Source organism: Caballeronia terrestris, assembly GCF_001544515.1.
GTDB classification, from domain to species: domain Bacteria; phylum Pseudomonadota; class Gammaproteobacteria; order Burkholderiales; family Burkholderiaceae; genus Caballeronia; species Caballeronia terrestris.
The window spans coordinates 1-57,142 of sequence record NZ_FCOL02000034.1 but is presented as its reverse complement, the minus strand read 5'-3'; the positions used below and the strand labels follow the sequence as shown (position 1 = coordinate 57,142).

The window sequence follows — 57,142 nt, the reverse complement described above, 5'->3', positions numbered from 1 at the left end:
CTCCGCGCCTGGACAGGATCACCATGCCAAGGTGGTGATCGATCTGGCTGATGCCTATCGAGGGGCGCAGCGCTCGATCTCGCTGCAAATGCCGGCCATCGATGCGCAAGGCCATGTCACACTGCAATCTCGTAACCTGAACGTCACCATTCCGAAGGGTATGCGGGCTGGGCAGCACCTGCGACTCGCCGGCCAGGGAGGCGCAGGGTTGGGAGGCGGATCGGCCGGTGATCTGTATCTGGAGATTACCTTTCGGGAACATCCGCGTTTTCGCGTTGACGGGCGCGATGTTTCCCTTGACGTGCCAGTGGCACCCTGGGAGGCAGCACTCGGCGCAGCGGTCACCGTCCCGACGCCTGATGGCTCTGTCGAAATGACCGTGCCTCCGGAATCAACCGGCGGCCGCCGGCTGCGACTTAAAGGTAAGGGAATTCCGGCGAACCCGCCGGGCGACCTGCACGTGGTATTGAATATTGTGCTGCCACCGGCTGACACCGACGATGCAAAGGCAGCATACGAGACGATGCGTCAAGCATTCAACTTCGACCCACGCGCGAATTTTCACGGGTAACGAGTCATGACCAGCTATTTGGAAGGCGAGATTGTCGAGGAAGAGGTCGAGTTCACGCTCGTCGAACTGTGTCGAGTGAGCGGCGCATCCGAAGAACAGCTGACCATGTGGATCTCAGAAGGCGCGTTTGAGCCGAGGGGCGTCCGGCCCGAGGAATGGCGGTTTGGCGGAGCGGCGCTACGCCGTGTGCGGACCGCCAGCCGGCTAGCGCGCGATTTGGAAATCAATGCTGCTGGAATTGCACTTGCGCTGGATCTGCTTGACGAAATCGATGCATTGCGTGCGCAGTCCAAACCGTCGAACCTCAGACAAAGGTAGGTCGACGACTGCATGCCTGGCTCAGACCGACACTAGAGAAGCGACGTGGGACAGCGAGCCTGCCAGCTGCTCGCACTGCCCGCTGGCCGCGTCGGGATCCGTTCGCGAGGGCGCGCTCATATAAAAGGCGAGGAACATTGAGGCAATAGACCTGGACAGCTCAGCGGCGGGCCGAGAGCATGCATTCGAGGAGTTCGGAAGCTGACCGTCGAATCCATGCAGGTGCCAACGCTTTTTGGCTACCGGATACCTGCCGCTCGTTTGGCGTAGACAGCTTCCAGGGTACGTCGGTCATGCGTGCCTCGTCACGCGCCACTAGCGCCGTGCGCCGCGCGCTTTCCCTTTTGGGGGCGGTCGCTCACGGCACGCCCGTCGCCCATCAGCGTGTTCGCGGATCATGTCGATCAGGGCGCGCAGTCCGGCTGGCACATGGCGGCGGCCCGGGTAGTACAGACAGAGGCCGTCGAGCGGCGGCGTCCAGTCTTCCAGCACGCGGACCAGCGTGCCCGCCTCCAGATCCGCGGCGACGGTCCACTCGGTCAGATACGTGAGACCGAGACCGGCGCGCGCCGCTGCCAACATTAGGCCTGGCTCGTCGAGCGTCAGCGCACCCTTTCCGTCGATACGCACCGCTTCGCCGTGCCGTTCGAACTCCCACTGATAGATCGCGCCGCTTGGCATTCGCGTGCGGATGCAGTCGTGCGCGATCAGATCTTCGGGCGTGCTCGGTGGCTTGTGCTGCGCGAAGTACGTCGGACTGCCGACGACGGCAAAGCGCTGCTTGACATCGAATGGCACTGCGATCATGTCCTGCGGCACGGTTTCGGCGAGACGGATGCCCGCATCGAATCCGTCGACGACGATATCGATCAGCCGTCCTTCGGTGACGATGTCGAGCTTCATTTCCGGATAGCGTCGCAGGAACGCGATCAACAGTGGCATCGCCTGCTTAGCCGCTCCCGCCGACGTATTGATGCGCAATGTGCCCGACACCGTGTCGCGAAAGTTGCCAACCCGTTCGATCGCGACGCGGATCGTCGACAGCGCGGGCGCTATCGTGTCGACGAACTGCACGCCGGCTTCCGACAACGATACGCTGCGCGTCGTGCGATTGAATAGCCGCACGCCGATGCGTGCTTCGAGTGCCGCCACTGCGTGACTGAGAGCGGACGTCGAGACACCCAGGTCGGTGGCTGCCGCGCGAAAGCTGCGATGACGAGCGACGGCCAGCACCGCTTCCAGTTCACCCAAACCTGAAGTCTTCATTGTCCCAAATTCCTCAACAGGGCATGCCAGATTGTACGACTAGTCAACGCAATTACGTCGGTCTATTGTGTGTCATTCGCACCGCAATCCGGGAGTAGCAATGCAGGTCATCGACAAGGTTTATATCGACGGTACGTTCGTCACGCCACACGGCGACGAACTGCTCGATCTCTTCAATCCCGCGACCGAACAGTTGATCGGCCGCGTACGCCTCGGCGATGCGCAGGACGCGCGCGACGCGATTGCTGCAGCGAAGCGCGCGTTTCCCGCGTTTTCGCGCACGGACAAGCGCGAGCGCATCGACATGCTGAAGCGGATGCATGAAGCCGTCGTTGCGAAAGAAGACGAGCTTTACGAAGCGATCACGGAAGAATATGGCGCACCAGTGTCGCGTAGTCGGTGGATGGCTCAGCATGCGAGCAGAGTTCTGCTCGAAGCGGCGAAGGTGCTACAGGACTACGCGTTCACGCGCCGGGCGGGGACCGCTGAAGTCGTGATGCAGCCGCTCGGTGTCGCAGGCCTGATAACCCCGTGGAATAGCGACGCGGGTTTCATCTGCGGGAAGCTGGCCGCCGCCTTGGCCGCGGGCTGCACGGCCGTCATCAAGCCGAGCGAAATGAGTGCGATCCAGACCCGCATCGTCACCGAAGCGTTGCACGAAGCGGGCTTGCCGGCGGGCGTATTCAACATCGTTACGGGACGCGGTGAAACGGTCGGCGCCCAGATCAGCTCACACCCCGATGTCGCGAAACTGTCGTTCACGGGCTCGACGGCAGTCGGCAAGACGATACTGCGTGCCGGCGCCGATACGTTGAAACGCGTAACGCTCGAACTCGGTGGCAAGTCGCCGGTGGTGGTGCTCGACGATGCAAACTTCGATTACGTGGTGCCGCTTGCGATTCAGGCCGGCTTCATGAACAGCGGCCAGGCATGCATCGCGGGCACGCGCATTCTCGTGCCCAGGCAACGGCTCACGGAGTTCGAGGCGCGCGTGCGGGAAGAAGTCGCGGGAACACAGGCGGGCGATCCACGCGATCCTCAAACGACCGTCGGCCCGATGGTCAGCAAGAAGCAGTGGGAGCGCGTGCAGCGCTATATCCGCATCGGCATCGACGAAGGGGCGCGTTTGATCGCGGGGGGCGAAGGCCGGCCGGAAGGCTCCGACGCAGGATGGTTTGTGCGCCCCACTGTCTTCAGCGACGTTACGAACGACATGACGATTGCGCGCGAAGAGATTTTCGGCCCGGTGCTGTCGATCATCACATACCGCGATACTGACGATGCCATCGCCATCGCCAACGATACGAACTACGGCTTGCAGGCGTACGTGTTCTCGGCGGATGAGAAGCGTGCGCGCGAGGTCGCGTCGCGAATCGAAGCGGGACGCGTACTCGTCAATACGCTCGCACACGAACCGGCCGCGCCGTTCGGCGGCTTCAAGCAATCGGGTCTTGGCCGAGAGTATGGCTCGTTCGGGCTGGAGGCGTTTCTCGAGCCGAAGGCCGTGATTGCGGCGTTGTGATTGCGTAGCTCAAGCGTTCGTTGACGCGCCCCGTAGGGTTGGTCAAGCAGGAACGCCAGCCTTAGGACTGCGTGCTCCGGATAATCGGCAGCGCTTCGTGCAGTTCTACGGCCGGCGCCGCGACATCCCCGGGTCAGAGTGCGAAGGTCCGTTGTCTGGGGCGCAATTGACGCTGGAATGGCTCTGCGCAAGCTCACGCCAAGGTCCGTAGATGGCCGCTTTCGGTCTGTCGCGACCGGCCAGAATTGCTCGAAGCATCGCCGCGCTCCGTCCGTCACGGCCCGGCAGCACCCTGCCCCGTTGAGCTAGCCTCAAACGGACTCGTTAGTGTATTTTGGAAAGTGGAAACCCGCCAAACCCCGGACTCCTTCACGAATACTCTGAGGCTTAGCTCCTGATGCGGGGGCAGCGTCTGTCCCTCGGAATTTACGAGCCCCCTTCAACTCGTTGGTAACGTGCACAAGAGCAACGTCTGGTCGAATAAACCGGATGGCTACGGCCCGAGAATCGAGTGATGCGTTCCTTGCCCTTGTGCTCAGAATGGCAGCCACCCCTTTTTGATCGCTCCCCGTCCCTTTGCCGCCTCGCCGCGGACACTGACGAAGTCAGCATCGTCGGTGTACATCCGGGTGGCTGCCTCCGCATCATGGCTGTTAAAGCCCTGAGTCATCTCAGAAACCACCATTTTTGTCGCCGACTCGCCCTGAAGGTTACCTGTGCTGGGCATGCCCGGTTTAAGAGAGCAGCCGATACCAAAATTGATCGCAGCAATCGCAATCAAGGATGCTAACAACTTCTGCACGTTTCTCACGTTTCCCCCTTGATTGAATGGTGCGCCATTGAAGCGCTAGTCAGCGGTCGAACGGCCTCGATGGCCACAGCGAGAATGATCGAGACCGTGCGCCAGCTATTCTTGCAACGGTGAGACTGACGCGGGGGACGGGGGTCAGCCGCACTCGAGATCATCCGCCTCTCCGCGTCAAGTGGTGACGGGAGCACGGCGATATGCTTTACGCCGGCGGGAGTTGGCCAAACTCATGAGGAATATGCAAACCCTCATCGTGTTCCGCTGCCAATTCTTCTCGGAAAAGCGCACCACGCGGCATTCGCCTCCGCATTACCAGCCGTAAAAACGCGGCCAGATTTCCACGCTGCCGTCAGCGGCAATCGCATGATAGACGGGATGCTGCGCGCCCGTTGCACAGGCGTGATTCGGCAGAATGCGCAGACGCGTACCGATGGGAAAGCGCGCCTCGATGTCGTGATCCGGCGTGCCCGTCCGGGAGATGATGCCGTGCTCCTGGTTCGCGCCGCTCATCACATAGTCGCCCACGACCTCGCCGTCTTCGAGGCAGACCAGCCCATAGCCGAAGTCCTGCTTCTGGCGCTGCGTGCCCCGGTCACGGCTCATCGCCATCCAGCCTGCATCGACGATCGCCCAGCCTTTCTCGCGCTGGTGGCCGATCACCGTCGTCAACACGCTCAGCGCGATTTGCGATGCCTGGTTGACGCCCACGTTGTGCATCACGAGGTCGAACATCACATAGACGCCCGCGCGAACTTCAGTCACGCCGTCCAGATGCGTGGCGGCCAGCGCGGTCGGCGTCGAGCCGATACTGACGACGTCGCAGGGCATTCCCGCGTCACGGATACGCTGGGCCGCGCGCACGGTGCGCGAGCGCTCCTGTTCCGCGATGCGAATCAGGTCTTCATGCGTGTCGTAGTCGTAACTGGAACCCGCATGGGCGATGACACCGCCCAGTTGCATACCGCCTTCGACGAGCGTGGTGGCGACCGTGAGGAGCAGGTCGTCTTCCGGTTCGATACCCGAGCGATGGCCGTCCACGTCAACTTCGATCCACGCTTCGAATTTTTCCTGATGCTCCCGGCCAAACGCGACGATGGCCTGTGCGCAGACGATGCTATCCGCGACGATCTTCAGCGCGCAGCCTTGCCGACGCAGCGCTAGTGCTTGCGGCAGTTTGACGGGCGCCATGCCGACCGCGTAGACGATGTCACGCACGCCGCTCGCAAAGAACTGCTCGGCTTCCTTTAGCGTGGACACGGTGATGCCGCGTGCGCCCGCGTCTACCTGGGCCTGCACCACCTGATTGCATTTGGTGGTTTTCACGTGCGGCCGGAAACTCACGCCGAGCGCATTCAGGCGGTGCTGCATCCGCTCGATATTGCGGGTCATGCGTTCGACATCGATCAATGCGGCGGGGGTATTCAGCGACTGCAATTCCATCTACGGCTCCTTGCGATTGCATGCGCGAGTGGGGTCTGGGCATCCGCATGACGCCGCGCGGATCGAGTCGCCAATATAGGATTCGCGTCGAAGCTTGTGTTTAACGAACGATAAAGCGAGCGTTAACCCAGATTGAATACTGGCCGGGCACCATGCCGGATGACGCGGCGAATCTGCCCTGAAGCGCGTCGGATCGATATGAAGTGAAGCGCGCCTCAACTGCGCCACGGAACGGGATCGAACGCGCGCTTGGCGGCTTCGAGAAACACCCGCTGACGGATCGTCAGGCCATGACGGGTGGGCATCAACGCCATCACCGGCGCGGATTCGAGACGCCATGCGGGCAACACACGTTTGAGTTTTCCCGTTGCAATCAGACGCGCGGCATCCCATTCGGAGCGTTCGACGATGCCGAGGCCCTCAATGGCCCAGTCGCTGACGACGGTGCCGTCGTTGGACGACAGCGCACCGTCCAGCCTGACGGTGACGCTTTTCGCATTGCGTTTTCCGGCGGCGTCGGCTTGCGTGAAACGCAGGCGCGTCACGTCCTCGTCGTTTTCTCGCAATGTCAGCCAGGGGTATTGCGGCAGCTCGGACGGATGCTGGAGCTTCGACAGACGGCGCGCGAGGGCGGGGCTTGCACACAGGATGCGGTCGTTGGGGGCGAGATAGTGGCCGATCCACGACGACCCCTTGACGTTGCCGATGGATACCACGGCGTCGGCGCCCTGGGCGGCAGTGAGCGGGCTGTCTGCTAGGATCAGTGAAATCGCGAGATTCGGGTGCGAGCGATGCAGATCGCGCACCAGCGGCGCGAGATGCGCGCGGCCAAAACCGAACGGCGCGACGACCCGCAAATGCCCGCTGACGCCACCCGACTCGCCGGACACGCGCGACGGAATCGACTCGATCCGCTCCATGATCTCGACGGCTTCCTGAACCAGCCGCTGACCCTCCGTGGTCAGCGAAATGCCGCGCGCCGCGCGCGTGGCGAGACGTACGCCCATGCGTTCCTCTATACGCTGAAGACGAACTGTCACGGCGGGCGGCGTGAGATTCAGCAGCCGCGCGGCGGCGGCCAGCGATTGCGACACGCCGAGCGCGCGAAACAGGCGCATGTCTTCCAGTTCGATCATTAAGCGACCTTTAACGATGGGTTCAATGGATATTAAACATGACAAAAAGTTTTTTTTCTATAGTGCGTCGTACGAGCCCGGCAACGGCTGTATCTGTCCAATGACGCCGGGGAACCTCATTCAATGTGGAGCGGCCCTCATGGACCAACCCGAACGCGCGGCGCACCCTCTCCAGACGCTGAACCAGGCCGGACTCGCGACGCCGGGCGGTCACTACAGTCACGTTTCGATCGCCAATGGGCTAGTCTTCGTGTCCGGTCAACTGCCCATCGACGCGCACGGCACGAAGCTCACGGACAGCGATTTCGACGCCCGGGTCGCGCAAGTGCTGGCCAATGTGGGCGCGGCGTTGAGCGGCGCGGGTAGCGATGTCTCGAAGCTGGTACAGGTCTGCGTCTATATCGACGACGTCGCGCATTGAGCGAGTTTCAACGAGATTTATGCGCGCTGGGCCGGCGACGCCAAACCCGCTCGTGCGGTGGTCCCGGTTCCGGCCTTGCACTTTGGGCTGAAGATCGAAATCGAAGCAGTGGCGACGCTGTAGCGTCGTCCCGGACCTCGCCCGACTCGGGCATCCACACCGCACAGCAAATCAGACAGGACGCAATGATGAACGCACCATCCACGACGAATCTTCACTATCGAGCCTTTACCGCCGCCGATATTCCGACGGCGCACGCGCTGTCCCAGGCGGTCAGCTGGCCGCATCGCGCGGAAGACTGGCAGTTTGCCGCCGCACAGGGCACCGGCTTCACGGCCGAAGAAAACGGTGTCGTGATCGGCACGGGACTGTGCTGGAAATTCGGCACGGACCGCGCCTCGCTCGGTCTCGTGATCGTGTCGTCCGAACATCAGGGGCGGGGGATTGGCCGCAAGCTGATGGAAATGCTGCTCGAAGAACTCGGCCCGCGCGTCACGTTCCTGCACGCCACGCCGGCCGGCAAGCCACTCTACGAAAAACTCGGCTTCACCGTCTGCGATACGCTCGACCAGCATCAAGGCAACGTCGGTGAGGCGTCGCCGGTGGCATTGCCCGTTGGCGAACGGCTGCGCGCGGCAACCGCCGACGATGTCCCCGCGCTCATCGAACTGGCCACGCGCGCCTATGGCCTCGAACGCAAGGCGATGTATTCGGCGCTGTTGGAAATGGGCGAGAACGCGGTACTCGAACGTGACGGCGAGATCGTCGGGTTTTCGGTGCGGCGCCGCTTCGGTCGAGGTCTCGTGCTCGGGCCCGTCGTCGCGATGCGTTCGCCGGACGATCTGCACGCCAAGGCGCTGATCGGCCATTGGCTGACAGGCCGCGAAGGCGAGTTCATCCGTACCGACGTCCCCTCGGGCGCGATGCTGACCGACTGGTTGATCGCGCAAGGCCTGAAGCGCGTCGATACCACGGTGAAGATGGTTCGCAACGCACCCGCCGATGCGCATAGCGGGCCTCCCGATGCGGTCTACCGTCCGTACGGGCTCGTCAGTCAGGCCATGTTCTAAAGCGGCACTGCGCGCTTCCGGCAAGGGCACCCGGCACGCATGCCCGGCAAGCGCGCGACCCGATGCGTTGTGTGCGGGCAGGGGCCTGAAAAGAACGGGGTTGCTTCGTGTAGACCAGTCCATTCGATATTTTCTGCCGCGGGCCATCTGTAATATCAATTGCAGCGGTCCGGCAGAAAGCACGCACGGCACCCAATACCTCAATCAGTAAGGAGTTTTCGCAAATGCGCGTACCGTTGACCCGCATTGTTACCACCCCGACGCAGCCGAACAGCGCCGATGTCGTCGTGATTGGCGCAGGCATCGTCGGCGCGTTCACAGCATGGTTTCTGGCGAAGCGCGGCGTGAACGTGGCGCTGATCGAAAAAGGCATGGTCGGCGGCGAGCAATCCAGCCGGAACTGGGGCTGGTGCCGGCAACAGAACCGCGACGCGCGCGAGTTGCCAATCGCAACCGAAAGCCTGAGGTTGTGGGAACAGTTCGAAGCCGAGTCGGGTGAGACAACTGGCTTTCGTCGCAGTGGACTGCTATATCTGAGCAACGACGACAGCGAACTGGCTGGCTGGGCAAAATGGTGCAACTTCGCGCGCTCGGCAGGCGTGAAGACGGAAGTGCTCGGCGGCAAGGCCGCGACCGAGCGCGGCGGTTCGACGGGGAAAAACTGGAAAGGCGGCGTGTTCGCGCCGACGGATGGCACCGCGGACCCCGGCGCTGCCGCTCCCGCCGTGGCGCGCAGCATCATGAAACTCGGTGGGACGGTGCATCAGAACTGCGCGGCACGCGGGATCGAAACGGAAGGCGGACGCGTCAGCGCCGTGGTGACGGAGCACGGCACGATCCGCACGAAAATCGCGGTGCTGTCCGGCGGTGCATGGGCGTCGACATTCTGCCGGCAACTTGGTATCCGTTTGCCGCAAGCCACGATCCGCTCGTCGCTGATGTCGGTTTCGCTGCCGCGCGGCACGCTGCCCGACGCGATGCACACGAAGGCCATCACGATCACGCGACGCGGTGACGAAACGTATTCGCTTGCCATCAGCGGCCTCGGCAAACTGGATCTCACGTTGCAAAAGGTTCGTTACGCCAAAGACTTCCTGCCGATGTTCACGCGTCGCTGGCGCAGCCTGAGCCCGGGATATCTCGAAGGCGTGCGCTCCGGTCACGAGAACATGGGGCGCTGGGCACTCGATCGCCCCACGCCGATGGAAAAGATGCGCGTACTCGATCCGTCCGTCGATCAGGCCACGGTCAAGGAGATTCACCGACGGGCCATCGAACTGTGTCCGGCGATTGGCGCGGCGCCGGTGGCGGCGTCCTGGGCCGGTTATATTGACATGACGCCGGACGGCGTGCCTGCCATCGGCGAAGTGAACGAAGTGCCCGGCTTTGTGCTGGCTGCAGGCCTGAGCGGTCACGGTTTTGGCATCGGTCCGGGATGCGGTCATCTGGTCGCGGACTTGGTGATGGGCCTGAAACCGATCGTCGATCCCGAACCTTACCGCCCGGAGCGATTCGACGAATCGGTGTGGGGAAAGGTCGCCGAGTTTTAACCGTCGCCGCACCCGGCACACCAATCGCAAACCACCGTGCTCGCCCTCGCAGGGCGCATGGCCAAGACTCCAGGACACGCTGCAATGATTTCACCCGTTCTTCATCTGAAGCAGGCGGGCCGGCTGGACCGGTTCTTTATCGACGGCGAATGGACGTTGCCTGCTGCCATCTCAGGCACGGCACGCGCGGCGGTGATCTGCCCGTCCACGGAAGAAATGCTGTGCGAGATTCCGCTCGGTGATGCGAACGACGTCGACCGTGCCGTGCAGGCGGCGCGTAAAGCATTGCCGCGCTGGTCCGCGACCTCGCCACAGGAACGCGCAGCGCTGCTCGATGGCGTCCATCGTCTGATGAGCGAGCGTGCCGAACTGTTCGCCCAGGCGCTGACGCTGGAAATGGGTGCGCCGATCAACTACGCGCGCGGCGCGCATGTGCCGCTCGCGATTGCTCATCTCGGCGTCGCGCGCGACAACCTGTTGAAGTACCCGTTTATCGTCCAGCGCGGCACGACGGCGATTGCGCGCGAACCGATCGGCGTGTGCGCACTCATCACGCCGTGGAACTGGCCGATCTACCAGATCACTGCGAAAGTCGGCCCGGCGCTGGCGGCGGGTTGCACGGTTGTCCTGAAACCCAGCGAACTGTCGGCGCTAAGCGCGTTGCTGTTTGCCGAAGTGATGGACGATGCGGGCATTCCAGCGGGCGTCTGCAATCTGGTCAGCGGGACAGGACCGGAAGTGGGCACGGCGCTCGCCTCTCATCCTCAGGTGGACATGGTGTCGATCACCGGATCGACGCGTGCGGGCGTGCTGGTCGCGCAGGCGGCCGCGCCGACCGTCAAGCGCGTCGCGCAGGAGCTTGGCGGCAAGTCGCCCAATATCGTGCTGCCGGACGCCGATCTGCCGCGCGCCGTGTCGCTTGGTGTGGCATCGGCGTTCCGCAACATGGGCCAGTCGTGCAGCGCGCCGACCCGGATGATCGTCCCGCGTGGCGTGTTGGCCGAAGTCGAGGCGCTCGCCGTGGCGGCGACGGAACAGATGTGCATCGGCGATCCGTTCGCGGAAGCGACGACGCACGGTCCGCTCGCCAATCGCGCACAGTTCGGGCGTGTGCAGAAGATGATCGAAAGTTTCATCAACGAAGGAACGAAACTGGTCCTCGGCGGCGCGGGCAGACCCGAGGGATTCGACACAGGCTTCTATGCGCGCCCGACGATCTTCTCCAATGTCCGCACCGATATGAGCGTGGCGCAGCAGGAAATCTTCGGGCCGGTGCTGGCGATCCTGCCGTATGACACGGTGGACGAAGCCGTCGCTATCGCCAACGACACCGTCTACGGACTCGGCGCGCATGTGCAAGGCACGGATAAGGCGCTGATGCGTTCGGTTGCATCGCGTATCCAGTCGGGTCAGGTGCATCTGAATTATCCCGCGTGGGACCCGCAGGCGCCGTTTGGCGGCTACAAGCAATCCGGCAATGGCCGGGAGTATGGTGTCGAAGGCATGGAAGAGTATATGGAGATAAAGTCGATCCTCGGGTACTACGATTGAAACCATGCCGGGCACCTGGCGTCACATTACGTGACGTCAGAATGCGTCACCTCACGCGTCCGAAACTGTTCGCTCTCGAAAGGTGTTGAATTGGAGACCGCCGATATTGTCGAGTCATCGCTGACCACGCATCACGCGCATTGGGAGAAGTTGCGACGCGATCTGCATGCCCATCCCGAACTGCGTTTCGAGGAGCACCGCACGGCAGACGTCGTGGCGCGCGAACTGGAGGCGCTGGGGTACGAGGTGTCGCGCGGACTGGGCGGGACGGGCGTGGTGGCGAGTCTGCCGGGCGCGAATCCGGCGTAGGGCATCGTGCTGCGCGCCGATCTCGACGCGCTGCCCGTTCATGAAGCCAACGATTTCACCCATGCGTCGTGCGCGCATGGCGTCATGCACGCCTGTGGACACGACGGGCATACGGTGATGCTGCTTGGCGCCGCACGTCTTCTGAAAGCATTGCCGCAGTTGCCCGGCAGCGTGCACTTCGTCTTTCAGCCAGGCGAAGAAGGCGGCGCGGGCGCGCGAAAGATGATCGACGACGGGCTGTTCGAGCGCTTTCCGACCGAGGCCGTGTTCGGCATGCACAACTGGCCGGGTTTGCCGGCCGGACATTTCGGCCTGCGTCGTGGGCCGATCATGGCGGCGGGTTCGCGCTTCAGGATTACGGTGACGGGCAAGGGCGCGCACGCCGCACAGCCGCATCTGGGCCTCGATCCGATTCCGCTGGCGTGTTCGATGGTGCTGCAATGTCAGACCATCGCTGCGCGTCACATAGACCCGGTGGACCTCGCCGTGATCTCCCTCTGCATGATGCACGCGGGCGATACCGAAACGTGATCCCGGACAGTGCCGAGTTGCGCGGCACGATCCGTACGTTGTCTGCAGCGCTCCTCTCAACGCTATCGAGTGTTCTTGGACCCCTGTTCGCTGGTTGCACTCACCTTCTTGGTGTTCTTCTTAGCTGACTTCGGCACGGCATCTTTCGTGTCTGGAAGTTCGGCAACGGCTTTTGTTGAAAATTTTCGTTTGGTTTTGGATGTCCGCTCAGCACCGGACGCGACAGACGCATTCTTGGTTTTAGACTTCGAGGCCTTTTCAGCATTGCTCGTAGTGGCTGTCTTTTTCGTCGTGACCTTCCGAGCCGTTGACTTTGCATCTTCGTCCGACAAAAGATCGCTCGGCGCAGCGACGTCAGTTTGAAGCTGAGCGCACGCTTGATGCCAGTAATATTCGTCGCGGCCGTGCGGACCGCCGTCGGCTTCCCACAGCCGGTACGCGTGCATTCTAATGTGCTCTTCGGGTGTTTCAAGGGGCATTGTGGCTCCACGGATTTAATCGAAAAATAGAAGGTACAGGTTGCGCTAAGAAGCTCAACTACTTGAAACCTCGCCCAGCGAGGAGCATAGCACTCCAAATCCGGCGAGACGGTCGCCTTTCGCTTAGGCAGCGGGCGTGACGTCTCTCTGGACAAAGCGTGCGATTAAGAAAAAAACGTGTGATGTGCGTGACTCCACTCGAGCAGACGCTCGACGCATTTAAAGCACGCCCTGGCACTCATGTCGGTGCGCAATTTCATGACTTACGTAAGTCTCAATAGACGAGTCCGTACCACGACTACGTGCCTGCGCGCCAAGACACCCCGGCAACTGTGCGCGTGCTGCATCCGCCCCTAACTGTGGGTTGAGCGGGGAGCAACGTCCTGAAGTACGGTACAGGTCGTCGCTTTCGTCTCGTCCTGGCCGCAAGCCCTTTGTATTATGGGCTCAGACCGTTGCGGATTCACGCTTGCATTGATACGCTATCGTCAGCCCGAGGAATTCACCTTTGCGTATGTCGATGACTATTCAAAGGCAAGAGTCTCAGGCCAACCTTTGGTCACAGACGAGGAATACATGGCAAAAGAAAGTGCAACAAACGCTGCAAAGGCCCCTAAAAAGGCAGCTACCCCTGTTGCGAAGAAAGCGCCTCTGGTGAAGAAGGCCACCGGACCGGCCACGAAGAAAGCGGCCGCTGCTGCTGCGCCGCTGAAACCCATCAAGGATTCGTTCACGAAGGCCTCGCTGAGCGTACATCTCGCCGAGCGCGCTGGCGTTGAACCGAAAGCCGCGAAGGCGTTGATGGCCGCACTTGAAGAAACCGTGCTCGCATCAATCCACAAGAAAGGCGCGAAGGAGTTCACGCTGCCGGGCCTGTTGAAGGTTGTGGCACAGGATGTGCCCGCCAAGAAGAAGCGCTTCGGCAAGGACCCGTTCACCGGCGAAGACAAGTGGTTCGCCGCGAAGCCCGCTTCGGTGCGACTGAAAGTACGTCCGCTGAAGAAACTGAAGGACGCCGCGCTGTAACTCAAGCGCCGCGGCAAAAAACGCCCCTCAGTTCACACCGAGAAGCGTTTCTTTTGTCAAGCCGACGCGCAACGTGCGCAGGCGCCATCGCGCTACGCCGTTGCCGGTACGCTCCCGGTCTCGGGTGCGGCCGCCGACGCGAGAGCGACCGGCGCGTCAGATGGCGTAACCGTTTTTCTCGCGGCGACCGCCTTGCGGCTTGCCACGTTGCTTTTGGTGACCTTCTTAGCGGCAGGCTTCGCGGCTTTTTTGGCGACAACCCGTTTCAGCGACGCAACTGGCGCTTTTTTCGCCGCCTGTTTGACGGGAGACTTCTTCCCGGTCGTTGCGGTCTTCGCGGCCCCCACCCTCTTGGCTTTAGGCTTTTTCGCAGCAACGCCGCTTGCTGGAGCGGCAGCGACTTCGCCGATCAGGAACTTCGTGCGATCGCGGACCTTTGCGATCCAGACCGGCGCACGAGCGCGACCGCTCCAAGTCGCGCCGCTCTTCGGATCACGATACTTCGGTGGTAGGGATCCTTTGCCTCGTGCCTTGCTCGCGACAGTCCTGGCCGCCTTCGAAGCCTTCTCAAGCGCCGCTTTCGCCTTACTCACACCATTCGCGCCGGCCACCACGCCCGCACCATCGATCAGAAATTTCGTACGGTCCCGGACCTTCGCAATCCAGGCGGGCGGTCGCGCATGGCCGCTCCACGTCGCGCCCGTTTTCGGGTCGCGGTACTTCGGCGGCAGTTTACCCTTCGTTGAACTCGATCCGGTCGGTGCGGACGCGGCGCCTGCCGGACGGCCGGCGCGCTTTTTCGTCGCGGAGTGCGCTTGGATGTCCGCGGTCGTCAGTCCGTGCTCGTCCATGAGCTTCCGGATGTCAGCAAGGACAGTCTTTGACCGCATTGCAATCAAGGCCTCAGACTGTGCTTGAAGTCGTTTCATTTTTCTTTGGATTTGTTCCAAGGTTGGCATAACGGTCTCCTTGAGAATGTCATGCCCGCACTATGCCACCGTTCTAATCATTAGCGCAGCACGAAACACTCGCGAGCGGCGCTAACGTGTTACTGAGCGTTGCGAGCAGGCACAGCCTTCGATGGCCTAAACCACGCGTGGTTCCCGTTTGGCAGTGGAATCGTTGGTTAGTTCGCGATATCCTTAATACCAGTTCCCAAGTCTGCGTGGATACAGACGGCAAGCACATGCTTCATGTCTGCTCTACCGCTCAACCAACCGATACTCGGTGCTCGACTCGGCGCGTAACGAGCCGAGCACGCGCACACGCGCGCGCACACGCAGCGGAAGTTCGTCAACTCGCAGTGTTACGGGCGCTAGAATGACGGAGCACCGTAAAGAGGAGGAAGCCTTGGACGACCGTTTTGACAGACGAGAACTGCTGCTGCATCTCGGGGACATGTTGGAAGCCATAAGTTGCGTAGCGAACACGCAACGTCCAGACGCCCTGGTCGCGCAACTGGCCAAAGACGAGAAGTCTTTACAGCGATTTGCTTTTCTTCGAGGAGTCGCATCCACGATGACTGCGGCCGAGTTTGGCCAACGAGCGACGCGCGCCTATTCGCTTTGGCCCAAGGAACTGCTCGAGCCGGAATTGAATCACGAAGCGCTGGCCGCGTCCGTGCAGCACGCCTTGTTTGAGGGGAATCCAGGCGGCTGGAAGGCTTTTGCGGCGCACATTCAGAAGAAGGTGACGTGGTTCGGAACAGGGCTTCCTGAAATCAAGGCCGACCTCACGACAGAAGACAACCAAGCTACGCTCGAGAAAGCGACGCCTGTCGAGAAGTCGGCCGAAACGGCGACGTCTAGTGAATGGGGCATGTCGGACGAAAAACGCGGTTGGCCGTGGCCTCAGCCGGGTTCAACTTCTTGACGCGAAGCCGTGTCACGACGCACTTTTGTGCTCCACAGTCGCGTGACCGGCTGAGCGATGCAGACGAGTCAACACGGTTACCACTCGTCTACCAGCGCACGCGTTGTTGCCATCTGTTGTCGATAAAAACGTCGATGGCTCGCGGCGTTTGCGCCGGTTGCCAGATCACCTTGTCGAACACATTCACGGTGTACGGGTTGTCGAAGCTGCCGGCGCTGTACAAGCCGATCGACTTTCCGACGCAGGCCCTTGGGCCCGAGGCATTGCCGTAGTCGCCTTGTTCGGATACTTGCGGCGGCCCGGTCAGTACATACGACCCATCTCCGCCCCACCCTTCAACCGTCGCACCGCTTGTTTTAGGCCGCCCTTCGGTCACATAGGAACCGCGCAGAACCGCTTGCAGCGGAGCCGGGCAGGGGTCGTATTGATCGTAGACCTGGCGGGCGTAGCTGGAACCATCGTTGCCGTCTGACATGTCACAGGTCGGGAACGGTCTTCCTTTGCTCAGATCGTGGTAAAGCTGATCGATCGGCTGTTCGCACTGCGCCATCCCCTTAGCGCCGCCGTTAGACCCAGGATTGGCGAGGCACAGCAGCACCTTGCATCCATAGTCCGAAGCGTGGGCGCATGCGCACGCGGCTGTGATGGATAGTGCGGCGACGAGCTTCTTCATGGCCTCTTCTCCTGAAATCGCTGTCTCATTCTCGCTTGCCAAGAAATAACTAGTCCACGAACTGCACGAAAGGCGCATCTTGCTCGATGCCGTTCGGCGTCGAGCGCTGCATGCGCGCCACGTCCGCTCCGCGCAGTGCCGGGCTTTGCCCCTCACGAGCAGCGGCCCCCGCAGGCGTCTTGAGCCGAACTCTCACGGCCGACGCCTCGACCAGCGCGTTGGCCGATTCGGCCCGCATCTGCGCGGCTGGCTGATCCTGCTGCGCAACCTCAGCAAATATCACCCACGCCGGCGTGGTCAGCCTGATCGGGTTTGCCGGTATCGAAGGCCGGCCGGCCTGGCTAAGAGGCGTCGCGCCGTCGGCGCTTTCACGCTTCACGGCCGGCACAACGGGAATCGGCTGCGCCGAGTCCGTCGCATTCGCGACGACCTTCTGCACATAGCTCGGCTGGCCAGCTCTGTCCGCTCGAAAACCGCGCGTGAAGTTACCCGAGTAGTAGCAACTGAACGCGGCACGCAAGGCCTGCTGTTCGTCACCGATCTGCGCCGTGGCGCGCTGAAAGCAGTCTTTGAGGATCGCGCTCCCCGCCTTGAGATTGCGGCATGGCTCAAACACGGTTTCGTAGTTCTCACCGTACCTGGCGAGGTTGTACCGATTTACCTGCCCCAGGCCCATCGAGAAATTGAAACCCTGCCGTTCGAGCTCGCGGGCCGTCGCAATCGCCTCGGCCAGATTGCGGGGCTGGCGCTCTAGGCGCCCGCCCACGACCCCAATCGCATAGGGATTCCACGACGATTCGGTACTCACCACGCCCTTCAGCGTGGTCGGATGAATGTCCGGCGCACACTCGGCGGCCAGCTTTTCAAAGGGCAGTGGTTGTGGAAGCGAGTGTGGCAGCGATTGTTGCCCCATCTGCGCCGGCGTTTGCGCGGCCGCGAAGATCGGAGCGGCAGCGAGCACGCCGGACGTCACCGTGACCATGGCAACCACATTAAGCGCCCTCATATTGAATCTCCGAGACATAGCGGCGGCCGTCGGCACTGCGCTTAAACTGAACGACCACCTGAATAAGCGACCGCGCGTAGTCGATGATCTGGTCTTTCGGCATTGGTGAACCGAAACGCATCACCATCTGTGCGAGCCGGTCGAACATCAGGTTGGGGCTGTCAGCGTGAATCGTCGTAATCGAGCCGGTATGTCCTGAATTGAGCAACTCAAGATACGAGTAGGCTTCCGCGCCGCGCAGCTCGCCCATGATCGGACGGTCAGGCGTGAGTCGCAGCATGGCCTCCAGCAGATCCACCGCCGTGACCTTGGCCACCCCTTGCCCGCCGCGTGAGTACAGCATGTGCAGGCAGTTGCGTTGCGGCGGGCGGACTTCACGCGAATCCTCAATCGTGACGACGCGCTCGTGCTCCGGAATCTCTTTGAGCAACGCGTTCAGCAGGGTCGTCTTGCCGGCGTTGGTGCCGGCAGAAATGACAATGTTCTTGTGGGCCCGCACCGCGCCCCGCAAAAACGCTTCCCACCGGCTCGCCTTGTAAAGCTCGCGCAAGCGGTCATCCGAAAATTCTCCCTCCTCTACCTGTCGGTTCACATCGGCGAACGCGCCGTGCTTGCTGTATTCGCTGAGCCCGATATCGAGCAGCGTCGGCTTGCGGATACACAGCGCGATGGTCTGTTCTTCGACCGCGGGCGGCCGCACGACTTGAACGCGGTAGCCGCCGCGCTCCGCATCGGCGATGCCATCGGACAGGTCGATGGGAATCGTTGCAGCCAAGAGCGGCCGCTCCCGGTCGGTTTCCTGACTGGTGTAAGACGCCGTGACCTCCGCCAACGATTCGAGCAGCCCGAAGGTCAGATCCGGTACTTCGACGTGCTCCATATAGCGCTGTCCCTGCCGTCCCAGCCAAAGCTCGCGCGGTCGATTGATGGCCAGCTCGGTGACCTCGGCGTCATCCAGATAGTCCACGAGCGGCGCAAGCTTGGCCCGGAACGATGCAATCTCCGACATGACCGGGCCTCTATTGAATGAACGTCACGCCGTCACCATGTCGAGAGGTTTCGATCTCGTCCTTGTAGAGTGGCGTAAAGTCCAGATCCTGGTTCACATAGATGCGAACCCGCGAGCCGGCGGGTACCGTGATGGTGGGCGGGATATTGATGTACGGCGCCAGCACCTGCTGCGAGGTCTGCGCTGCCGCCTGCTGCACAGACTGTCGATAGTAAGCGGCCGAATTGTACTGATCGTTCGAACCCACGCCAGCGTTGGAGGCGCCGGCGCCGATGATCGACAGCAGCGCGGACATGCCGAAAATCTCGGCAAAATGCGTGTTCACGATGCCGCCCATGCCCGCCGTGCCGAGCTGGTCGGCACCTGCGCTGTCGATCGCCACTTGGACGCCATCGGGCCGGCGCAGCATGTTCCAGACGACGAACAGCCGGTCCTGTCCCTTGCGCACGTCTGCGTTGTACATGCCGCACACGCGCGAACCCCAGGGAACGAGCACGTTCCGGCCTTGTGCGCCGTACACGTCGCGCTGCACCGTCGCGCAGACCATACCGGGCAAATCAGAGATCGCCCGCGGCTCCAGCACGGCCTCGATCAGCTTGCCCTGCAGCACCTTGTATGGCAGGTTGTCAATCTGATTAGCGTGGCTTACCGCGACGCCATTGCTCGACACGGCTCGGGCAAAGCGCGAGTTCGGGTCCTGTGCGCCCCGCTCGCCACCGCCACCAACACCACCACCACTGCCGCCGCCCAGCATGCCCGCACTCGCCTGGGACGGCCCGGTATCAGAATCAGCGGCACGACCATCACCGCCGTTCGTCGGCAGCATGGCCGTCGGCGCTTGATTACTCGCGTTCGGCGCAATGATCGCTGACTTCATGCGTGCTTCGAGGATGCGCCGCTCTTGCTCCCGACGCTGCATCTCCATTTGCTCACGCTGGGCTCGCATCGGATCATCGGCGTGGGTGGCGCTCGCCGGGGTCGGGGTCGAGATCGGAGCCGAAGCGGCGGCTGGCACAATGGCCGGCTCTCGCGCCTTCAGCTTGGGAACGGGCTTGCGTTCCGGAATGTCCAACTCGGCATTGGGGGCAGGCCTCGCCGCCTCGCTGCCCCCTTGCTTCCAGTACCAGACCGCGCCGAGTGCGGCCACCGCAAGGGCGACAATCGCGATGCCGCTGATGCTCTTCTTCCGGTTGCCCACGACCAATGAAGCATGGGTCTGTTTTTCCCACTCGCGAACCGCCGCCTCGCGGTCATCCTCCGGCAGATTGGTCGGAGCGCTCATCTCAGCCGCCTGTGACGATGTGCGCCGCCGTCTCCGTCACCTCCGCTGCGGTGCGCTTATACGGATTCGCATTGTTCCGCACGCACAGATGCGAATTACCGTTGCGTAGCGTGAACAGGCTCGCCGTGCGTTCGACCACCAGATACTGCCCCTCGCGACGCGTATTGACGATCGACTCGGTACCATCGGGGCCGACCGTGTAGACGGACGGGATCTCCGCGTCCGGGGCGAGCAGGAAGTAGGTGAACTGGCCGTCGTCGAACGCACGGGCGAGCGGAATCGCGGCCTTGTTACCCGAGGTGCCGTAGTCGAGATTGAGCCGTGCCGGGTCGATCCCCGTGCTCGCCCGGCGGGAGGCGGCCGCGCCAGCGACCCCGTTCATGTTCGTGTTCGCGTTCGCGTTCACATAGACGAACCGGACCAGGAACGTCATCGAGGCGCGGCTTTTCGCGCTGTTGAGCTTGAAGTAGTACGTGCGCTTGTCAGTAATCACCGTCAGATTCGTCGCCGCGTTCGGCTCGACCGGCTTCAGAAATAGCCGATTCTGGTAAGGGACCGTCTGCCATGCAATTGAATCGCCCACCGTGACCACCTTGACCGTTTCGTCGTTCGCAAATTCAATCGAGGTCTGGTAGCCATAGGTTCCGACGATCTCGTAGACCTGATTTGGGTCATAGGCCACTTGCTTGACCCGGTCATCGGTGACAAGCGCGCGGGGCAACTTTGCTGCGCTCGCCGGCGCCGAGACGAGCGAGAGCGATCCGCCAGTCAAAACGGCCGAAAGAGCGATACCGAGAGAAAATGAAGCGGGTCTCATGGTGCATCTCCCTTCTGCAAGTCGAAACGGGCGTTGCAAGACGGCCTTGCCTCACCGAGTACGAAGCGCAGTGCTCCGCGGATCACTGGCGGCTTAGCTCCTGGTCTTTTCGGTATGCCGTCGCCGCGAAACCCAGCGCATTTTCCCAACGGTCGCCCAGCGCGAGCGGCTTGAACGTGAAGGTGTAGCGAACCAGCGCCGTGTAATAGTCGATTTTCGACGCGCTGCCGGGCTTGTCGGTGATTGACTGAAACGACACCTGATAAGCGTCTTTGCCCAGCGATGTGATGCCGGTCACTTTGGGGTAGCGCCGGCCGCCCTGCCCGATCTGGTAATACGGGTTGTTCGGGTTATCCGCGCTGGTTTCCGCGTCGTACTGCGCGGCGATCGTTTGCGTCGAGTGCAGGCGGCAGAGATCGGCGAAGCGCTGCCGCCAGTCAGGATCGAACGTGTTGCAGTACATGATGAAGTCGTACACCTGGCTTTGGACGAAACTCTCCTGACCCGTGAGCGTTTCCTTGTTGACCACCTCCTGTTTGACCACATGCCCGTTCGCATCGATGACGGACACCACCGGGATGACCGTATGGATGTTGGCGAGCACCGTCACGGCACCGGCTAGGCCCGCCAGGCAGATCAGCAACAGGCCGATGAACAGATAGGCGCGGTTGCGCTCCTGCTTGAGCTTGTTTGAACCGCCCAACTGTGCGGCCTGAGTTTTTGCGTCACCGAGAAACGTCGCACGACCGGAGCTCATCGGGCGCCTCCCCGAGGCATCGCCATGCGCACGAGCATCAACAGTGTCCCGGTTGACGACGAGGCGCCGCCCGCCAATGCCGACGCCCAGCCACGGACGCTTAACATGAACAGGATCAGGACGCCTTCGACGATGACCAGCTGCGCGGTCTGCTCGCTCGTCGCCAACTCGTCCGATTGCGCCACTCTCCCTGCTGTGTCAATAGCATCACCGAAAGCTAAAAATCCGAAACGAACAATGGCGATCACCAGGATGTAAATGAAGCAAAAGGTGAGCATCTTGCTTACCCAGTTGATGAACCACTGCCGCGTTTCAGGGAACATTAAGAAGCCAAGAAACAGCGGGCAAAGCACCATCGTAATGGCCAGCCCAAACTTCGCGATCGTCATGTACACGAGCGCAAGTGCGAACAGGACGCAGTTCACAACAAATAGAAGGATGCCATCGCAAATCATCGCAAACTGGTAAAAGTCGACATTTCGAAGCTTTACGGATACGGCGTCGACATTGCCCCATAACGCATCAAGCATTTGCGCCGTCGGCTTACCGGCCATGATTGTGGCGGCCGTACCTTCCATGAACGAAACGAACGCGTTATAAACCACCTGAGCGAGGCCACCCCAACTGAGCGTTCCAAAGACAGCCACCGTCATGATGAGTTTTGCTAGCAGATCTTTCCACAGCATTGGGGCGTATCCCGCATAAATCTTGTAGCCAAACACCACCCAATAGAGGATTGCAACGAAGTAGAGCGGTGTCGAAATGGCGCCCGCGATGGCCGGGTATGTCTGCGATAAGAAAGACTGCGTCACGCCGTCGGCTGCACCGGCCAAACCCTGTAAGCTCATGGCGGCCATATCACTTCGCTCCCGTCACTTCTCGCCAATGCACTCTGACTCTTGGGTCAAGCACGTCATCGCGACTCAACTGCTGACCCGTTGCGGTCGCGACACGCCTCCTGATTTCTGCGATGCAGAATGAGTAGTTCTTCGCTTTAGGGTCCGCCTTTTCAAAAACGATTTCCCCACATCGAATTGGATACAAAGACACCCAGCGGCTGAACTGAGCGGCGTCCGCGGTAAGTAGTGGGTTTCCTGCTGGCACAACGAGAACGCGGCTACCGGTTGAAGGATGTTGAGGCACGTTCGACGCGTCTGACACAATCGGTTCGGCTGGCTGCTTTGGAAAGAAGTAATAGACGGCCCCACCGATCGCAACCACGGTGGCGAGGCCCGACACAATCATCCAAACGTTACGCATCATCTTTACCTCCATCCGTTCCCGTGTTGAGGAGCTCGAACTCGCACGCACACGGCGACTTGTCAAACTTGTTCGAGGCGCTCGTGCAGCCCGTGATGAGCGCCGCGAGCACCAGCACCGCAAACAGGCGCCAGCCCTTACGCGCGAGCGCGACCATCGGTAAGGACAGGAGCAAGGGCAGGAAGGCAAGAATTTTCATGGCGGAAACTCCGGGTGAGGGGCTCGCATATCAGAAGAGGCTTACTCGCCCGTGCGGCGGAAATACTTCTGCGTGGCCGCTGTCGCCTGGTTCTGCTGATTCAACATGTTGGCTTGCAGATTCATGTTCATCGCGTTGAGCTTCGCCATCGCGCTTTGCAACATGCCGTTCTCGCTCGAGATGCGGTTCTGCAAGTCCTGAGCATCCTTGACGTTGGTCGTCGCATCGACCTGCTCGCTCATGCGGGTCAGATTGATGAGGTGCGTCTGCACTTCGGAATACAATGAGTCGCCGCCCGCCATCGCGGCGCGCACCGAATCCGTGCTCATCTTGTAGGTCGTCGCATTCTGCGCCTGCGGATTGGCGAACAGGTCCTGCGGCATCGTATTGATGAGCTTCTCGTAAAAGCTTTGCCGCGAGCCAAAGGCTCCGCTCTGCTGCTGCGCAACGACCTCTTGCCACGATCCGGGGACCACCGAAGTCGCGCGGATCGATTCGCTCAGGCCCAGCTGCCCACGACCATAGCTCCCCGTGACCGCGGCATACTGCTGCTTGAGCGTTTCGTACTGTTGTTGCAACTGGCGAAACTGCTGCTGCAACTGGGACATCGTCGCCGCATCGAAGGTCGGAATGCCCGTTGCCGCTGCCGGCATCGATGTGCAGAATGAAGCGGCGATCGCTACGCACACAAAAATCGCTTTCATGACTGAGTTCCTGGTCAGGCTTGCTTCCGGCTGAGGTTGTGCGTGTTCCTGGCAAGCGCACGTGCCATAAAGATCGGGACCCACCGTTCTGGATCGTTGGACCCGAGATCACGAATAATCTCGTCCATCAACGCGACCCCCTTGTCATTGGAAGACAGGATCGGGATGAATTCAGGCAGCTCAGAAAGATCGAACTTCGCTCTGATTGACTCGTTACCGCGTCGGATTAGGAAGGTGCGGTGCTCCGGCGGCGTATCGCGGACGAACTCGAACTCAGCCGGTGTAAGCCCGAGCGCATCGACATAATCGGCGTACCTGGCTTCGCCGTTCGGCAGAAAAATCTTGGTCGCTGTCTGCTTCTGGATCGAGTCCGTTTCGCTATACAGGTACTTGGCGTCCGGCGTCACAAAAATCAGCAACCCGTTCTTGCGACGAATCTGCATGATGTAGCTGTCGATCTTGTCGCGCCAATATGCGTGCTTGACGAGGTTCTGGCCTTCTTCGAGCACCAGGATGAAAGGCTCGCCGTTCATCGCCTGCTCGATGCGATGGAACAAGTAGCTCAGGACGACGGGCAACTCGGGGCGCGCCGCACCCTCTTTGATGAGTTGCCGCATCTCGTAGCAATAATGCCGGCACGTGCTCAGATCGATGCGGTCGTGCTCATTGTCGAAGACACCCCAGTTCGCCCCCTCGTGACCGTTCGCGCCGTGCCATATACGCATGTCTTTGGCGAGCTCTCCCTGACCCAAACACCACGCCACATTGCGCAAACGCCGGTCTTGTTCGGGGAGTGCGTAGTTTTCGTGAACGGCTTTCTTGAATCGCTCGACGTCATCAGGCACCAGAGTCCCACCGTAGCAGGTGCGCATCAGCATCAGCAACTCGATCAGATACGCGCGGTTGTCGGGCGTATCGGGGAGCTTGAAAGGGTTCCATCCCGTCGCTCCCTGCACGCTCAGCGTCGTGTGCTGCGCACCCATCGCGCACATAAACACCTTTGCGCCTTCGCGATTGTCGAACCAGAACACTCGCGGCTGGGCTTTGTCGGCCATTGCAATCAAGGCGCAGAGCAGCGTCGTTTTTCCTGCACCGGTATCGGCCGTCACCGCGGTACTGCCTGCGACCATCCCTTCCATCTCCCGGTGGAAGTTGAAGTGGTAAGCGGTGCCGCTCTCCGTCTCGAACGGCATGATCGCTGAACCCCACAAGTTGCCGTCGATCTTTCCGGTGGCGAAGTTGTGCAGCGAGGCAAAACCCGCGAAGTTGCCTGACTTAATCTTGCCACGCCGGCCCATGAAATGCTGCGCTTGACCAGGAAGTTGCGCCCAGAAAAAGGTCTCCACCGCAAACCATTCGCGCACCGGCTTCACCCCGAGATTAACGAAGGATTTCTTCAACAGTCCGACCGCGGCATCGAGATCCGCAAACGTTTGCGCTTTGTTGGCGACAGGGTCGACGAGTGTCGTCGTGGCCGGCACATGCACCAGCATGCTCAGGTGATGCAAACCATTGACCGAACGCCCGCGACTCAGGTCTTGCAGCCTTGGGTGATTTCGTCCTTGTCTTCCTGCGCGACGCCCTCGTGATCGTTCACCGCAATACGGCGGCGTTCCTGCCGCATGTCATGCTCGGCGCTGATCCGGTCTGTAAAGAAGAACGACTGCGTGATGATGTACTCGACGGGTTGCCTGAGAAATTCGTCCAGCATCCGCGAAGGCGTGCGCGAGGGCCACTCGGCCATGCTCAGCATGGCGCCAGCGCGCGTGCCGCTCAGGTTTTGTACGGCCATCGTGTTACTCACGGTCTTGAAGTCAAGCCACGACACGGCCAGCGTGCGATCGAGCGGCAGTTCCGTGACCGGCACGCGCTCATCTTCGAGGTTGATGAGGTAGTGAAGAAAGCCGCCGATCTCGGTGTAGTCCGCGCCGAGGGCGTCGAGCACCTCGTCAGGTCGATAGACACCGCGCTCGCCATGCTCGCGTAGGAACGCTTGCCAGTCCATACCGGACCGAACGATTGCGGCCCGGGCATCGGCACGGGTCACCTGATCGGCAGAAAATTCGGGGCGGCGCTGGATGCGCAGCTTTCGGGCGCCATAGCTCGCCAACGTTTGGGTAATCAGATTTGCCGCTTCGTTGACGTCCTTGACCTGTTCGTCGAACGACTCCAACACCTCGTTCGTGATCGTCGTGCCTGACACCAAGGAGAACAAGCGGTCGAGGATGCCCGGCACGCCCTGCCGGAACCGGTTGCGCACGATAGAAATGTAGATGTCGTTTACGTAGAACGAGCGCTGCGCGTAGCGGGCGCGCCAGGCCGCATTGAACTGCCGCGAAAACCACGTGCCGCCTTCGCCTGCCGGATACTGATTGACCTTGCGACGAATCAGGTGCACATAGATGCCACGGTCGCTGTTCGCGATGGAGCGCAACACCGTGTTGCGCCGACGCTCGAACTGCTTGATTTGGGTAGCGCTCAGCGATTCAAAATACAGGCCGTCGAGCTTGATGACCTGCATCACGCCATCGTCCTTGGTGATGACGGTTTCATCATCATAGTGAACGGTGTACGGAATCATGTCGCTCAACGCCATCTCGCGGGCGTTAGCGCGAGCACCGTCGGGTGTCGGCATCGTCAGCGACATGTCAAACTGCTCTTTCAAAACGTCAGCGAGGCGCATAGCGACGGCATCCCAAAAAACGCTTGTTCGGGCACGTTTTCAGATGAGTGGCGGCGGCAAGGATGTCGAACAGATACACGTCTTTCAGGCAGATCAGATAGCTGATCAACAGAAGGACGGGAACCAAGGCCGCAGCCCACAGCGATCGTGTGATGAGCGCAGCCATGCCGGGAAAATAGAAGCTCATCGCAAGACTCGTGAGCGTCAAGCCACCTACCATCGTGGGACGCGTCATCGCCGCAACAAGCGTTTCCGCCTCATCGTGCAGCAGTTGCTCCTGGCGGTCGTCCTGGCTCATACCAGGCCACTCGCACGATTGCGAATATCGCCCACGATGTTCGGTGCGAAGAACACCAAACCAATCCCCAAGCCCCACCCGCCGAGCGTCATCAGGTCGATGCGCCCGGTTTTCCAGCGAATCCCCTGGATCGCCAGGGTGATGATGCCGATGTAATAGCCCCACTCGAAGATGAGCAGGTTGGTAATGGACTTCAGAAATGCGGTAATGCCGGTGAATGCGCCCGCTGCGTCTTGGGCTTGAGCGATCTCGGGAAGCAAGATCAGGAGGAGCACCAACGCATTCGCGATGAACTCCAGCACGCGGTCGACGCTGTCGCCCTTGCAAGGGCCGACTGTAAGTTCCTTATGGTCATTCAGCTGGCCCATGGCAAACACCTCTCAGGTTTATTCGTTTCTCTTGGAAAAAACGATGCAAACGGTTTGAGTGCGCGGACAACTTTCTTTAATAAAATCGACGGCGATATCCAGGCGTTTCCACAGCTTGATTTTTCCAAGCGCGGTCACGACGTCATACACCATGTCATGCGTCGGTAGCTTGATCTTCATGAGCCACCAACGGCTGCGGCCGCGCTCAGTCTCGATCAAATGAATTTCGTAATCCGGCTGAGCTTGGTCGAGGACCGTCAACTCTTTTTTGGTCAGCGTGAGCATTCTTTTTCCGTCGTTGCGCGGTTTCGGCGAAGACGGAATTAATGCCACGGACAACAGCGGCTTGCTACGTTTCAACGTCAATATTCCACGTTCGACATCATTTGTGAAATGCCGGAAGCGATTTGTTGACCTTACACTGTATAAAAGCACAACCTTCAGATGAATGCAAGGAAGTTTTTGAGATATAGGAAGATCGCTAGGAGCAATGCGGGCCACGAGGTTGAGAGACTAATCACAAGCCGACATGCCTGCCGGGAAGTCGGTCTTGCTCGGCCAATGTACGAGGAATAGTCGTCGCGTGAAGCCAGTACAGCGGTCCTGAAAGCGCCTTGCCTCTGTCAGAATCTTTTCAGACTTTCCAATGCGTTGAACTCACATGGAAACACTCGAACTCGAACTTGGGATTGTTGTCGATCTGCATGGCGTCGGGTTCGTCCTGAGGCACAGATCGCGTTCCGTTGAATGCGTGATGGCGAGCGCGGCACTTGAGATGCATTTTTGGCTCACGCCCAATGCGGATGACACAAGACCCTGAGAATCTTCCGCGACGGCAGTCGCACAACGAAAGCTGCTCGCGAACGCTTGGAGCTAACGGCGGCCGACCCCCGCCGATTTCACGAGAAACTAAAGCCGCGAATGACGCCCGGTCGAGCTCGGCAGCCATTGGGCTCGAAATTTTCGACGCATCTCGAGCCGGCGTCACCCGTTTGCCGTGCGTGTCGATGCCCCAACGTCGCCACCTCCCCCCGGGGCCTCAAACAATCGCATGGTTCCCGCGCTCGCTGTCGCCGTTTTCGCCTATTGGCTCTCAGCTTCATTTCTCTCCCGTGTAGCAACTTCCACTGCGTCGGTTGCGCGATTGCGCCTAGATGCGGTAGCGTGACGGCTCGACCGGATTTTCTAGGATGGAAGTATGAACAGGCAGGAAATAATTGAAGCAGTAGTCGCCGCCACCGGGGGCACAAAGGCGAGCACGAGCTTGGCCATCGACGCCATCCTCGAATCGGTAACACAGGCGCTTACCCGAGGAGAGGCCGTGCAACTGATGGGCTTTGGATCATTTTCGACCGGCGCTCGCGCAGAGCGGAGCGGGCGCAATCCGTCGACCGGCGAAGCTCTTACGATCCCGGCGGCAAAAACGGTCAAGTTCACAGCGGGCAAGGCGTTTAAGGACGCTGTCAACACGTGACAAATCGTCAGCGATGCGATTGGGCTTGCGGGTCGTAGAACGCTTGAGCGAGCCTGGCGAGAGGGCATATGGGTTCGAAGCGTAGCCGAAAGGGTGGGTCCTCTGCGCGTCAACCTCTCACGAAGGCGATGCTTCTGCCGATGAACCAGGCGTCCGCGCGGGAGCGATCTTTGTCTTCCCATCTTGCACTTGCCGCATGCAGAGATGGGCATGGAAGCGAGTACCTGTTCAACGAACTCATTCGCGTCGCTTATACCACCTGGTTTCTTCAGCAGGCGGGTTTTGGCAACGAACCGGTTGAATGCTACAAGAAGGCAGAATACGCTGTCGAGGCAGCGCTCGAGCTTGCGAGCAGGTCCGACGAATGGATTCTGGCCAAAGACACAATTCCGGCTTTTGAAACGCTGCTCGCGCTGCATGACACCCAATTGGCGACCGCGCCTCGCCACAAGGTGATGGAGGCTGAACAGCGGCTTTTGCGCTTTCTCGCGGGGACCGCACCCTCGCCAATACCTGGGCCGAACCTCGACAGACCTTAGAGCCGTTGAGGCCGCAGGGGCTGCGAATTGACAAAATCACACGGCTCGAGGGCGAAAATTGCGCGAATAAAGTGGAGCTCAGCCCACGTCGGATTCGCGCTCGGTCATGTTCTAATTTCTCCATGGCTCCGCCGTCGCTTTGCGAGCGGCCGCTAGATGACGCCCCTTCTAGTTCATACCTCTTAATAATGTCCAAGCGCTGCGCCCACGTTAAGGCCGTCTGCAACTTCCTTCAACGCATGTCGCGCGCCCACACCCACTATTCGTCGACGCGAGTTTCGGCGATCACAGATCTGAATCTGGAAAAAGAAGGATAGGCGGATAGCCGGGTCAGACCAAACCGACCGCGCCCCGCTTGCACCTTCCTCGGCAGAGCCATCAATGACAAGGTCGCACCGTCTTTAACTTGGATATTTGAAAAGTTGGGCATAAGATGAAATCCGCCGGATAACTCACGCGAGCAAACAGCGGAGGTAACGTGGATAAGCAGTTGGTTAAGAAGCTTTGCACATTCACGATGCTTCTTACGAGTGTCGCGACGACACCGCTTATTAGTCATGCTCAAGATAGTAGGGATGTCCAACGCGACCCGGACAGAACCGAAAATTGGCATCGGCCGTGGCGGGAACGAGCGCCGACACCGAAGCTTTTCGATGCGCGAGGAACTGTCGTAGGCGACATTGCGCTTGGCAGAACAAGTAGCGACGATGGGGGCGTTGTTCTCGATATCGACGGCGTTCTTGTATATGTCGGCTTCGAGCGGATCTCGCTCGATGGAGGATTTACCCGGTCCGCGACGCAAATGCGGTGGAGTGGAAGCGAGCCCTTTTATGGTGGCGCCAACTGCACTGGGACCGCTTACATCTGGTACATAAACTCCCCCCTCCGGCCCGTCTCGATAATGCGGCAGGGCTCACAGGTGACGCTGCTTATTGCAGTGGAAGGACGCGAAGAGCATCGCACCCTCGTCTCCAATTCGGAGGGCGGAACCTGCATCGGGAACTACGCCGTGCCTAATGACGTTTGGCGCGTTGAGCGCACCTTTGACCTGACAAGCAAATACCCTGAGCCACTGCGCGTCGGATTCTAACCGGAGTGCTCGCCTCGGCGGGTTAGGAGGCGCCGTTCACCATACATCGGAGTAAGTCACGTGAATCGTCGACTTTTTCTCGCGACCAAGTTCGCTTTGCTCCTCGCATTGGCTGCTTTTACAAACTTCGTCTCGGCGCATGATCGGTGGGATGATGGCAACGATCAGGGTGGAGGCTCGAGGGCTCTCCAAGGCAGGCACGAGAAAGTAAGTCCCAAGGCTCGGCTATATGACGCCCGCGGGACTGTTATCGGCGATGTTATCTACGTCGGCGGGATCGACTACGACGGCGGCGTTCTGCTCAATTTCAGCGGCGTTCTCGTATTTGCCGGGTTTTCGCGCGCAGGCGGCTACCAAACCAACGACGCGCTGAGCAACAGCGAGTTCGTGTGGCAGTATCCGCAGCTCGCTTACTCTAATCCAAATTGCACGGGTACCCCGTACATCTACTACGACGGGGGCCCATACCGTCCGAGCGCAATCGAGCGCAAGGGGAACACAGCGACGCTCTATATCGCGAAGGATACGCTTTCCCAAACCGTCACTATGGGTTCGAGCATAGGTGGCTATGGATCTTGTTATGCCGGCGCCCCGGTCTACGTCTCAAAGGCCTGGTCTGTCGAAAGCACCGTCGACTTAACTCAACTTTTTCCAGAACCTCTGCGCATCGGTCGATGAACCTCCGACCACGCGAACCATTGCGAGGAGAACATGCGAACCTTTCAGATGCTGACGACTGTCGCGGTTTTAGCTACCGCGAGCGGTGCAGCGTTGGCTCACGCATGGGATGCGGGCGAACGACAGGGCAACACCCCGAAACTGTATGACGTGAACAATGAGCTGGTGGGCATCGTAATCGACGCGCCGGGCGGAGCCGTATCAGACGGCGGCGTCATCATGAACGTCAAAGGTGCACCGGTTTTTGTCAGCTTTGCGCTTGAGAAGGCGCCTGACGGCTCTCAGTCAGCGAGCAAACTGCGATGGAGCGGTGTGAGCCCGTCCTATTCCGGCGCGAACTGTACTGGCACGCCCTATATTCCTTACGCGCTTGGACCCTTGCGACCAGCTGCCATCGAGCGCAAAGGGGCGAAGGCAGTCTTGCATGTGGCGAAGGACGAACATTCGCAGTACGTCAGCATTCGCTCCCAGGACTATGGAAACGACTGCGGAAACTTCGTGGAACAGGGAGATTTTCCCGCGTGGGTAGTCGGAGAGTCGCTCGACCTGACAGCGCGCTTCCCTGAACCGCTGCATGTTGGACGCTAAGTGTCCAAGGCCTGCTGACCGTTGCCATTACGGCGGTGACTGATCGGCTGAACCCGATGTAAATGGACGTTCTAATGCCCGTACGCAGACGTCGGCGAACAGCGCAACCGATCGTTTTGCTCACAACGTCGCTCGCTCCACGTCACTTTCGACCCGTTGCCGACGGTCGAGCCGTCAGAGTCGAGCAGTCCTGCCACTCCAGACGAAAACATAGGTCGGCCAATACGGTCATCCATAGCGCACGGGCAAGGAAGGCGAACGCCTGGACAACAATTCGAACAGTCTCCCCAGCAGATCCTTTGCGGACGTCATCGTCAGTGCCAGCGGCACGATCGGCAAAAGTACCGCAGCCGTGAGGCCGCACGATGGCTTCCTCGGTAATCGCCGGTAAGCCGCATCGTCCAGACCACGTCGAAAATGTTGGCGAGATCCACAAGCGACTGAATGTCAACGCTACTCACCAACGCCTTACTGGCAGGCGAGCCGCCCCCAGCCACCTTGAATCGAACTCGTGCAGATAACGTTCCGCCAGCATGCCGTATTCGCGCAGGCCCGTCCGTTTCGCCTGGGCCGGTTTAGGCATAAAAACTACAACGGAGCGAAAGACAAGGCACAGCAAGCTTCAGGGATCGAAAGGAACGCGCCGCTCACCCAGTCGCTCGCTGTGTTGGCGCTTGCCCCGGCCCGTGATTCATTGCAGCGTCGATCTTCCGCCACGCCATTGAAGTTGATCGAATAGCGTCTATCCTTACATTAGACCTTCGCCGGACACTGACGCTGGTTAGTATTGGTTGTTGCGGGAGGAGTCATGCAGGACTTTGTGCCTCGTAGTTTAGCTATGCACAAGCAAGCGCCCCTCACCTTGGGCCTTCGTCACGCTCGCCAACGATACTGGTCCGCATTGTTATGCGGGATGCTCACACATGGAGCATGTGTGCTCGCCGCCGGCCCTCTCCCGAACGGGGGAAATTTTGTTGCAGGCGCCGGTGCGATCTCGTCGAACGGCACTGCGCTCAACATCACCCAAAGCACGCCGCGCGCGGTCATTGACTGGCGCAGCTTTTCGATCGGCAATGGAAACAGCGTCATTGTCAATAACGGCGCCGGCGCAACGCTGAGCCGGGTGACCGCCATTGATCGCTCGGTCATTGACGGAAGACTGAACGCCACCGGTAGCTTCTTCCTGGTCAATCCCCAGGGCGTGCTGATAGGAACGCGTGGCGTTGTGACGACCGGCGGCCGCTTCGTTGCCTCCACGCTCGACCTGCGCAATGACGCCTTCATGAACGGCGGCTCGCTCAACTTGAGCGGTTCAAGCGATGCCGTCGTCGTGAATCTTGGCAGGATCAGTTCGAGCGGCGGCGACGTATTCCTGATCTCGAGCAAGAGGGCCGAAAACGTCGGCTCGATCCAGGCACCCATGGGCACGGCGGAACTCGCCACCGGCGCACAGGTGTTGCTGAAGGATTCGTCAAGCGGCAGCCAAGTGTTCGTGGAACCCGGTACTCGAGGCGATGTGGTGAACAAGGGCACGATCCGCGCCGCGCAGATCGCTCTCAATGCGGCCGACGGCAATGTTTTCGCGCTCGCCGGTAATCAAGGCGAACTGCGCGCGACCGGCACCGCCACGCGCGATGGTCACGTGTGGCTCGTGGCCGACCGTGGTACGGCGCACGTCCACACCCATGTCGTGGCATCGAATCCAGTTGGCAACGGCGGCGTCGTGGAGACGAGCGGCTATACGCTCCATCTCGACGACGCCGTAATCGATGCGGCACGCTGGAATCTGACGGCGCCCGAGTTCAACGTGGGAGTGGTGGCCGCGGCGATCCTCGCCCGTAGCCTGTCGAGCGGCACGTCGGTCACTCTGAACACGACGGGCGCCTACGGCAAGAGCGGCGACATCAATCTCCACTCGACGCTGCGCTGGGACGGCGACGCAACACTTGCGCTCAAGGCACAGCACGATGTGACGATCGGCGGGACTATAACGGTCGCTAACAACGGCGCGGGCAACCTCACACTACGAGCCGACGCAAACGGCATCGATAATGGCGCCAGCGTCGTGAATCGAGGCACCATCGACTGGTCGCGCAGCACCGGCGTCGTCGCGGCGCTCCATGACACGAACGGCGCTTACATCGCTGGCACCGTGAGGAGCAATCCGTCGTGGGCTCCCGCGCCGTTCAGCGGCCTGAACACGCAGGCGACCGCGTACCAGCTCGTCAATTCTAAAGAGGGTCTCGAGAACGTAACGAAAAATCTCGCCGGGGTATACGCGCTCGGCAAGGATCTCGATTTAGGGGGATGGCCGAATCAATTTGAGAGAATCGGAGGAGCGACTGCGACGTTCACGGGACAGTTTGACGGCATGGGTCACGCCATCGGCAATCTGTACCAATATCAGGAATCGACGGGCCTGTTCGGCGAGATCGGAACGACAGGCGTCGTGCGCAATCTGAGCGTTAATGCGACGATGACCGCATCGGGGATCTTTGCGGGGCTCGGCGGCGGCATCATTGCGCTACGAAACCGAGGGCTCATCACGAACACGCATGCGTCGGGCAGCATCGGTTCAACCCGGCGCGCCGGCGGCCTCGTCGTGGAGAACGACGGGACGATCGAGCGCTCGTCGAGCAGTGCCGCGCTCAACGACCAAGGCTCGTTTGCAGGCCTCGTCGTCGTCAATAACGGCCGCATCGTCCAGTCTTTCGCGAGCGGCTTGGTAAGCGGCGGATCGCATGCATCGGGCGCCGGCCTGGTCGACGCGAACTACGGATCGATCACCCAGTCCTATGCGGCCGGCGCCGCGACAATGTATTGGTACGCCAGCGGCCTGGTCTCGTTTAACGCGGGCACGATTAGCGAATCGTTCGCTACCACGCGCCTCACGCTACTGGGGCCGCCCGACCAGAAGGCCGGTGTAGCCTTTACGAATGACGGAACCATCGCGGACAATGTCTTCTGGGACGTGCAGGCAACCACTGCAACCAATAGCGTGTACAGCGGCGACGCGCTACCCGCCGCGAACGGCTTCACGACCGCGCAGATGAGCATGGCCGCGAGCTTCGGACCGACGTGGGACTTCAGTCCGACCGGCACGTGGGTGATGCCCGCGGGGGGAGGCACGCATCCGATCCTGCGCTGGCACCAAGATGCGCAGTGAGCGCTCGTAAAGCAGAGATGAGGGAGGCGAAGCGGCGCGGCGCTTTCGCGAGGATGGCGGCTTCTATTTTGCACGCACCGGAGGCAATGTGAATAAGCGACTTAATGCTTTGGTCCTGTTGTCGGCCCTGTGGGGAACATCGTCGGTTTCAGCCGCTGACGTAGAAGACAGCGCTCGCCATGACAGGGACCACCCAGTCGCGAAGCTTTTCGACGCGAATGGCAAGTTCGTTGGCGAGTTGGAGTACTTCGACGTCTTTGGCGACCCCGGGGCTGGAGTCATTCTCAACATACATGGCACACCAGTGTATGCGGGCATCACTCGTATCCGTCTAGATCAAGGGGAGAAGTCCGCCACTGAGATGGAATGGGCGGGCAACGCTGCGCACTTTACGGGTCCGAACTGCTCAGGAACGCCTTATCTTAGTACGGTCCCCCCCGCGGTACCGCTCCGCCCGGCAGCCATCGTGCGCAACGGAGCGATAGCCACGTTGTACGTCGCCAGCCGCGGGCGACAGCAGTGGATTACGGCGATCTCGGCGGGGGGACTTTGGGGTACCGACTGCTGGGATAACTACGGCGGCGAATTGCGCGCATGGGCGGTCGAAAGTACGATCGATTTGACACAACGCTACCCGGAGCCTTTGAGAGTGGGATTCTGAAGTCGCACTCCTATCCAGCGCCTGCGTGCAACATCGGTCCGGCATCTCCGCACGCAGCTTGACTTGGGTCAACGAACGGCCCCGCACTTCTACCGGTCCGTTTCGGGAATAAGCTCTGTCCGTGGAGGCTTTCTCTATATCGCACGCTGCGGAGGTGAAGTGAGTAACCGAATCCTCAATTCTTTGGTTCTGTTGTCGGCCCTGTTTGGGACATGCTTGGCCACCGCCGCCGATGAGAACGGCGGCGCTCGCCATGGTTGGGACGGACCCGTCGCGAAGGTTTTCGACGCTAATGGCAAGTTCGTCGGCAAGATGGTGTACTTTCAAGGGTATCCCGGAGTAGTTCTCAACATACATGGCGCGCCCGTGTATGCGGGCATCACTCGTATCGGGAACGGCTACTTCGAGCAGTCGGCAACTGACCTGAAATGGTCTAGCGGAGATGCCGCCTTTGCGGGTCCGAACTGCTCAGGAACGGTCTATGTTGTCTCCGACGTCGGAGTACTCCGCCCGACAGCCACCGTGCGCAACGGGTCGACCGTGACGCTCTACGTCGCTAGCGGCAGCCGCCAGCAGGCAGTGCTCATTAGTTCGGTGGGCGAGCCGGGGGTCGACTGCTCCTCTTATAGGCCAGCGCAACGGCTAGTATGGGCCGTCGAAAGTATTTTCGATTTAACTCAAAATTATCCGGAGCCTCTGCGAATCGGACCTTGAAACCAAACTTTCATGAACGTATGCGAGCCCCGGGTTCATCGGTACGGTTCCGGGGAATAAGCTCTATGCCGTGAGGCTTCTTTATTAGCGCGCAAGGCGGAGGCAAGGTGAATAAGCGACTTGTTAATTCTTTGGTCCTGTCGGCGGCACTGTTAGGAGCATGGCCAGCGGCAGCCGCCGATGAGGAAGACAGCGCTCGCCATGACAGCGACCGTCCAGTCGCGAAGCTCTTGGACGCCAACGGCAGGGTCGTCGGAAAGCTCGTGTACTTCGATTACGGAGGGTACATCACGCCCTATGAACGTCTCGCTCAGGGCGGCGTCATTCTCAACATACAGGGCGTGCTTGCATATGCGAGCGTCGTTCGCAGCAATCCCGCGGACGAGTCTGTAAGGGCGCTGAAGTGGTATGGCAACCCTGGATACTTTTCGGGTCCGAACTGCTCAGGGGAGGTGTACGTTTTGCTGTCGGCGTTCGGGCCACTCCGCCCCGCAGCCATCGTCCGCAAGGGGCCAAAGGCCACACTCTACGTCGCGAGCAGCAAGCCTAGGGAGACGGTAACACTGCGCTCCGGCGGCGGCTACACGCCGAGCGGCTACATCAACCCGGACATCGACTGCAACGATTATGGAGGCCAGACGACGGAAATTAAAGCATGGAAAATCGGAAGTACCTTCGATTTGACACAACACTATCCGGAGCCTCTGCGAATCGGCTTTTGAGTGCATCAACCGCGTCATCCATGTCTCGGTGGCTCCGGTGCAAATAGGAAAAGGCCAGCTCAATCGCATCTAACCCGACCGTCGGCTTTGCGGCATGGCCCACGAACGGACGTCTGCCCCTGTCGCGTCACGCCGTTGCTCGCACCTCCCCTTCGCCATCACCGTCACCATAACGCGATTGTGCCACTGCACCGCCTTAGCACTGCGTCAGCGCATATCGCCGTCCCCGCTTTCTCTGGTCTGTGCCAATCGTCGACCTAACACGGGCGATCGCTACCTCGTTGATGAAGAGTTCTATTTCGCCGATGGGTGTGAAGCGCCAAGGAGAAGTGCACTGACCGCGACGGCAATTTTGCCTTCCGCCGACGAGGCGACTAGTCAGTAGGTGCGGGCTTAGCAAAAGAAAAGCCCGCAGCGCTTACCCGGCGGGCAATGCTCACGCCAGGATGCGCGCGAGGAGACCTCTTGCGTTGTAGCAGACCCGACCCACAATGCAAGGCATGTCGGGCACATCACCGACTAATCGGCGCCATCCAACATCGCCGGCAGACAGGGGGAAGTACACGTCGCAGCGTTCGCCGTGCGCGGTCGCGCTCCTGCTCGGGCAGTTCGCCAGCTCCGCGCCCAGGTCTGTCATCGCGTAACCGCCGCCGAACCGCTCGACGAGCCGTGCCAATCGGTACCGGCCACGCCGGCTGCAACGCGTGCACGCGACGTCGAGATGAGTTGCTCGAGCGGCTACCTCTGCCAGAGCGACGCTTCCAGTGGTTTCCATGATTGCTTGTGGCGATGCTTAATGAAACCTATGCGCGCGCTTCACGTCCTCACTGCCGCCTTTTTTATGGTATCGACCTCCGCTGCCCGAGCAGACACCACGGTCAAAATCGGCCAGGTCTCGCCCTTAACCGGCGAGCTCGCCCATATCGGCAAGGTCGATGAGGACGGTGTTCGGCTTGCAATTGAAGACTTGAACAGCAAAAAGCTTCCTATCGGGGGGCAAGCAGTCATCTTCGAGCTGGACTCCCAGGATGATGCGTAAGCGCCTCACCGCGACTCACCGCGGCCGTTCTCCGGGAAGCGGTGAATGAAGGTAATTTGGTTCCCACCAAATATTTTGGCGGGAACCATAGTGGCCGAGATAATCGATAGCAGAACCCAAGCGCCCGGTAAGCGCCCGAACTTTCCACTGCTTTTCTCGGCGGAACGATTCACGAGGTCGCGCAAGTGCTCGGCGCGGCGAGCAACGTGAGCCCGGAAGCGACGCATTGCGACCATCGTCAAGATGACGCGCGTGATGCTGCTTGTGCCGGTGCTGCTCGTCGTCGGCTTCTGGGTTAGCCCGGCGCGCAGGCGCGAATGGCGACGCATCGAAGGCCGGCAAAGGCAAGATCGCGGTACCGTGGTTCGCGCTGGGCTTTCTCGCGATCGTCGTCGTCAACTTGCTGCACGCGTTGCCGGATACCGCGAACAAAATGCTGAATACGCTCGATACCTTCGCGCTCACCATGGTCATGACGGCGCTCGGCATAGAAACGCGTATTGCGCAGATTCGCGAAGCCGGCCCGCGCGCCATCGCGACCGGTGCGATTCTTTATGCGTGGCTCATCGCGGCGGGCTCGCGATCACGATAAGCGTGGAGCGCCTGTTCGGCTGATCGACCGCTTCAAAGCGAACAAAAAGGCCGCCCCGTTGGGCGGCCCTTGCGTTTCGTCGCGCCGGTTTGCGCTCAGGCAAGCCGCAGCGCCTGTTCGAAATCCGCGATCAGATCCTCGATTTCCTCGATGCCCGCAGACAGCCGGATCATGCCGTCGGAGATGCCCATTTCCTTGCGCGTTTGCGCACCGGCTTCGAAGAAGATCGTCGGCGCAACGGGGATGATGAGCGTGCGTGTATCGCCGAGGCCGGTTGCTTTCACCGGCAGCTTGAACGCATTGATCACGTCGAGCATGTTTGCCGGATCGCGCAACTCGAACGACAGCAGCCACGACCCGCTCTTGAACAGCGACTTCGCGATGCCATGCTGCGGATGACTTTCCAGCCCCGGATAGAACACGTGGCCGATGGCCTCGTGACGCTCCAGATACTGCGCGAGCGCAAGCGCATTCTCGCTGCACTTCGCGACGCGCAGCGCCAGCGTCTCCGCCCCGAGCGCAACCTGGTGCGCCTGCTCCGAGGACAACGCCGCGCCCATATCGCGCAGCCCCTTCTTGCGAATCTGCAAAAGCCCTTGTTCCCTGGGGCCCGCGCGCCGGTAGTCGTCGGCGATGTTCGGATACTGGCTCCAGTCGAAAAGCCCCGTGTCCGTGACCGCACCGCCGAGCGCCGCGCCGTGACCCGCAATCGTCTTGGTCAGCGAATTGATCGCGAGACTCGCGTCCACCTGCTTCGGCTTGAACAGTGCGGGCGACGTGATGGTGTTATCCACGACATAAGCGAGCCCGCGCTCATGGCACAACTCGCCGATGCGCAGCAAATCCGGAATCTGCGTGCCCGGATTCGCGATTGTTTCGACGAAGACCATGCGCGTGTTCGGCCTGATCGCATCGGCCACGTTCTCACGCGCGCCGGCATCGACCCTGGTGACTTCGACGCCGAGCGCGCGCAGCGTCCCGAAGAGACTATTCGTGTTACCGAATACGTAACGGCTCGCGACGAGATGATCACCCGCGCGCAGAAGCGTCAGGAACACGGCGGTGATCGCGGCCATGCCCGTGCTGAAGCAGATGGAGCCGGCGCCTTCCTCGAGCATCGTGAGCTTGCGCTCGAGTGCGGCCGTAGTCGGCGTGCCTTGCCGCGCGTAGTTGTAGCCGCCCTTCTTCGTGCCCTGAAACACGCCGATCAGATCTTCCACGCGCTCGAATCCATATTGGACCGATGTGTGAATCGGCTGACGCAAGCCGCCATGTTCGACGCCCGCGTTTCTGTCGCAGTGAACGATGCCTGTAGTGAAGCCTTGCTTGTCCATCCCTTCTCCGCTTCCATGTCGATGTGTTTCGTTGCATGACGCAGGCGGCAATGCGAAAGACGATTCTACACTGGCCCTTTGCAGCGCCGGACCGCCCCGGCCCGCTGCGCCTGCTTGCCCTTCTGGTCTGCTTGACTGCCAAGCTGATCTCTGGTTCTCCTGCAACCACTTGAAGCCTTCTACCCTTCCGCGTAAACCCGATTGCACCTGAGTTCTGACGCGCCTATATTGCAATACACCATCCACTATTACCATACGATAGACAATGAACGAAGACGTCCTGTTTTCCAGTCACGGCCGCGTCGCGGTCATCACGCTGAATCGTCCTGAAAAGCTCAACGCGTGGACCACGCCGATGCGCGAGACGATCATCGAGGCGCTCGAACGCTTCAACGACGATGAGGGCGTCGCCGCCATCATCATGACGGGCGCGGGCAACCGGGCGTTTTCGGCGGGGCAGGATCTGTCGGAAGCGCACGATTTCGACGGCGCCCGTGCGGTGGTCTGGGTCAAGGAATGGCAGCGCTACTACGCGGCGCTGCGCGGTCTGAAGAAGCCTCTCATCATGGCCCTCAACGGCACGGCGGCGGGCTCGGCGTTCCAGGTAGCGCTGCTCGGCGATATTCGCGTCGCGCACCCGGGCGTGCGCATGGGCCAGCCGGAAATCAACGCGGGCATTCCCAGCACCACCGGCCCGTGGATCATGAATTCGATGCTCGGGATGTCGCGCACCATCGAACTGACGCTCACTGGCCGTCTGATGAATGCGGACGAGTGCCATCGCATCGGGCTGATTCATCACATCGTTGACGAAGACAAGGTGTTCGACAAGGCGCTCGAAATCGCCACTGAACTCGCGGCCAAACCGCCCATCGCGATGCGCCTCGACAAGCAGCGCTTCGCCGAAATGACCGAGGCGGGTTTCGTCGATTGCATCGAAGCGGGCGCACGCATTCAGCGCGAAGCGTACGACTCCGGAGAGCCCGCGCGCATGATGGAAGAATTTTTCGCCAAGCGCGCGAAGTGAGTCGGGAGGTTTGCATCTCAATCCAGTGCGGGAGACCTGAGCAATGACGCTAGACTTCAACCCGGCGCGACGCCGCATTCTGCAGGGCGCGGGCGCGCTCGCCGTCGCTAGCGCGATGCCGCTCGCCGCGCGTGCGCAAGACAAGCAGATCGTGGTTTCGGACCCCGGCGGTCCTTACACGACGGCGTATCGCGAAGCGTTCTACGATCCGTTCGAAAAAGCGACGGGGATCAACGTCGTCTCGGTGGCGCGCGAATCGCAGCCGGTCGCGCAATTCGCGGCGATGGTGCAAACGAAGAACTACATTTGGGACGTGACCACACTCACGCTGTCCGCCGACATTCCGTATCTCGAATCGAAGGGACTGCTCGAGCCCATCGGCCTCAAGGCAAGCGATTATCCCGACGTTATGCCCGAGGCGATCACGCCCAACTGGCTTGGCGTCGATGTTTATTCGACAGTGCTTGCGTATCGCACCGACAAGTTCAAGGACAGCGGCCCGAAGTCGTGGGCGGACTTCTGGGACGTGAAGAAATTTCCCGGCCGCCGATGCCTGCGCCGCAGTCCGCTCGACACGCTCGAACAGGCGCTGCTCGCCGACGGCGTGCCGCTCGACAACCTGTATCCACTCGACGTGGACCGCGCGTTCGCGAGTCTCGACAAGATCAAGCCGCATATCAATATCTGGTGGACCTCGGGCGCGCAGGCGATGCAGGCGATTCAAAGCGGCGACGTCGACATGATCTCGACTTGGAACGGCCGCGCGCAAGCCGCGAAGGACGGTGGCGCGCCGGTGAGCATTGTATGGAATCAGGGTTTGTATTCCATCGAAGGCTGGGGCATTCCGAAGGGCACGCCGCGCGCCGACGCCGCCAAGCAATTCGTGCGCTTCTGCGCGGACGCCAAGCGTCAGGCGCTGCTTACGCGCACGCTCGCTTACGGTCCGACCAACAAGAAGGCGTTTGAAACGATCGCGAAAGAGCGCGCCGCGCTTCTCCCAACGGCGCCGGACAACATCCGCAACATGCGCCTGCCAAGCCCGCAGTGGTGGGAAGCAAACCGCCAGAAAGTCACGGAGCGCTTCAATTCCTGGATCATTTCCTGAAGGAACGACACGATGAGCGCGAAACTCGAGGCGATCGGCATCGCGAAGCGTTACGGTGATTCGGTCGCGCTGGAACCGACCGACCTCGCGGTGCAGGCGGGCGAGTTTCTGACGCTGCTCGGTCCCTCCGGTTCGGGCAAGACCACGCTATTGCAGATGATCTCCGGCCTCGTCGCGCCGAGCGCGGGGCGCATCGAGATAGCCGGGCGCGATGTCACGCATGTCGAGCCGGGCAAGCGCGGCATCGGCATGGTGTTTCAGAGCTACGCGCTCTTTCCGCACATGAGCGTGTGGGACAACGTCGCATATGGTCTGCGCATGCGCCGCAAGTCGCGCGAGGAGGTGCGCAAGGCCGTGGATGATGCGCTCGCGATGGTGCGCATGAGCGAGTATGCGAAGCGCTTTCCGAAGGAGCTGTCGGGCGGGCAGCAGCAGCGCATCGCGCTCGCGCGCTGCTTCGCGTACCGGCCTTCGGTCATTCTGCTCGACGAGCCGCTCGGCGCCCTCGACAAGAAACTGCGCGAGCACATGCAGTCCGAGATTCGCGGCCTGCACAAGGAACTCGGCGCGACTTTCGTCTACGTGACGCACGATCAGGACGAAGCGCTCACGCTCTCCGACCGCATCTGTCTCATGAACCAGGCGCGAATCGAACAGGTCGGCACCCCGGCGGACCTGTATGACCGGCCGGCCACGCGCTTCGCGGCCGGCTTCATCGGCCATTCGAATCTACTCGAAGGCGCAATCGATGAAACGCGCGGCGCTGGCGGCGAACCGATTCTGCTGGCGGCGGGCGGGCGCATTCCCTTGCCGGTCAACACGCCGGTCGCCCCGGCCACGCGCCACACGCTGTTGCTGCGCCCCGAAGCGCCGCGTCTCGTGGAACCGCAAAGCGGCTTTGTCGATGGCACCATCGCGGACATCGTGTTCTTCGGCAGCGACACGCGCCTGCAGCTTTCGATGAACGACGGCAGCGCGCTCAGCGTGCGTTGCGGGCGCAGCCTGAGCCCGCGCATCGGCGACAGGGTGGGCCTCGTATGGGATCCGTATCGCACGACCTTGCTACACGCCTGAGGACATTTCATGACGATCGCTCTACACGCGCGCCGCGAGAACGATGCATCGCGGCGCGGCCGGTCCGCGTGGCTCGCGTGGTGCATGCGCTTCCTGCCGCTCTTGCCGACGCTCCTGTTCCTGCTCGTGTTCTTCATCGTGCCGGTCGGCGAGATTCTGCAGGGCGGCCTCGTCAGCGCCGACGGACGGATCGGCCTCGCGCAGTTCGAGCGCATCGCGCGCACGCCGGTCTACGCGAAGGTGCTGTGGATCACCTTCGCCATTTCGTTCATGACAGCGGCCTTGTCCGTTCTGCTCGGCTATCCAGTCGCGTACATGCTGAGCCGTCTGTCGGAGCGCATGCGCGAGCGCTGGCTTCTGTGGATCATGTTGCCGTTCTGGACCAGCTATCTGGTGAAGACCTACGCGTGGATGCTACTGCTTTCGAAGAGCGGGGTGCTTTCCACCATCGCGCTGTCGCTTGGCCTCGTGCGCGAGACGAGCGGCACCATCCCGTCGTTGACGGGCGTGCTCATCGGCATGGTTCATTCGATGCTGCCGCTCGCCGTGATGACGATGCTGCCCGTGATGCGCGGCATCGACGACCGTCTCGCGCAGGCCGCCGAAACACTCGGTGCGCAACGCAGCACGAGCTTCTTCACAGTATTTCTGCCCTTGTCGTCACCGGGCGTGGCTGCTGCGGGATTGCTCGTTTTCATATCGAGCCTCGGTTTCTTCATCGTGCCGGCGCTGCTCGGCTCGCCGAAGGAAACGATGATTGCGCAACTCGTGATCTCGTCCGTGCTCGAACTTTTTGACATGCGCTTTGCCGGTGCGCTGTCGACGGTGCTGCTCGTCTGCTCGATTGCGATCTTCTTCGTCTATGACCGCATGGTGGGTCTCACCTCGCTCACGGGCGAAGTGGCGGAACGTCAGCGAAACTTGCGCGCGCAAGGTTTCAAGCTCGCGATCCTGATGATGGCGGGGCGCCTCTTCGCGCCCTTCGTCATGCGCCGGCGCACGCACGGCGATACGACAGCGCGCGCCGCGAGTCCGCTCGGGCTCTATACGTGCGTCATCATGGTGGTGCTAGTCGCGCCCGTGCTTTCGGTGATTCCGTATGCGTTCACGAAGAGCGATTACATCGCGTTTCCGCCAAAGCTTTTCAGCACAAGATGGTTCGGCACGTTCATGGATTCACCGGTGTGGCACAGCGCGATCATCCGCTCGTTCGAAGTGGGCCTCGGTACGGCGGTGCTCTCGCTGCTGCTCGGCTTCGGCGCGACGCTCGCGATGACCCGCATGCCGCGCCGCGCGAGCAAGCCCGTGTTTGCGCTGCTCGTCGCGCCGCTGATCGTGCCGCGTATCGTGGTCGCGGTGGGTCTGCTGTATCTGTTCGGGCGCTTCGGGCTCACGGGCACGAATCTCGGCCTCGTCATCGGCCATACCGTGCTCGCCATTCCCTACGTCGTCGTGACGCTCGCCGCGGGCTTTCAGCGCTTTGACTGGCGTCTCGATGACGCGGCCCGCGTCATGGGCGCATCCCCGCTGCGGCGCATTACATCGGTCGTGCTGCCGCTTCTGATGGCAAGCGTGACGGCGGCGTTCCTGTTTGCCTTCCTCGTTTCGTTCGACGATCTCACCATCGCCATCTTCGTTTCCGGCGGCATCAATTCGACGCTACCGAAGCAGATGTGGGACGACATTCAACTTGCGATCACGCCGACGCTTGCCGCCGTTTCGACAACGCTGGTTATTCTGATTGCGCTCGTGGTCGCGGTTTCGTCCTGGCTCAAACGCAAGGCGCGCTAATTCTCAGGTTTTCATCTGGTTCCAGACATGCATTGTTACTCAGCATACTTCGCTCACCGGCACGCAAACGACGAACTCGATTGCGCGCCCCTGCTCGCGGCGGGATTGCGCGGCGCGCCCGCGCGCACCGTCGTGCATTTCGACGATCGCGCGATAACCTGCGAAGACGCCGCGCGCCATATTGCGCAGTTGCAGCGCTGGTTCGTGGCACGAGGGCTCGCGGCGGGCGACCGCGTCGCCGTCATGCTCGGCAACAGTGCCGAGCATATCCATCTGATCTATGCGCTCGTGCTTTCCGGCCTCGTGTGGGTGCCGGTGAACACAAAGCTGCGCGCGGCGGGGCTCGAATATCTGCTACAACACGCAGAGCCGAAGCTCTTCGTGATCGACGATGAGTTCGATGCCGTCACCGCATCCATCGATTGCGGAGCGGCGCAGCGCGTACGGCTTCCCGCATTCGACGCGAGCGACACGAACGCCGCATTCGCGACGACCGAAATCAGCGTGCACGATCCGCTGTGCATCATCTATACGTCGGGCACGACGGGCGCGCCGAAGGGCGTCGTCTTCACGCACCGGATGATGCGCATCGCGAGCGAAGCGGCGCTGAAAGTTGCGGACGTGCGCGAAGGCGATCGGCTGTTTCTATGGGAACCGCTGTGCCATATCGGCGGAGCGCAGATGTTGATGCTGCCGTTTCTCGAAGCCGTAACGCTGCACGCGGCGCCTCGTTTTTCGGCATCGCAGTTCTGGCCGCAGATCGAACGCGCGGGTGCGACGCAGCTGCACTATCTCGGCGGTGTGCTCGACATCCTGATGCAGTTGCCTGACAGCGCGCTGCCCGCGACGCATACGCTGCGCGTGGCGTGGGGCGCGGGCGTGAGTGCATCGTCGTGGGAACCGATTCAGGCGCGGCTCAAGGTGCGTCTGCGCGAGTGCTATGGCATGACCGAATGCTCCAGCTTCGCGACGGCGAACGTGACCGGCAAGCCGGGTTCGATCGGCCGCGCGTTGCCGTGGATCGACATCGACTTGCTCGATGAGAACGACCAGCCGGTGAAGGAAGGCGAGGCCGGCGAAATCGTGCTGTCGAGCAAGGTCGAAGGCACGTTCCTGCCGGCGTATCTGAAGAATCCCGATGCGACGAAGGCCGCCTTGCGAAATGGCCGCCTGCACACCGGCGACCGCGCCCGCCGCGATGCCAACGGCGATTTGTTTTTTATCGGCCGGCAGACGGACAGCATGCGCGTGCGCGGCGAGAACGTGTCGGCGTGGGAGATCGAACGCGTATTCGCGGCGCACCCGGCTGTTCGCGCGAGTGCGGCGATTGGCGTGACATCGCCTATCGGCGAGCAGGACATTCTGCTCAACGTGCAGTTCAAGGATGAGCCGGTGGAGTGGGAATCCCTGCACGCGTGGGCGCGCGAACGCCTCGCGAGCTTCCAGTTGCCGCGGTATTACCGCGCGGTGGCAAGCTTCGAACTGACCGCGAGCGAGCGCATCAGGAAGCATCTGCTGCCGCGTAGCGTCGACGATGCGTGGGACCGAATGCAAAGCGGTCAAGATGTTATCGTATATAGATAACACCCTAAGGCTATGTGATAATTTCGCGGTTTCGATCCGACAAGCCCAAACGCAATGAGCGACGAGTCTAAAACCCCGCGCAAGCGCAAGACCGCTGCGGCGAAGCCGCGCGGCGAGGTGGCGGACCCGAGCGCATCGTCGCTTTACGTGCAGTCCGTCGAAAAGGCGATGAAAGTTCTCACTGCCTTCGACGGCAGCAAGCGACAGTTGTCGCTGTCCGAGATTTCGTCGCTGACGGGCTTCGACACGAGTGCGACGCAGCGTTTCACCTACACGCTCGCCGCGCTCGGCTATCTCTTGAAGGATCCCGACAGCCGCAAGTACGAACTTTCGCCGCGGCTCCTCGATTTCACGTATCACTACCTTACGTCGAACGATCTGGTAAGCCGCGCGACGCCGTATCTCCAGCAACTCGGCTCGGAGACAGAAGAGGCGACCAATCTCACGGTGCTCGACAATACGGACATCGTGTTCGTGCTGCGCATCGTGAGCCGCAACGTATTCAATGCGCACGTCATTACCGGTTCACGGCTGCCGGCGTATTGCACGGCGCCCGGCTTAGCGATTCTCGCGACGCTCGCAGATGGCGAGATCGACGATATTCTCGCGCGCACGAATCTCGTCCCCCACACGCCGTCCACCGTGTACCAGCCGCGCAAGATTAAGGATCGCATCGCGCAGATTCGCCGGCAAGGCTATGCCCACACGGAAGACGAATACTTCGTCAGCGATATCTCGACGGCGGCGGCCATCACCAATGCGCATGGACGCGGGATTGGCGCGGTGAATATTGCGGTGGCGCGCTCGCGGTGGCAGGCGGATCGCGATGAAAAACGCTTCGCGGATCTCGTCATTTCGACGGCGTCGGCTATTTCGGCACGGCGTCGCGTCGACTAAGACGGCCGTCTCTTTACGCGGTTTCGTTGATCCGCGGACTCTCCCGTGCGGAGAGCAAATATTCGCTGGTCAGGGTCGTGATACGTCCGAGTACCATGCGTTGTTGAGGCCCAATGATTCGTCGACTTGCAGACCGCGCGCGTTTCCCTGTGCGTGAGGGCATCGGTGATAAAGCAGCCTTTCCCGAATCGTTGCCACCGGCTTTCCGCTCTCGCGCGACATATGAGCCGCTCGCGGCAGGCCGCACCGGCGCCAAACGGGGGTCGTATGCGTAAAACACCTGACAGGCATAGCTCGAGCCGTCGTTGCCATCCGCAAGGTCGCACCTCGGGTACGGTCGACCCCTGCTCAGGTCGTGGTAAAGCTGATTAATTGGTTCGACGCAATCAGAGAGGCTCTTTGGTCCACCGTTCCATGCCGGGTTGGCAAGGCATAGCATCACCTTGCAACCAAATTGGGAAGCGTGAGCGGGCAACGCAACGCCGATCATCGATGGTGCGAACATCAGGGCGAATATCAATTTTGGAATTGTCGTCGAGTCAGATTAGTAAAGCGGTTCTCAATGGAGTGAACCCCCGAGCGCGTTCCCTGTGTCAGAATCTTTGCAGGCTTTCCAACGCGTTGAACTCACATGGAAACAATCGACCTCGAACCTCGGATCGCTGCCGATCGCCGTGGCGTCGTCTTCGTCCTGGTCCACAAATCGCGCTCCGTTGAATGCGTGATTGCGCGCGCGGCACTTGAAACGCATTTTTGGCTCACGTCCAATGCGGATGACACAAAGACCCTTAAAACCTTCCGCGACGGATACCGTCGCATTCACGCCGTCGCACAACGAAAGCTACTTGCGAATCCGACGTCGCGCTTGGAGCTAACGGCGGCCGATTTCGCGAGAAACTGAAAGTGTTCGCGCGTATGTCGAGTTGGGTCCAACCAGGCCCGGCGACCATCGGGCGCGGAACACCATGCTGGCGTGAATCACCCCGGTTGGCGAGGCTGATAAAGAGGTCTAGGCCGTTGACAGTTAGTTGCGCGGGTCGGGCGCAGAAAGAAAGGCGCGCGCGCTGGCGGCTCAATCCATATCTGAGATGACATGGACGAGGCTCTTTCATCTATAAGCTTTTGCCGGCGCCCTGAAGCGCCTTTCGCCGTCCTAGGAGGCAGTGACCGCTTTCAAGTGTTCATGAGCCGTTGGTGCGATCGATCGCATTCGAGGCACGCGGTGCTGGCGGAGAAGGTTTGCTTTTCGAATACCAGGTTGCAACCCCGCTCAACTAAGTGCGGAAGCGAATGCCTGGGCGAGACTTGCCTTTGTCAGCGCTCGCCTCAGGAAAACGTAAGCATCGTTCCCGTTTATGCATTTATCAATACCACCGACCTAATGCTCGCCCCACGCTTCAGCCCGAGCCGGTCTCCCGTGAGGGCTGGATCTTCGAGCTGAAACGACGGTTTTCGCTGTCTGGTTCGAAAAGTTGGAAGGCACGTCGAATTGATGTCCCGGCAGGGCAACTCGCTCAATACCGCGTTCCAGGACGTCGTAGCTGCGGTCGGGACGGTGCCAGCAACTTTGTCTGGGATGCAGAGCTGACTGGATAAGCCCAACGGTCAGTCTTCGTTTGAGCGACTGCAGTTGCGCTCTCGAAAGCAGCTTCCGCCGCGCGTTCGCGCCGCAATAAAGCTGCACCCGGCTCGCCTGTATGTGTTTGACACACTGGCCGCCGGCGAGCTGGACCTGCGGTTGCTGCCCCTGAGCCAGAGGAAAGAGATCCTGCGGGAGAGCTTCGAAAACACGCCGGTCCTGTCTACGTCATCGGCATCGTGACGGCCGGCGCTGGGGTGTTCGAACAGGCGGAGCTGCACGACTTCGCTGGGATGGTCGCCAAGCGGCTCGATTCTCCCTACCAGCGGGGTCGATCGCCTGACTGGATCAAGGTCATACCAGAGCTACCGCCGCCCCGCCGCTCTAGGCTGGGGCAGCAAGCGGGTCTAAAACGACAGAAGCTCCCGAAGGAGCTTCTGTCGACCTCATCGCAGAATTCAACCTTTGACCAGTAGAACCCTCCCTGACGAAGCGCGACAAAAACCAATATAGGCGGTCGTTTCGGGTGGCGCAAGTGCTACCCCGCTCGGCACCAGGACTGCGAGTAGGCAGTTCCACCAACAAAATAATGCCGGGCTTTACGTGTCGGCACAATCTTCAGTTGATTGCAATAAGTGGGCGCGCGGACTTGCGCTGACGCCGAACAGCGCTACTCTGACATTGCGTCCCGTGTGGGGGCGTTGAGCATGAGTCATCTTTAATGCCCGCCCTCGTCGGCGGGCTACTTTTTTTGGTTTCATCGATTACGCGGTAATCTGTGAATGCGCTACGTTGGGGGCGACGGAGCGTGTTGTAGAGCACTCCTTTTTTTGAACCCGCTACGGCGGGTCTTTCGCCTGCGCGTCTGGCCGTTGGTGTCCAAGTCGCGATGCTACCAGTCGGACCCTTTAGCCGGGTCGGTCAGAGCCGCGAGCCGCTCGCTGTCACCGTCGATCTGCCAGCCCGTTGTCAACCCATTCCAGCCTACGAACGTACCGTAGGCCCAATCCCGAAACTGCTGCGCGGTTCTCGGGTGCGAGTCCGCCCGCCACGCGCACGCCATCATCCGACGTATCTCCTTTTCGGCCGAAGCGGTGATCTCGGCGTAGGTCCATGTTTTCCTTTTCTGATCGCCCACATATTTCCAGGCTTTCTCATCGGTCATGATCAAGCTCCTTGACCGAATTGAGGTCGGCCGGAAGCCGTGGACGCCAACGCCGTTAGGCACCCACCTGCGCAGCAGGCAGGGGTGGCGGCCGGCCGCTCCTAATCTCTGGGTTTCCCTGAGGTGGTTAGAGCTGATCTGCCGCATTCAGCGCGGCCGCGATCGTCTTGAGCGAAATCAACATGGGGATCGGCAGACCTTCCGGCACGCCGACCAGACGCAGCGCACCCCGCTCCTCATACCACTTCGCGGCGCGTTCGGATTTCGCATCAATGAACAGCGCAACGCCGCCGACTTCGCCGGCGACTCTGATACAGCGCCTGCCGGCCGCAAGGATCAGCTGTGTGCCGAGACCCTGGCCGCCAACGCTTTTATCGGTCGCGAGGCGGCCGAGGCGGAAGCCAGGCACCGGATGACGCGGCAGGCCCTTGCGGGCCGCTTCAGGCGTCTGGTCGTAGACAGCGGAACTCGGCGCCAATGTGTAATAGCCGAGGATGCGTCCGCTTTCGTCCTCGATCGCGAGGAAAGTCTTGGCCCCGCCGTTTTCGTGATTTTGGCGCGCGTATTTTTTGAGATATTGGTTCAGCTCGCCGTCCGTGCAATCGAAGGCATCACGATCATGCTCCCTGCCGATCGCTTCTTCATGCCAGGCCGGAAGGGTCATGCCGGTTTCGGCATCGCCCTGGCGGCGGCAAGCAGTTTCCCGTTCGGTTCCGGCGGATCTTCAAGCAGCGCCAGCACACGCTTGTAGCTGTCTTCCGTCAACTTGATCTGCTCCGCGGCTGCAATCACCGCATCGGCCTCGCGCAGCGCAGCCTGGGTCACGAAGCTGGTCAAGTCGACATGGTTAAGGCTCGCAGCGCGGGTCAGCCGAGACTTCACCTCGGGCGGCACCCGCAGGTTCATTCTCTGATTGTCGTCGATCGCAGCGCGCGGCATGGCGGCCTCCAATTCCATTTGTACACATTCAAAGTGTACACGATTTGTGTAAATTTGTCAACCGTGCGCCCTGAAGGCGTACAAGTCAGGTGACTTTCCAAACAAGTCGGTATTACGAAGGCTGCGCGCATCTCTGCTCTGCTAGGCAAGCCGACTCCACGACGATTGCGCGTAGGACACGGCGCCGACAAACTCGATCCTCGTCATCCCAAAACGCATGCGCACCCATCCACAACAGTGCTTCGTCGTGCGACTGCGGATCGTTGACGGCTGATGTCTGAAAGCGCGCGATGGTGGTGTAACGGTTAAGCGCGGTGGCGCTCTGCGCGACGATCATGTCACCGCACGTCGGGACCCCTTCTGGACGTCGGAATGATCGCGCGCCTTGCCTCGCTGACGCATGGGTGAAGCGTGATTCGGCACGCTATCAGCTTCACTGTCGACAGCATGGCCTTGATCCGCTCCGCATCCGCGGGCTTGTAGCCAAAGCCGGTGATCGCGCGCCACGCCAGGTAGACGCCGGTCGCATAGTGGTGCTTTCCGGAATTTCTTCTCCATTGTCGCCTCGCCGCGTGCCTCGGTCATCAAACTACCGATTTCCTTTCGGTCTTCTCGGTGATATGCGCGTACGTGTAAGCCGCTTTTGCCATTGATTTACCCGTAGTTAGAGCTCAGCCACGATTGCGCCCATGCAATCCCGCGCTCGACGGCCGCGGCCTCGGTGTCGAAATAGCCAATGTCGGTGAAGTGAAAGATTTGCCAGCCGTCCTGGTCCTCACTCGGCCCGCGCTCGACCTCGACCCACGCGTGCCAGTGATGACCCTTCTTTTCAGGTTGCGAGTTGATCGTCCATTCGCGGTACTCGAGTTTCATGCTGCACCCTTTGTTGGCGTGACCTGCGCAGCGCTCATGCAGTTTGCGCGCACGGTCACCGCTCACTCCGACGAGGTTCTCAAGGTCGATGAGGGAATCCCGTCTCATCCGATTTTATGAACGCTCCAACTGGCTCGCGCGCAATGGCCCCGCCATCTTGATCGGGGGTCTAAGTCGAGCGGTACGGCGGGCGTATCAAGTGCGTTCCTGTTACGTGGCGCATGCATTGGCTCGCAGGTACAGCGCGAGCATTAGGCGATGCTCGTGGCGCTTGCCGGCGCGACTGGCGCGAGGCGCGAGAGTACGGCACTCCCCGCTCTACGAACACAAAAAGAAGCCCGCCGCAGCGGGCGCGAAGGAGAGACGCCCGAACGCGAGAGGCGTACTGGTAGCTTAGCAAAAGAAAAGCCCGCCGCAGCGCTTACCCGGCGGGCAATGCTCACGCCAGGATGCGCGCGAGGAGACCTCTTACGTTGTAGCAGACCCGACCCGCAATGCAAGGCATGTCGGGCACATCACCGATTAATCGGCGCCGTCCAAGATCGCCGGAAGACAGGGGAAGTACACGTCGCAGCGTTCGCCGTGCGCGGTCGCGCTCCTGCTTGGGCAGTTCGCCAGCTCCGCACCCAAGTCCGTCATCGCGTAATCGCCGCCGAACTGCTCGACGAGCCGTGCCAATCGGTACCGGCCACGCCGGCTGCAACGCGTGCACGCGACGTCGAGATGGCTTGCCCGAACGGCTACCTCTGCCAGGGCGACGCTTCCAGTGGTTTCCATGATTGCTTGCGGCGATGCATTGTTAGAGCGTTAGAACTCGGTGGATTTCGACCGGCCGGAACCGAGCCCCAGCGACGTGGTTGCCGTGCATCAGTTCTGCCGGCTCGATTGCCGGAACCAGGCGGAGGTTTTGGCAAGTCGCGCACTCAGGAATGCAGGCTTCGCCCAGGCATTGCCAGGATCACAGCCCGAATAGGCGCAGAAGTGCTCGAAGTCGTCGAGCAATGTATGGCCCACCTCGTTCGTTTGAAGCCTGCGACCGTCAATGACTGTCTTCAATAATTCCTGGATCGCCGTAACACATGGCTCCGACCTCCGCGCTCACGTTTAAGCTTCGATCTCGACTTGGCCGGGATGGAGGCCCATCTTATTGACAAGCTCCTCGACTTCTTGCGGCGACTTGCAGGCGGTAACAACGAGTTCCGTCGAGCCGATCAGGATCCGCCCCAACCATTGCCCCTCATGTGAACGAGCGATACGCAGCGTACTCAGATTTTCTTCCATCTCCGCCTCCCTGAATCAGGTCAATGACAGGCGTCAGCACAGAAGGCCCGCCCGAAGCGGGCCAAATCCACCACGTCGGCGCTCCGCCCTCTAAGACGGAACGTAAATCTTTGTTAGCAAGAAAAAATCCCGAATCCCCGGCTCGGAAAGGTCACCGTAACGGGCCAGCCAGTGCGATGCCGGGTTCGAAATAAAACGGCGAGCACGCGAGAAGGTCGGCCGCAAGCGCACGGCCGAGCTTTCTGCTTGGCGAGCAGAACACGGCAACCGCCCGGTCATGCCGTCACGGACGGTAGTATTGATAAAATCCGTTATCAAGACTAACCTGCAGCCTGGGGCGGATCTTTCGGGACGGGCATGGCGCAGTTAGCGATCAAAGGCGCGGTGGGTCAGATGGACCTCCTGACGCAGCATGAGGCGACCACCGGGCGCTTGTGTCGCTCGGTGAATCTGAGCGTCAGCGCGGACGGGAAAAGCGTGTTGCTTGTCGAAAGCGATGAGCGCAAGGTCGGCATCCACCGCGAGCACCGCTTTGAAATCACGATCGGCGAACTGATTGCGCTGGTCCGTGCGCAGGGTGCCGAACTCCGCGGAGAAAACCATGTCCGTGCTGCCGATCCCCGTTGAAAACGCCCGGCGGCTGACCGGCGCGGAGTTTCACCAGCTGGCGTCCGTGCCGGCCGAAGCCGAATGGTTCGCCAATCTGGACAATCCGCGCACCCGCCGCGCGTACCGGATCGACCTGCAGGACTTTATGGGTTTCGCCGGCATCGCGCGGCCGGACGAGTTTCGCCTCGTCACCCGCGCGCATGTGCTGGCGTGGCGCAACACGCTCGAAGAGCGGGCGCTGTCGGGCGCCACCATCCGGCGCAAGCTCGCCGCACTCTCATCGCTGTTCGAATATCTGTGCGAAAAGAACGCGGTCGCTTTCAACCCGGTGAAAGGGACGAAGCGGCCGAAGGTCGACGGCAACGAAGGCAAAACGCCGGCGATCGGCGATCACCAGGCGCGCGCGCTGCTCGATGCGCCGGACCCGGCGACCCTTAAGGGCAAGCGTGACCGCGCGCTGCTCTCGGTGCTGCTCTATCACGGCCTGCGCCGCGAGGAGCTGTGCTTGTTAAAAGTGAAGGACCTGCACCACCGGCGCGGCGTGTCGCATTTGCGGATCCACGGCAAGGGCAACAAGCTACGCTACCTGCCGCTGCATCCGGACAGCGCCGCAAAAATTCATCTCTATTTGGAAGTCGCCGGCCACCGCGACGCACCGGACGCCCCGCTCTTCCAGCCCGCCCGCCGGCACACGGGTGCGGCGCTCTCCGCCGATGGCGTCTATAAGATCGTGCTCGGCTACGCGGCAAAGTCCCGGATCAAGGTTCACGGTTTCCGCGTCCATAGTCTGCGGGCAACTGCCGCCACCAATGCACTTGAGCGAAACGCCGATATTGCGTCGGTGCAGGAATGGCTTGGCCACGCGAACATCGCAACGACACGGATCTATGACCGGCGGCGTCATCAGCCAGAAGATTCGCCGACCTTTAAAGTGAGCTATTGAGACGGTGTCGTTTGCTGCCTAGGTCGCTGCGGCACGAATCTGGCAGAAAACGAAGGTGCATCCACGAGTCCGATGCGACGTTCACTTCCCCGCTTCCGCCGAAACCACCGCCACTTCATCAAGCAACGCGAACCGTTCCAGCGCCGGCGCGTCGCGCGCAGCATCGGTGATCAGCGTCCATCCGCGCTCGAGCGGCGTCCAATGCTGCTGATTTGCGCGCTCCAGCTTGTTCGAGGTCACGAGCACGAACACGCTCGCCGCCTGCCGAATCACACATTCCTTTAAAAATGCCTGCTCGGCGCTCGCCTCGCACAGCCCCCGCCCCGCGACGACCCCGTCCGCACTGAGAAACGCCTTGTCGACGGTGATGCGCGACAGCGCGATCTGCGCGAGCGGTCCGAGCGTGCTCATGCTCGACGGGCGCACGTCGCCGCCGATCAGCGTCACCGGCACGTCACTCGGCGCGAGCAGCCCGACGGCCAGCAGGTTGTTCGTGACCACATGGATGCCCTGGCGCCCCGCGAGACAGTGCGCAAGCGCGGCCGTGGTCGTGCCGCCGTCGAGGAAGATCGTGTCGCCGTCCTGCACGTGCGATGCCGCCGCGCGTGCGATCGCCTCCTTCTGCTCGCGAAAGCTCTCGCGCCGCATATCGAGCGATTCCTCCGGCTCGTGCATGCCCACCGACGCGGCGCCGCCATACGTGCGCACGATGCGCCGCTCGTCGGCGAGCGCACGCAGGTCGCGCCGCACCGTCGCCTCCGACATCCCGAAGTGCTCGCAGAGCGCGCTCACGTCGTTCATGCCGGAGAGCACGGCGCGCAGCATCGCCTCGCGGCGTTTGGCAACTTTCATGAATCCCCGTGTGTTTGTCCCGGCGGGCGCCCAGTGTATCGGATCGGGCACGCGTCCAATGCTGCTCCTTATCTGACCGCAGACCAGAAAAAATGACTGTTTCGATCATTTCAACCGTAAATCGATTGCTTTGTGATCAACGTAAACCCCGACGAGTCGTAAATTGCGCGAATCGAGCAGAACGCCTACACTTCGGTTTGATTGTTTCAATCACAGAATGATCGATTCGCGCAAATATTTCAAGGGGAGACACGCATGGCTCAGATTTACATCAAGCGCGCAGTGGAGCGCGTACCCGGCGGCATGATGATCGTGCCGCTCCTGATCGGCTCGCTCGTCGCGACGTTCCTGCCCGGCATGCCGAAGTTCTTCGGCTCGTTCACGAACGCGCTCTTCACCGGCGCGCTGCCGATCCTGGCCGTGTTCTACGTCTGCATGGGCGCGAGCATCAACGTGAAGGCGACGCCCTACCTTCTCAAGAAAGGCGGCGCGCTGTTCGCGGCGAAAGTCGGCACGGCGATTCTGACCGGCGTGGTGCTCGGGCATTTCCTGGGCGAGCAGCCGGTGTCGTCGGGATTGTTCGCCGGCATCTCGACGCTCGCCGTCGTCGCCGCGATGAACGACACCAATGGCGGCCTCTACATGGCGCTGATGGGCCAGTACGGCAGGTCGGAAGACGTCGGCGCGTACACGATCATGTCGCTCGAATCGGGCCCGTTCCTCACGATGGTGACGCTCGGCGTCGCGGGCCTCTCAGCGTTTCCGTGGCCAACGCTCGTCGGCAGCATCCTGCCGCTCGCGCTCGGCATGCTGCTCGGCAACCTCGATCGCGAAATGCGCGACTTTCTCGCGCGTGCCGTGCCGGTGATGATCCCGTTCTTCGCGCTCGCGCTCGGCGCCAGCCTCGACCTGCACAAAGTCTGGCAGGCGGGCTTGCTCGGCATCGGGCTGGGCCTCGCGGTCGTGATCGTGACGGGCATTCCGCTCTATTTCACCGATCGCCTGACGGGCGGCACCGGCGTCGCGGGCATGGCGGCGGCGAATACAGCGGGTAACGCGGCGGCGGTTCCCGCGCTGATCGCGGCGGCGAATCCGGTCTACGCGGAAGCCGCGAAGAGCGCGACACTGCTGGTTGCCGCGTGCGTCGTCGTGACGGCGATCGTGTCGCCGATCCTGACGGCGGCGGTGGCAAAGCGCGTCGCGGAGCGGCGCATCACACGGGAGGCGACGCAATGAGCGCGGCTGAAGGAAGAACGACGGGCATGCTGATCATCGCCGACGATCTCTCGGGCGCCGCCGATTGCGCGATCGGTTTCGCGGGCGCCGGGCGGCGCACGGTGGTGACGCTCGACGCGTCCGGCGCCGACGCGAGCGCCACGGTCATCGCCGCCGATACCGACACGCGACGCCTCTCGCCGTCCGAAGCGGCTGCGCGCACCGCCGATGCATGGCACTCGCTGCACGCGCCCGGCCGGCGCCTCTACAAGAAGATCGATTCGACCTTGCGCGGCAACTGGACGGCCGAAGTCGCGGCGCTGCAACCGCTCGCGGGCCTCGCGATCGTTGCACCCGCGTTTCCGGCGACTGGCCGCACGGTGCGCGACGCTCGCGTGCTCGTGCACGGCGAGCCGCTCGAATCGACGGAAACGTGGCAGTTGGAAAACGCCGGGCGTAACGCAGGCCTGCAGCCGCTGCTCGAAGCAGAGGGCTTGCGCACGCAGCGGCTTTCCGTCGATGCCCTGCGCGGCGATCGGGCGGTGCTGCGTGAACGCATCGCGGCGGCCGCGTCGGCCGACGGCGCAGCGCAAGCGCTAATCGTCGATGCCGAAACGAGCGCCGACCTAAGCGTGCTTGCAAAAGTCACGGCTTCGATGAGCGAGCCGTTCTTCTGGGTCGGATC

At 61.2% G+C, this 57,142-nt stretch carries 55 protein-coding genes and 4 pseudogenes (1 of these 59 cut by a window edge); 31 read left to right on the top strand and 28 right to left on the bottom strand.

All coding sequences use genetic code 11. The annotated features are described in order from the left end of the window. Positions 1–571 carry the 3' portion of a DnaJ C-terminal domain-containing protein gene (locus tag AWB67_RS23690; RefSeq protein WP_087658657.1) on the top strand. Its footprint begins 446 nt before the window's first position, so 571 of the gene's 1,017 nt are visible here — the last part of the coding sequence; the start codon falls outside the window, past its left edge; the stop codon is at positions 569–571. Between the two features lie 6 nt (positions 572–577). Further along, positions 578–889, top strand: coding sequence for a chaperone modulator CbpM (locus AWB67_RS23685; protein ID WP_087658656.1), 312 nt, complete (start codon positions 578–580; stop codon positions 887–889). Between the two features lie 315 nt (positions 890–1,204). Here the strand turns inward: AWB67_RS23685 and AWB67_RS23680 are convergent, their stop codons facing one another. Beyond that, complete coding sequence (locus AWB67_RS23680; protein WP_087658655.1) at positions 1,205–2,155, bottom strand: LysR family transcriptional regulator; 951 nt, start codon at positions 2,153–2,155, stop codon at positions 1,205–1,207. A gap of 100 nt (positions 2,156–2,255) precedes the next feature. Here AWB67_RS23680 and AWB67_RS23675 point away from each other — a divergent pair, with 100 nt between their 5' ends. Next, positions 2,256–3,677, top strand: coding sequence for an aldehyde dehydrogenase family protein (locus AWB67_RS23675; RefSeq protein ID WP_087658654.1), 1,422 nt, complete (start codon positions 2,256–2,258; stop codon positions 3,675–3,677). Positions 3,678–4,212: 535 nt separating this feature from the next. On the opposite strand, the gene AWB67_RS23670 is transcribed toward AWB67_RS23675, so the two are convergent. The 3 genes from AWB67_RS23670 to AWB67_RS23660 all read right to left on the bottom strand — a co-directional run bounded on the left by AWB67_RS23670 (position 4,213) and on the right by AWB67_RS23660 (position 7,061). Then, positions 4,213–4,479, bottom strand: a complete 267-nt coding sequence (locus tag AWB67_RS23670) for a YybH family protein (protein WP_087658653.1) — start codon at positions 4,477–4,479, stop codon at positions 4,213–4,215. A gap of 315 nt (positions 4,480–4,794) precedes the next feature. Next, on the bottom strand, positions 4,795–5,925 hold the full coding sequence (locus AWB67_RS23665) for a DSD1 family PLP-dependent enzyme (protein ID WP_087658652.1): 1,131 nt from the start codon (positions 5,923–5,925) through the stop codon (positions 4,795–4,797). Positions 5,926–6,140: 215 nt separating this feature from the next. Further along, positions 6,141–7,061: a LysR substrate-binding domain-containing protein gene (locus AWB67_RS23660; protein WP_087658651.1), complete on the bottom strand. Its 921-nt coding sequence runs from the start codon at positions 7,059–7,061 to the stop codon at positions 6,141–6,143. A gap of 139 nt (positions 7,062–7,200) precedes the next feature. Here AWB67_RS23660 and AWB67_RS23655 point away from each other — a divergent pair. The 5 genes and pseudogenes from AWB67_RS23655 to AWB67_RS23635 form a co-directional block, all read left to right on the top strand. Further along, a pseudogene (locus tag AWB67_RS23655) lies at positions 7,201–7,605 on the top strand (RidA family protein). 65 nt (positions 7,606–7,670) lie between these two features. Further along, positions 7,671–8,552, top strand: coding sequence for a GNAT family N-acetyltransferase (locus AWB67_RS23650; protein WP_235025279.1), 882 nt, complete (start codon positions 7,671–7,673; stop codon positions 8,550–8,552). 224 nt (positions 8,553–8,776) lie between these two features. Further along, positions 8,777–10,102 carry an NAD(P)/FAD-dependent oxidoreductase gene (locus tag AWB67_RS23645; RefSeq protein WP_087658649.1) on the top strand — a complete coding sequence of 442 codons (1,326 nt, stop codon included), beginning with the start codon at positions 8,777–8,779 and terminating at the stop codon, positions 10,100–10,102. Positions 10,103–10,186: 84 nt separating this feature from the next. Beyond that, complete coding sequence (locus AWB67_RS23640) at positions 10,187–11,653, top strand: aldehyde dehydrogenase family protein (protein WP_087658648.1); 1,467 nt, start codon at positions 10,187–10,189, stop codon at positions 11,651–11,653. A gap of 90 nt (positions 11,654–11,743) precedes the next feature. Then, positions 11,744–12,558: pseudogene (locus AWB67_RS23635) on the top strand (amidohydrolase); the annotation flags it as partial. Here AWB67_RS23635 and AWB67_RS23630 read toward each other — a convergent pair. After that, positions 12,556–12,972: a DUF2934 domain-containing protein gene (locus tag AWB67_RS23630; RefSeq protein WP_087658647.1), complete on the bottom strand. Its 417-nt coding sequence runs from the start codon at positions 12,970–12,972 to the stop codon at positions 12,556–12,558. The pseudogene AWB67_RS23635 and the gene AWB67_RS23630 sit on opposite strands and share 3 nt — an antisense overlap. Before the next feature lie 576 nt (positions 12,973–13,548). Between AWB67_RS23630 and AWB67_RS23625 the strand changes: the two genes are divergently transcribed. Continuing rightward, positions 13,549–13,998, top strand: a complete 450-nt coding sequence (locus AWB67_RS23625) for an HU family DNA-binding protein (protein WP_087658646.1) — start codon at positions 13,549–13,551, stop codon at positions 13,996–13,998. 92 nt (positions 13,999–14,090) lie between these two features. Here AWB67_RS23625 and AWB67_RS23620 read toward each other — a convergent pair whose 3' ends face one another. After that, positions 14,091–14,957, bottom strand: coding sequence for an H-NS family nucleoid-associated regulatory protein (locus tag AWB67_RS23620; protein ID WP_087658645.1), 867 nt, complete (start codon positions 14,955–14,957; stop codon positions 14,091–14,093). 391 nt (positions 14,958–15,348) lie between these two features. Here AWB67_RS23620 and AWB67_RS23615 point away from each other — a divergent pair, with 391 nt between their 5' ends. Then, positions 15,349–15,870 carry a hypothetical protein gene (locus AWB67_RS23615; protein WP_087658662.1) on the top strand — a complete coding sequence of 174 codons (522 nt, stop codon included), beginning with the start codon at positions 15,349–15,351 and terminating at the stop codon, positions 15,868–15,870. Positions 15,871–15,958: 88 nt separating this feature from the next. Here the strand turns inward: AWB67_RS23615 and AWB67_RS23610 are convergent, their stop codons facing one another. The 14 genes and pseudogenes from AWB67_RS23610 to AWB67_RS23545 all read right to left on the bottom strand — a co-directional run bounded on the left by AWB67_RS23610 (position 15,959) and on the right by AWB67_RS23545 (position 27,286). Then, positions 15,959–16,543 carry a hypothetical protein gene (locus AWB67_RS23610; RefSeq protein ID WP_087658644.1) on the bottom strand — a complete coding sequence of 195 codons (585 nt, stop codon included), beginning with the start codon at positions 16,541–16,543 and terminating at the stop codon, positions 15,959–15,961. 49 nt (positions 16,544–16,592) lie between these two features. After that, on the bottom strand, positions 16,593–17,525 hold the full coding sequence (locus tag AWB67_RS23605; RefSeq protein WP_235025278.1) for a lytic transglycosylase domain-containing protein: 933 nt from the start codon (positions 17,523–17,525) through the stop codon (positions 16,593–16,595). A 10-nt stretch (positions 17,526–17,535) separates the two neighbouring features. Further along, complete coding sequence (virB11, locus tag AWB67_RS23600) at positions 17,536–18,558, bottom strand: P-type DNA transfer ATPase VirB11 (protein WP_087658643.1); 1,023 nt, start codon at positions 18,556–18,558, stop codon at positions 17,536–17,538. A 10-nt stretch (positions 18,559–18,568) separates the two neighbouring features. Continuing rightward, the gene (locus AWB67_RS23595) at positions 18,569–19,840 is read right to left on the bottom strand and encodes a TrbI/VirB10 family protein (RefSeq protein ID WP_087658642.1); all 1,272 of its coding nucleotides are present in this window, start codon (positions 19,838–19,840) and stop codon (positions 18,569–18,571) included. 1 nt (position 19,841) lies between these two features. Next, positions 19,842–20,657, bottom strand: coding sequence for a P-type conjugative transfer protein VirB9 (gene virB9 / locus AWB67_RS23590; RefSeq protein ID WP_087658641.1), 816 nt, complete (start codon positions 20,655–20,657; stop codon positions 19,842–19,844). Between the two features lie 82 nt (positions 20,658–20,739). After that, positions 20,740–21,414: a VirB8 family type IV secretion system protein gene (locus AWB67_RS23585; RefSeq protein ID WP_087658640.1), complete on the bottom strand. Its 675-nt coding sequence runs from the start codon at positions 21,412–21,414 to the stop codon at positions 20,740–20,742. Continuing rightward, the gene (locus AWB67_RS23580; RefSeq protein ID WP_087658639.1) at positions 21,411–22,271 is read right to left on the bottom strand and encodes a TrbL/VirB6 family protein; all 861 of its coding nucleotides are present in this window, start codon (positions 22,269–22,271) and stop codon (positions 21,411–21,413) included. Before AWB67_RS23580 ends, AWB67_RS23585 begins: the two co-directional genes overlap by 4 nt. Before the next feature lies 1 nt (position 22,272). Further along, the gene (locus tag AWB67_RS23575; RefSeq protein ID WP_235025277.1) at positions 22,273–22,677 is read right to left on the bottom strand and encodes a hypothetical protein; all 405 of its coding nucleotides are present in this window, start codon (positions 22,675–22,677) and stop codon (positions 22,273–22,275) included. Further along, positions 22,667–22,873, bottom strand: coding sequence for a hypothetical protein (locus AWB67_RS23570; RefSeq protein ID WP_087658638.1), 207 nt, complete (start codon positions 22,871–22,873; stop codon positions 22,667–22,669). The genes AWB67_RS23575 and AWB67_RS23570 overlap by 11 nt, the downstream gene beginning before the upstream one ends. Before the next feature lie 41 nt (positions 22,874–22,914). Continuing rightward, a complete protein-coding gene (locus tag AWB67_RS23565; protein WP_087658637.1) occupies positions 22,915–23,577 on the bottom strand; it encodes a TrbJ/VirB5 family protein in 663 nt (220 codons plus the stop codon). A gap of 14 nt (positions 23,578–23,591) precedes the next feature. Further along, positions 23,592–26,260 (bottom strand): annotated as a pseudogene (locus tag AWB67_RS43390) (VirB4 family type IV secretion/conjugal transfer ATPase). Further along, positions 26,247–26,558, bottom strand: coding sequence for a VirB3 family type IV secretion system protein (locus AWB67_RS23555; protein WP_087658636.1), 312 nt, complete (start codon positions 26,556–26,558; stop codon positions 26,247–26,249). The pseudogene AWB67_RS43390 and the gene AWB67_RS23555 overlap by 14 nt, the downstream one beginning before the upstream one ends. Further along, entirely contained in the window at positions 26,555–26,926 is a 372-nt protein-coding gene (locus AWB67_RS23550) for a TrbC/VirB2 family protein (RefSeq protein WP_087658635.1), read from the bottom strand. Before AWB67_RS23550 ends, AWB67_RS23555 begins: the two co-directional genes overlap by 4 nt. Positions 26,927–26,944: 18 nt before the next feature. Beyond that, positions 26,945–27,286, bottom strand: a complete 342-nt coding sequence (locus AWB67_RS23545; protein WP_200822288.1) for a hypothetical protein — start codon at positions 27,284–27,286, stop codon at positions 26,945–26,947. 838 nt (positions 27,287–28,124) lie between these two features. Here AWB67_RS23545 and AWB67_RS23540 point away from each other — a divergent pair. From AWB67_RS23540 to AWB67_RS23485, 10 genes and pseudogenes are all read left to right on the top strand, one after another. After that, positions 28,125–28,400: an HU family DNA-binding protein gene (locus tag AWB67_RS23540; protein ID WP_087658633.1), complete on the top strand. Its 276-nt coding sequence runs from the start codon at positions 28,125–28,127 to the stop codon at positions 28,398–28,400. 140 nt (positions 28,401–28,540) lie between these two features. Continuing rightward, a complete protein-coding gene (locus tag AWB67_RS23535; protein WP_087658659.1) occupies positions 28,541–28,939 on the top strand; it encodes a hypothetical protein in 399 nt (132 codons plus the stop codon). A gap of 1,150 nt (positions 28,940–30,089) precedes the next feature. Then, entirely contained in the window at positions 30,090–30,707 is a 618-nt protein-coding gene (locus AWB67_RS23525) for a hypothetical protein (protein WP_087658631.1), read from the top strand. Positions 30,708–30,740: 33 nt separating this feature from the next. Beyond that, positions 30,741–31,295 carry a hypothetical protein gene (locus tag AWB67_RS23520; RefSeq protein WP_087658630.1) on the top strand — a complete coding sequence of 185 codons (555 nt, stop codon included), beginning with the start codon at positions 30,741–30,743 and terminating at the stop codon, positions 31,293–31,295. Positions 31,296–32,229: 934 nt separating this feature from the next. Then, positions 32,230–34,461, top strand: a complete 2,232-nt coding sequence (locus tag AWB67_RS23515; RefSeq protein WP_235025274.1) for a two-partner secretion domain-containing protein — start codon at positions 32,230–32,232, stop codon at positions 34,459–34,461. Positions 34,462–34,549: 88 nt separating this feature from the next. Beyond that, the gene (locus AWB67_RS41940) at positions 34,550–35,122 is read left to right on the top strand and encodes a hypothetical protein (RefSeq protein WP_087658628.1); all 573 of its coding nucleotides are present in this window, start codon (positions 34,550–34,552) and stop codon (positions 35,120–35,122) included. Positions 35,123–35,281: 159 nt separating this feature from the next. Beyond that, a complete protein-coding gene (locus tag AWB67_RS23505; RefSeq protein WP_125477649.1) occupies positions 35,282–35,836 on the top strand; it encodes a hypothetical protein in 555 nt (184 codons plus the stop codon). Between the two features lie 230 nt (positions 35,837–36,066). Further along, the gene (locus AWB67_RS23500; RefSeq protein ID WP_125477648.1) at positions 36,067–36,558 is read left to right on the top strand and encodes a hypothetical protein; all 492 of its coding nucleotides are present in this window, start codon (positions 36,067–36,069) and stop codon (positions 36,556–36,558) included. 796 nt (positions 36,559–37,354) lie between these two features. Beyond that, complete coding sequence (locus AWB67_RS23490) at positions 37,355–37,597, top strand: hypothetical protein (protein ID WP_235025273.1); 243 nt, start codon at positions 37,355–37,357, stop codon at positions 37,595–37,597. A gap of 152 nt (positions 37,598–37,749) precedes the next feature. Continuing rightward, a pseudogene (locus tag AWB67_RS23485) lies at positions 37,750–38,212 on the top strand (putative sulfate exporter family transporter); the annotation flags it as partial. A gap of 72 nt (positions 38,213–38,284) precedes the next feature. On the opposite strand, the gene AWB67_RS23480 reads toward AWB67_RS23485, so the two are convergent. Continuing rightward, positions 38,285–39,523: a cystathionine gamma-synthase family protein gene (locus tag AWB67_RS23480; protein WP_087658625.1), complete on the bottom strand. Its 1,239-nt coding sequence runs from the start codon at positions 39,521–39,523 to the stop codon at positions 38,285–38,287. A gap of 265 nt (positions 39,524–39,788) precedes the next feature. On the opposite strand from AWB67_RS23480, the gene AWB67_RS23475 reads away from it, so the two are divergent. From AWB67_RS23475 to AWB67_RS23440, 7 genes are all read left to right on the top strand, one after another. After that, positions 39,789–40,550 carry an enoyl-CoA hydratase/isomerase family protein gene (locus tag AWB67_RS23475; protein ID WP_087658624.1) on the top strand — a complete coding sequence of 254 codons (762 nt, stop codon included), beginning with the start codon at positions 39,789–39,791 and terminating at the stop codon, positions 40,548–40,550. 43 nt (positions 40,551–40,593) lie between these two features. Beyond that, complete coding sequence (locus AWB67_RS23470; RefSeq protein WP_087658623.1) at positions 40,594–41,655, top strand: ABC transporter substrate-binding protein; 1,062 nt, start codon at positions 40,594–40,596, stop codon at positions 41,653–41,655. Positions 41,656–41,667: 12 nt separating this feature from the next. After that, positions 41,668–42,729, top strand: a complete 1,062-nt coding sequence (locus tag AWB67_RS23465) for an ABC transporter ATP-binding protein (RefSeq protein WP_087658622.1) — start codon at positions 41,668–41,670, stop codon at positions 42,727–42,729. Between the two features lie 9 nt (positions 42,730–42,738). After that, complete coding sequence (locus AWB67_RS23460; protein ID WP_087658621.1) at positions 42,739–44,520, top strand: ABC transporter permease subunit; 1,782 nt, start codon at positions 42,739–42,741, stop codon at positions 44,518–44,520. A 27-nt stretch (positions 44,521–44,547) separates the two neighbouring features. Continuing rightward, the gene (locus AWB67_RS23455) at positions 44,548–46,104 is read left to right on the top strand and encodes an AMP-binding protein (protein ID WP_087658620.1); all 1,557 of its coding nucleotides are present in this window, start codon (positions 44,548–44,550) and stop codon (positions 46,102–46,104) included. Between the two features lie 54 nt (positions 46,105–46,158). Next, entirely contained in the window at positions 46,159–47,001 is an 843-nt protein-coding gene (locus AWB67_RS23450) for an IclR family transcriptional regulator (RefSeq protein ID WP_087658619.1), read from the top strand. Positions 47,002–47,632: 631 nt separating this feature from the next. Next, on the top strand, positions 47,633–47,902 hold the full coding sequence (locus tag AWB67_RS23440; RefSeq protein ID WP_087658618.1) for a DUF1488 family protein: 270 nt from the start codon (positions 47,633–47,635) through the stop codon (positions 47,900–47,902). 1,570 nt (positions 47,903–49,472) lie between these two features. Here the strand turns inward: AWB67_RS23440 and AWB67_RS23430 are convergent. From AWB67_RS23430 to AWB67_RS40875, 6 genes are all read right to left on the bottom strand, one after another. Further along, entirely contained in the window at positions 49,473–49,745 is a 273-nt protein-coding gene (locus AWB67_RS23430; protein ID WP_087658616.1) for a hypothetical protein, read from the bottom strand. Positions 49,746–49,872: 127 nt separating this feature from the next. Next, on the bottom strand, positions 49,873–50,409 hold the full coding sequence (locus AWB67_RS23425; RefSeq protein ID WP_087658615.1) for a GNAT family N-acetyltransferase: 537 nt from the start codon (positions 50,407–50,409) through the stop codon (positions 49,873–49,875). After that, positions 50,406–50,702, bottom strand: coding sequence for a type II toxin-antitoxin system TacA family antitoxin (locus tag AWB67_RS23420; RefSeq protein ID WP_235025272.1), 297 nt, complete (start codon positions 50,700–50,702; stop codon positions 50,406–50,408). Before AWB67_RS23420 ends, AWB67_RS23425 begins: the two co-directional genes overlap by 4 nt. 636 nt (positions 50,703–51,338) lie before the next feature. Further along, positions 51,339–51,557, bottom strand: a complete 219-nt coding sequence (locus AWB67_RS23410; protein ID WP_087658658.1) for a hypothetical protein — start codon at positions 51,555–51,557, stop codon at positions 51,339–51,341. 522 nt (positions 51,558–52,079) lie between these two features. After that, complete coding sequence (locus AWB67_RS23405; protein ID WP_087658612.1) at positions 52,080–52,334, bottom strand: hypothetical protein; 255 nt, start codon at positions 52,332–52,334, stop codon at positions 52,080–52,082. A 327-nt stretch (positions 52,335–52,661) separates the two neighbouring features. Next, positions 52,662–52,838 carry a hypothetical protein gene (locus tag AWB67_RS40875; protein ID WP_159964913.1) on the bottom strand — a complete coding sequence of 59 codons (177 nt, stop codon included), beginning with the start codon at positions 52,836–52,838 and terminating at the stop codon, positions 52,662–52,664. A gap of 357 nt (positions 52,839–53,195) precedes the next feature. Here AWB67_RS40875 and AWB67_RS23400 point away from each other — a divergent pair, with 357 nt between their 5' ends. Both AWB67_RS23400 and AWB67_RS23395 read left to right on the top strand, forming a co-directional pair. Then, the gene (locus tag AWB67_RS23400; protein ID WP_087658611.1) at positions 53,196–53,465 is read left to right on the top strand and encodes a hypothetical protein; all 270 of its coding nucleotides are present in this window, start codon (positions 53,196–53,198) and stop codon (positions 53,463–53,465) included. After that, positions 53,440–54,390: a tyrosine-type recombinase/integrase gene (locus AWB67_RS23395; RefSeq protein ID WP_087658610.1), complete on the top strand. Its 951-nt coding sequence runs from the start codon at positions 53,440–53,442 to the stop codon at positions 54,388–54,390. The genes AWB67_RS23400 and AWB67_RS23395 overlap by 26 nt, the downstream gene beginning before the upstream one ends. Positions 54,391–54,471: 81 nt before the next feature. Here AWB67_RS23395 and AWB67_RS23390 read toward each other — a convergent pair whose 3' ends face one another. Beyond that, positions 54,472–55,242, bottom strand: coding sequence for a DeoR/GlpR family DNA-binding transcription regulator (locus tag AWB67_RS23390; RefSeq protein ID WP_087658609.1), 771 nt, complete (start codon positions 55,240–55,242; stop codon positions 54,472–54,474). 255 nt (positions 55,243–55,497) lie between these two features. Between AWB67_RS23390 and AWB67_RS23385 the strand changes: the two genes are divergently transcribed. After that, on the top strand, positions 55,498–56,478 hold the full coding sequence (locus AWB67_RS23385; RefSeq protein ID WP_087658608.1) for a 2-keto-3-deoxygluconate permease: 981 nt from the start codon (positions 55,498–55,500) through the stop codon (positions 56,476–56,478). Beyond that, positions 56,475–57,142: four-carbon acid sugar kinase family protein (locus AWB67_RS23380; RefSeq protein WP_200822287.1), on the top strand; the 668-nt coding region annotated here is incomplete at its 3' end. The genes AWB67_RS23385 and AWB67_RS23380, both read left to right, overlap by 4 nt.

Coding starts and splice junctions, on each gene's coding strand:
- AWB67_RS23580 (WP_087658639.1), bottom strand. CDS start 22,271: ATGGCCGCCATGAGCTTACAGGGTTTGGCCGGTGCAGCCGACGGCGTG.
- AWB67_RS23475 (WP_087658624.1), top strand. CDS start 39,789: ATGAACGAAGACGTCCTGTTTTCCAGTCACGGCCGCGTCGCGGTCATC.
- AWB67_RS23535 (WP_087658659.1), top strand. CDS start 28,541: ATGAACCAGGCGTCCGCGCGGGAGCGATCTTTGTCTTCCCATCTTGCA.
- AWB67_RS23570 (WP_087658638.1), bottom strand. CDS start 22,873: ATGAAAATTCTTGCCTTCCTGCCCTTGCTCCTGTCCTTACCGATGGTC.
- AWB67_RS23540 (WP_087658633.1), top strand. CDS start 28,125: ATGAACAGGCAGGAAATAATTGAAGCAGTAGTCGCCGCCACCGGGGGC.
- virB9 (WP_087658641.1), bottom strand. CDS start 20,657: ATGAGACCCGCTTCATTTTCTCTCGGTATCGCTCTTTCGGCCGTTTTG.
- AWB67_RS23650 (WP_235025279.1), top strand. CDS start 7,671: ATGAACGCACCATCCACGACGAATCTTCACTATCGAGCCTTTACCGCC.
- virB11 (WP_087658643.1), bottom strand. CDS start 18,558: ATGTCGGAGATTGCATCGTTCCGGGCCAAGCTTGCGCCGCTCGTGGAC.
- AWB67_RS23425 (WP_087658615.1), bottom strand. CDS start 50,409: ATGACCCTTCCGGCCTGGCATGAAGAAGCGATCGGCAGGGAGCATGAT.
- AWB67_RS40875 (WP_159964913.1), bottom strand. CDS start 52,838: ATGGAAGAAAATCTGAGTACGCTGCGTATCGCTCGTTCACATGAGGGG.
- AWB67_RS23455 (WP_087658620.1), top strand. CDS start 44,548: ATGCATTGTTACTCAGCATACTTCGCTCACCGGCACGCAAACGACGAA.
- AWB67_RS23400 (WP_087658611.1), top strand. CDS start 53,196: ATGGCGCAGTTAGCGATCAAAGGCGCGGTGGGTCAGATGGACCTCCTG.
- AWB67_RS23390 (WP_087658609.1), bottom strand. CDS start 55,242: ATGAAAGTTGCCAAACGCCGCGAGGCGATGCTGCGCGCCGTGCTCTCC.
- AWB67_RS23685 (WP_087658656.1), top strand. CDS start 578: ATGACCAGCTATTTGGAAGGCGAGATTGTCGAGGAAGAGGTCGAGTTC.
- AWB67_RS23460 (WP_087658621.1), top strand. CDS start 42,739: ATGACGATCGCTCTACACGCGCGCCGCGAGAACGATGCATCGCGGCGC.
- AWB67_RS23585 (WP_087658640.1), bottom strand. CDS start 21,414: ATGAGCTCCGGTCGTGCGACGTTTCTCGGTGACGCAAAAACTCAGGCC.
- AWB67_RS23625 (WP_087658646.1), top strand. CDS start 13,549: ATGGCAAAAGAAAGTGCAACAAACGCTGCAAAGGCCCCTAAAAAGGCA.
- AWB67_RS23465 (WP_087658622.1), top strand. CDS start 41,668: ATGAGCGCGAAACTCGAGGCGATCGGCATCGCGAAGCGTTACGGTGAT.
- AWB67_RS23440 (WP_087658618.1), top strand. CDS start 47,633: ATGGAAACAATCGACCTCGAACCTCGGATCGCTGCCGATCGCCGTGGC.
- AWB67_RS23610 (WP_087658644.1), bottom strand. CDS start 16,543: ATGAAGAAGCTCGTCGCCGCACTATCCATCACAGCCGCGTGCGCATGC.
- AWB67_RS23605 (WP_235025278.1), bottom strand. CDS start 17,525: ATGGTCACGGTGACGTCCGGCGTGCTCGCTGCCGCTCCGATCTTCGCG.
- AWB67_RS23640 (WP_087658648.1), top strand. CDS start 10,187: ATGATTTCACCCGTTCTTCATCTGAAGCAGGCGGGCCGGCTGGACCGG.
- AWB67_RS23555 (WP_087658636.1), bottom strand. CDS start 26,558: ATGAGCCAGGACGACCGCCAGGAGCAACTGCTGCACGATGAGGCGGAA.
- AWB67_RS23660 (WP_087658651.1), bottom strand. CDS start 7,061: ATGATCGAACTGGAAGACATGCGCCTGTTTCGCGCGCTCGGCGTGTCG.
- AWB67_RS23550 (WP_087658635.1), bottom strand. CDS start 26,926: ATGGGCCAGCTGAATGACCATAAGGAACTTACAGTCGGCCCTTGCAAG.
- AWB67_RS23575 (WP_235025277.1), bottom strand. CDS start 22,677: ATGATGCGTAACGTTTGGATGATTGTGTCGGGCCTCGCCACCGTGGTT.
- AWB67_RS23405 (WP_087658612.1), bottom strand. CDS start 52,334: ATGGAAACCACTGGAAGCGTCGCCCTGGCAGAGGTAGCCGTTCGGGCA.
- AWB67_RS23490 (WP_235025273.1), top strand. CDS start 37,355: ATGAAACCTATGCGCGCGCTTCACGTCCTCACTGCCGCCTTTTTTATG.
- AWB67_RS23630 (WP_087658647.1), bottom strand. CDS start 12,972: ATGCCCCTTGAAACACCCGAAGAGCACATTAGAATGCACGCGTACCGG.
- AWB67_RS23430 (WP_087658616.1), bottom strand. CDS start 49,745: ATGACCGATGAGAAAGCCTGGAAATATGTGGGCGATCAGAAAAGGAAA.
- AWB67_RS23595 (WP_087658642.1), bottom strand. CDS start 19,840: ATGAGCGCTCCGACCAATCTGCCGGAGGATGACCGCGAGGCGGCGGTT.
- AWB67_RS23645 (WP_087658649.1), top strand. CDS start 8,777: ATGCGCGTACCGTTGACCCGCATTGTTACCACCCCGACGCAGCCGAAC.
- AWB67_RS23420 (WP_235025272.1), bottom strand. CDS start 50,702: ATGGAATTGGAGGCCGCCATGCCGCGCGCTGCGATCGACGACAATCAG.
- AWB67_RS23480 (WP_087658625.1), bottom strand. CDS start 39,523: ATGGACAAGCAAGGCTTCACTACAGGCATCGTTCACTGCGACAGAAAC.
- AWB67_RS23565 (WP_087658637.1), bottom strand. CDS start 23,577: ATGAAAGCGATTTTTGTGTGCGTAGCGATCGCCGCTTCATTCTGCACA.
- AWB67_RS23680 (WP_087658655.1), bottom strand. CDS start 2,155: ATGAAGACTTCAGGTTTGGGTGAACTGGAAGCGGTGCTGGCCGTCGCT.
- AWB67_RS23470 (WP_087658623.1), top strand. CDS start 40,594: ATGACGCTAGACTTCAACCCGGCGCGACGCCGCATTCTGCAGGGCGCG.
- AWB67_RS23520 (WP_087658630.1), top strand. CDS start 30,741: ATGCGAACCTTTCAGATGCTGACGACTGTCGCGGTTTTAGCTACCGCG.
- AWB67_RS23620 (WP_087658645.1), bottom strand. CDS start 14,957: ATGCCAACCTTGGAACAAATCCAAAGAAAAATGAAACGACTTCAAGCA.
- AWB67_RS23450 (WP_087658619.1), top strand. CDS start 46,159: ATGAGCGACGAGTCTAAAACCCCGCGCAAGCGCAAGACCGCTGCGGCG.
- AWB67_RS23385 (WP_087658608.1), top strand. CDS start 55,498: ATGGCTCAGATTTACATCAAGCGCGCAGTGGAGCGCGTACCCGGCGGC.
- AWB67_RS23665 (WP_087658652.1), bottom strand. CDS start 5,925: ATGGAATTGCAGTCGCTGAATACCCCCGCCGCATTGATCGATGTCGAA.
- AWB67_RS23395 (WP_087658610.1), top strand. CDS start 53,440: ATGTCCGTGCTGCCGATCCCCGTTGAAAACGCCCGGCGGCTGACCGGC.
- AWB67_RS23410 (WP_087658658.1), bottom strand. CDS start 51,557: ATGAAACTCGAGTACCGCGAATGGACGATCAACTCGCAACCTGAAAAG.
- AWB67_RS23675 (WP_087658654.1), top strand. CDS start 2,256: ATGCAGGTCATCGACAAGGTTTATATCGACGGTACGTTCGTCACGCCA.